The organism is Gordonia terrae, assembly GCF_051789125.1.
In the GTDB taxonomy this organism is placed as follows: domain Bacteria; phylum Actinomycetota; class Actinomycetes; order Mycobacteriales; family Mycobacteriaceae; genus Gordonia; species Gordonia terrae_A.
The window spans coordinates 4865252-4922099 of the sequence record NZ_CP196526.1; the positions used below are offsets into that span (position 1 = coordinate 4865252).

Here is a 56848-nt window from a genome sequence, read left to right on the forward strand (position 1 = left end):
GACACCGCCACCGGTGAGACCCGACGAGCCGTCCGCCGGACCTGGTCGGCGATGCGCGACGAGGCCTACGGCGGCCAGTACCTCGACATGCTCAGCCAGACCGAGGAGCAGACCGACGCCGACCGGACGGCGCGCATCCTGCGTTACAAGAGCGCGCGGTACACGATCGGCCAGCCGTTGCGGCTCGGTGGCACCCTCGCCGGGGCCGACGCGACACTCCTCGACGCCTACGACCGCATCGGCCTCACCGCCGGTGAGGCATTCCAGCTCCGCGACGACATCCTCGGGGTGTTCGGCGACGAGAAGGTCACCGGCAAGCCCGCGATCGACGACCTCCGGGAAGGCAAGCGGACCATGCTCATCGCTCTGGCCGAGGAGTCCGCGGGCCGGATGGAACGTCGGGTGCTCGCCGACGGCCTCGGCAATCCCGATCTCGACGAGGACGGGGCCGCCCGGATGCGCGAGGTCCTGGAGTCGACGGGCTCGGTGGATCGCGTCGAACAGCGGATCGTCGACCTCGCCGAGGAGGCGCTGACCATCATCGACTCCGTCCGGGTGGACGACCACAGCAGGCAGGCGCTGACCACGCTCGTCGAACGCTGCGTGTGGCGTCGCTCATGACCTCACCCGGCGGACCCACGGTCGAACTCCGCGTGTGGGGAGTGGACCGCGTCCTCCCCGCGCTCGGACGCATGTCGTCGGGGCGTCGGGCATTGCGCCGGACCCCGGGACTGCGCTTCGCGAAGCTGCTCGGTACCGGCACATCACGCACGTTCACCTTGGACAGCGCCGATCTACGACACTGGGCCGCGCTCACGGTGTGGCACGACGACGCCGCCGCCCGCGCCGCCGCGAAGTCGCCCGTGTTGCGGCGGTGGCAGGAGTCGAGCACCGAGGAACTTCGCGTGACGATGCGACCGCTCCGCTCGAAAGGGCAGTGGTCGCGGGTCGATCCGTTCGGCAACGACCGTTCCCGAGCCGACCACACGACGACCGAGCGAACGGGCGCCCGTTGGACCGGTCCCGTCGCGGCTCTCACCCGTGCCCGGTTGCGTCCCACGACCATGGTCTCGTTCTGGCGTGCGGTTCCGCCGGTGGCCACCGAACTCGCAGGCGCTCAGGGCAATCGGCTCGCTCTCGGGGTCGGCGAGCTCCCACTCGGTGTGCAGGGCACATTCTCGCTCTGGGACACCGCGCACGATCTGACAGAATTCGCCTATCGGTCACCGGCCCATCTGTCCGCGGTCCGAAGTACGGAGTCCGCACGCTGGTATGCCGAGGAACTGTTCGCCCGCTTCGCCGTCACCGACGTGGTCGGCACCTACGAGGGGAGGTCGGCGTGACCAACGACTTCGCCACACGCCGTCCCGTCCCCACGCCCGCCGACCCGCAGGAGACCGGCCGCCCACACCTCGCATGGGGCCGCGGACTCGTGGCTCTCGCCTGGGTGCTGCTCGCCGCGACGATCGGCGTGCAGATCGCTTTCCCGTTCACCGATGGGGGCACGCTGCCGCTGACCGTCGCGAGTGTCCTGCTGCTGGCGTCGGCCTCACTCGTCCATGTGGGCGCGACACGCGGCCCGAAAGCCGCTGTGGCCCTCGCCGTGATCGCCGGCGGCGGCGGTCTGCTCGCCGAATCCGTCGGCGTCAGCACCGGATTCCCGTTCGGCACATACGAGTACACCGACGGCCTGGGACTCAAGGTCCTGGGTGTCCCGGTGTTGGTCCCGTTGGCCTGGATCATGATGTCGTGGCCGGCGCTGGTGGTCACGCGCAGACTCGTCGGTGCTCTCGGCGCGTCCGGGGCGGCGACGCGACCGATCGTCGCCGTTGTCGGCGCGTATGCGCTCACCGCCTGGGACGTGTTCCTCGACCCGCAGATGGTCGACCAGGGCAACTGGGCGTGGCGGTATCCGGAGCCGTCGTTGCCCGGGGTCGCCGACATCCCGTTGACGAACTTCGCGGGCTGGCTGCTGGTCTCGTTGCTCATGATCGCGGCCCTCGACCTCGCGATCGGTCGTTCCGACCGCGCCGGCATCGACGCCGTGCCGGTCACCGCCTATCTGTGGACCTACTTCTCCTCGGTGATGGCGCACGCGATGTTCTTCGGTCGCCCGACGGTCGCCATCACCGGCGGAATCCTGATGGGGGTCATCGCGATACCGCTTCTGGTTTTCGAGATCAAGGGGCGCCGTGCGAGTGGCTGAGCTGGGGCGCAGGCTCGTCGCGGTGGGCACCGCGTTGTCCGTGGCCTCGCTGGTGCTGACCGTCGACAATGCGCGCCGTGTGCGTAGGCCCGGGTTGTCGGGCATCCCCGCCTCCGAACCGCTCTCGATCCTCCTCCCGATGCGCGACGAGGCAGACACCGCCGAACGGTGCCTGACCGCCGTGCTCGAGGCGGCCGATCGTTGGCACGGGCCCGTCCGCATCCTCGTACTCGACGACGGTTCCGTCGACGGCACCGACGCGGTGCTGACACGCCTGGCCGACCGGGACGCTCGGATCGAGGTGCGTCAAGGAGTCCCGCCTCCCCCGGGTTGGCTCGGAAAGACCTGGGCGTGCCGGCAATTGGCGGACATGGCCCATCCCGACGGGGTCTACATATTCGTCGACGCCGACGTCGTGGTGGAGCCGCACGCCTTCACCTCGTCGCTCGCTCTGTTGCGCGACACCGGACTCGACCTGGTGAGCCCCTACCCCCGCCAGGTCGCGGTCGGCCCGGCGGAGCGTCTGGTCCAGCCGCTGCTGCAATGGTCGTGGATGAGCACCCTCCCGCTCGGACTCGCCGAGCGCTCGTCGCGTGAATCCCTCACCGCGGCAAACGGACAGATGATGGTCGTCGACGCCGCGACCTACCACCGCGCGGGTGGACACGACGCCGTACGGGACGTCGTACTCGAGGACATCGGCCTGCTACGGGCCATCAAGGCGGCGGGCGGACGCGGGGTGGTCGCCGAAGGCAGTACCGTCGCCACCTGCCGCATGTACCACGGGTGGGACGAGGTCCGGGAGGGTTACCGCAAGTCGCTCTGGTCGGCGTTCGGCTCGCCGGCCGGGACGCTCGCCGTCACCGGGCTCCTCTGTCTGATGTACGTGTTGCCCGCCGTCGCAGCACTGTTCGGCTCGAGGACCGGGCTGGTCGGTTACCTCTCCGGCGTCGCCTCGCGAGCCGTCTCCGCCCGCTGCACCGGTGGCCGCGCCTGGCCCGACGCCTTCGGCCACCCGCTGTCGATCCTCGTCTTCACCGGCCTCGCAGTCGATTCGACGCTCGCGCGGCACCGCGGAGACCTGCACTGGAAGGGACGACCCATCGAGGCGCACCGATGAGCCGTGTCCTGGTGATCGGTGCGGGCGTCGGCGGACTCTCCGTCGCCATGCGCCTGTCCGCGGCCGGCCACGACGTCACCGTTCTCGAGCAATTCGACGACGTAGGCGGCAAACTCGGCGTGATCGAACACGACGGTTTCGTCTTCGACACCGGGCCGTCGCTCGTCACCATGCCGCACGTGTTCGAAGAACTCTTCGCGGCGACGGACACGTCGATCCATGACTACCTGACCCTCGAGCGACTCCCGGTCGCCGCCCGCTACCGATTCCCCGACGGCACCGTCCTCGACATGCCGGGAACCCTCGACGACATCCCGGCCGCCCTCGACGCCGCTCTCGGACCCGGGCGAGGCGCCCAGTGGTCGTCGTTTCTCCACCGCGCACAACGTGTCTGGGACGTCACGCACGAGCCGTTCCTCGAGTCGCCGATGAGTATCCGCACGATGATCGGTGGCATCGCCACCCCGTCGGACGTTGCGACCGTCGCTCCCTGGCGAACCCTCCGCGGACTCGGTGATCGACACCTCGTCGACCCTCGCCTGCGCATGCTCCTCGACCGGTACGCCACCTACACCGGTTCCGACCCTCGTCGCGCCCCGGCGGCCCTGGCCTCCGTGCCGTGGGCGGAGCAGTCCTTCGGATCATGGTATGTCCGAGGCGGATTGGGACGCATCGCCACCGCCATGCGGGATCGCTTCTGCGCACTCGGCGGGCATCTCGAACTCGGCGTCGAGGTCACCCGGGTGACGACGGACGCCCGCGGCCGGGCCGACGGCGTCGAACTCGCCGACGGCACCCGGCGGTCGGCCGACATCGTCGTGGCCAACGCCGACGCCCGCCAGGTCTATGACAGTCTCGTTCCCCGCCGCGCCGGCCGCGTTCCCAGGGCACTCCTTCGCCGGACGACGCCGTCGCTGTCGGGGTTCGTACTCCTGCTCGCGCTCGACGACCCGCCGCCCGATCAACCGCATCACCACGTGCTGTTCGCCGAGGACTACGACGAGGAGTTCGACGCCGTGTTCGGCTTCAACGGCCCGCCCCGTCCGGTCGCGCGTCCCACCGTGTACATCTCGGCTCCGGCCGACCCCGACATCGTGCCCGAGCCCGGGACAGCCGCGTGGTTCGTACTCGTCAACGCCCCGCGCCATGACCCCGAGCACGGGGTGAACTGGGACGCACCAGGGCTCGCCGACTCCTACGCGGACCAGATCCTCGAGGTCATAGGCGATCGGGGGCTCGACCTCAGCGGACACATCCGCCACCGCCTGCTGGTGTCCCCCGCCGACCTCGAACGCCGCACCAAGACCCCGGGCGGCTCGATCTACGGGTCGTCGTCGAACGGACCGCGGTCGGCGTTCCTGCGACCGTCGAACACCTCACCGATACCGGGTCTCTTCCTGGTCGGCGGGTCGTCGCATCCGGGTGGCGGGCTGCCGCTCGTGGTCATGTCGGCGAAGATCGTCGCGGGCCTCATCGGACCGGCGCCCGCACATCGCTGAGTGTTGGGCTGGGCGTACGACCTCGCTTGTTCTGCCCGAATCATGGTGGGTGCAGCGCGACCCGCGATCGCCGGACTGCTCGGATACGAACGCTAGGAGATCGGACTCACTAGATCCCCGGATCGAAGTACGCTTGTCCACTACAATCGGCAAATGGCGCAGCCGACAAGAGGTTCCCGGTTCTGCATGCTCGCCACCGTGATTACGGCGACCATCGCGGGCGTCCAGGCGGTGGCCGGCGCCGGCGCGTCATCGGCGTCACCACTAGACGATCTCGCGCGAGCTCTCCCGAACCTGGGATCGACGGCCGGTCCCGCGCCTGGATACGCGTCACCACAGTTCGAGGTCAGCTTCCGGTACATCGAGTCCGACCTCTACAGCTCGAGGGTTCGCCCCTCGGCGAACGTGACGATTGCCGTCGACGAAGACATCGATAGATGTGTGCGGGTGGACGATGATGAACTAAGAGACCAGGTGAGCAAGGAAGACCGATCGCCAGGTCGAGTGACCCCGGGAGGCTCGTACACGTTGGGGTTCGAGTTGATGGGTAGTGCGAGACCAGGTTGTGGCGGTCGGCAAACAGCAACCGTGCGGTGGCATTTTCGGATTTCCAACAGCTTGTCCACGACCACTTTCTCCGCCGCGCTCAACGAGCAGAGCAGACTCACCACCGGTTCACCGAGCAATCCCGATCTCGTCCAACTGGACAAGCCTGGAGGTAGCACACTGATCGTCCAGGTGCAGATCTAAGGCGTGTAATCGCCGGTTCGGTAATCGGTCGGTGCAGGTTGACGAGGGCGATGTCGTCGCACCCGTCTGGGAGCACAGTCACGAGAACCTTTCTCCCTCAGTGCGTTACATGTGCGAACAGTTCAAGAAATTGCCGGTCGAGGAGACACGGATATGACAGCCCGAACGCGTGGCCGCGCTGCGCGATCTGCTCGGCGCGACCCGCCACGTTCAGGTTGGACGATCTCAGCGCCGGTGGCCCGCGTGCCTCGAATCACCCCGTCGCCTCGACTGCGTCAGACCCGATCGCGGTATGTGTACGCATGCCCACCCAGCGACGCGGTCACGACCGCCACCGGAACGCGCGAGGCTTGCAGGTTGAACCGCTCCTGCGGCGTGAGATCCCGACGCGACCATATCCACCGCGGGCTGCGCCACCATGAACTCGTACGTGTTCTCTCCATGTCGCCCGGACCTTTCGCCCGCTCACTGTGAGCACCGTCACGCGCTCATACCCGGGTGACCGGGCTGTCAAACCTCGACGGAGCAACCCGCCATTGCAGGTCAGCGACTCCCGACCGGCATCGGCCCCACCGACCGGTCGCCGCGAAGCTTCTTCCGGATGAGTTCGGCGCTGATCAGGCACATCGGCAGGCCGATGCCGGGGCGCGTGCTCGATCCCGCGTAGTACAACCCGTCAACCTTCCGCGAACGGTTCGTCGACCGGAGGAACGCGCTCTGCCGAAGCGTGTGTGCCGGGCCCAGCGCACCACCGCACCACGAGTTCACGGAGTCCACGAAGTCGGCGGGTCCGATGGTGCGCCGCACGACGACACGATCGGCGAGATCCGGGACGCCCGACCACTGGCCGATCATCGCGATCGCCCGGTCGGCCACCTTCTCGATGTCGGGGTCCCCGCCGCCGTCGACGCCGCCGTGGCCCACGCCGGGATCCGGCGGCACGGGAACGAGGATGAAGAGGTTCTCGTGATCGGCCGGTGCCACCGAGGCGTCCGTCGCCGACGGCTTGCACACGTACAGCGACGCGGGATCCGGGATGCGCGTCGGAGCCTCGAAGATGGCGTCGAAGTTGGTCTTCCAGTCCTCGGTGAAGAACAACGAATGGTGCGCCAACTCGGGCAGCGTCCCGCTCACACCCAGGCAGGCCAGAACCGCGCCCGGGCCCGACGTGGCGCGCTGCCAGTACCGCTCCGGGAAGGTCTGCAGTTCCGTGGGGAGCAGCCGGGTCTCGAGATGATGGAGATCAGCGGCTCCGATGACGATGTCGGCGTACAGATCTCGGGTCTCGCCCGCCGCTGTCTCGATGCGCACCCCGCCGACCTCGGCACGACGCCGGGACGTCCGACGACCGGTACGTTCGCGGGTCAACACCGCCGTCGCCGCGGCGCCGGTGTGTATCTGTACACCGCGCTCGCGGGCCACCCGCTCCAGCGCGTCGACGAGCGTCGTGAACCCGCCGTTGGGGTAACGCACTCCGTCGGCCAGATCGAGCCAGCTCATCAGGTGATACATCGCCGGGGTGCGCTCGGGGGACGACCCGAGGAAGACCGCCGGGTACCCCAGCACCTGCTGCAGGCGCCGATCGGTGAAGCGCGACGAGATGAACGACTGCAGCGACGACGACAGCAGCGTGGCGAGCGTCTTCGCGTGGCGCAGCACGGGCCCGCTGAGGAACGCGCGCGGCGAGTCGAAACTGGTGTACAGGAAGCGTTCCACGGCAAGGTCGTACGCCTGCCGCGCGGTGCGCAGGTAATCGTCGAGGGCGGCGCCGGCACCGGGCTCGATCTGCTCGAACAATGCCCGGTTCCGGGCGTAGTCACCGGCGATGTCGATCGGCGGGCCGTCGGACTCGCCGTCGCCGAAGAACACCCGGTAGCCAGGGTCGAGCCGGACCAGGTCGAGCTGTTCGGCGGTCGAGGTGCCGAGCATCTCGAAGAAGTGGTCGAAGACCTCCGGCATGAGCCACCACGACGGGCCGGTGTCGAACCGGAATCCGTCCCGGCTCCAGGTGCCGGCACGTCCGCCGAGTTCGTGGTTCTTCTCGACGATCTCGACATCATGGCCGTCGTGCGCGAGGAGGGCCGCGGTCGCGAGGCCGGCCACCCCGCCGCCGATGACCACGACGCGTTTCGGGTCGATCATGCGTGTGTGCTCCGTCCATGGATGCGCGACACGTCGCGGCGTGTGGTGGCCCGGGGCATTCCGCGGCGGGCCACCGCCGCGGCGGCGATCCTCGCCTTGCCCGCGTTGGGGACTCGGACCCGGCTACGGCGAGCCTGCGCCGCCGACGACTCGCGAAGGCGTGCGGTCAGTTCGGCGAACAGGTCGTGTGCGGTGCACACCGCGACCCGGCTGCCCACCGGTAGATCCGGGATGGCGGCAGCGGCCGCGGTGAGGTCGAGGTCGATGTCGTCGAGCCACAGCGACCACGCGGCGTCAGCTGGGTCGTCGGGGTCGAGGCCGACGAGGTAGCGACGCCCCAGACCGTCACTGTCCTCCCCGAAGTCACGCAGGAAGTTGATCTTCTGGAACGCCGCCCCGAGGCGCCGGGCCCCGGGTTCGAGGTGGTCGTAGCGCGCGGCGGCCTTGGCTTCGCCGTCGAGGAACGCCCGCAGGCACATGAGACCGACCACCTCGGCGGAGCCGTAGATGTAGGCCGCCAGCGAGTCGAAATCGTGCTGGACCTGGGTCAGGTCGCTGCGCATCGAATCGAAGAACGGTCCCACCAGATCGAGGTCGATGCCGACCCGGCGCGCCGTCTGCGCGAACGCATGGACGACGAGATTGCTGCTCGACCCCGTCACGAGCGCGACGCTGGTCTGTTCCTCGAGCTGATCGAGCTCGTTGCTGCGGTCCACCAGCCCCTGCTCGGGACGCGGTGCGTCGACGATCTCGTCGGCGACGCGGACGAGCGCGTAGATGTTCTGGACGTCACGACGGATACGCGGGGGAAGCAGCCGCGAGGCCAGCCCGAACGAGCTGGAGTACGACTTGATGACGAGCGCTGCGCTGGCCTCGGCGACCTCGTCGTAACGACGATGGGGTGGAACCACCTCGGTATGACCGGGTATGTGCATCATCCGACCGCTCCTCGACCTCACTGATTGAACGGATTTCCCTGACGTCATGAATTCGAGGCCCGGGACATCACCGGATGGGTGTCGTGGGCACCGCCGCGCTCGGGCAGCTGTCGTACCTGTTCGACGAACCAGGGGCTGAGCGCCCACGGCGTGCGTTCGACTGTCGACCACACGTCGGTCACGTCGGCCCACACATGTTCGGCGACCTCGTCCGGATTCGGGGCCGGCGCGCCCAGCGGGCGCGCGACGAACACCGGGCAGATCTCGTTCTCGACGATCCCGCTCGCGTCGACGGCGCGGTACCGGAAGTCGGGCAGGATGCAGCGGACGTCGGCCACGTCGATGCCCAGTTCGCGGCGGGCATAGCGGTGGACGGCGTCGACGACGTCCTCGCCGGGACGCGGGTGACCGCAGAACGAATTGGTCCACACGCCCGGCCAGCTGCGCTTGGCCAGCGCACGGCGCGTCATGAGGATGCGGCCGTTCTCGACGAGGTGGCACGAGAAGGCGAAGTGCAACGGCGTGTCGAATCCGTGCACGCCCTCGCGGTCGGCAGTGCCGCACGGGCGGCCGTCGGCGTCGGCGAGAACCACCGAGTCGTTCGTCATCCTGGAATCCTTGCGGGTCTGAAGTGTCGAGCAGGTTCACGTCTGTCTGGCAGGCGTACGTCTCCCATTGTTCGTCACCGACGCACGGTCCGGATGGGACGGGCGCGCACGGCCCGAAACGGACCGGTCGGCCATTCGCCGACCGCGGGTCAGCCGAGTCCGCGGGTCTGCCTGCGCACGGCGACGCCGAGCTGGATCGTCCCGATGAGCGCCAGAACCGTTCCGGTCATCGCGATCGCCGTGGCCAGCACGTCCGCGACCTGGAGGTCCGCCTTCCACCACAGCGTCGACGACGCCGCGGCGACGACCGCCAGGATCACCCGTGACGGCCGTTCCCACACCGTCACCGCCCCCGGCCCCTTCATCCCGACGGCCTGGGCCGTCGCGCGGGTGATCTCGAGGATCAGCGTCAACACGGCGAGCGTCGCACCGATCCACGGCGGCGCACCCACGACCACCACGATGCCGACGAGCATGACGTCCGAGAAGCGGTCGGCGACGGCGTCGTTGATGCGTCCCCACCGCGATGCGGTTCCGGTCTGCGCGGCGATTGCGCCGTCGATGCCGTCGAGGAGCGCGGCCACCACGATGACGACTGCCGCGAGCAGCGGCCACCACTCACCGAGGATCGTCAGGCACAGTCCGACGGCGGTGGCGATGACACCCAGGGCGGTGACGGTGTTCGGGGTGAGCCCCAGGCGTACCAGCGGGCGCGCGCAGGCGTGGCTGATCAGCACCCAGTTGCGTACCCAGAAGCTGTTCCGTGGATCGATGCCGCCGTGCAGTCCCGACCACGCCTCGAGTGCGGCCTCCCGAGCCGAGGCCGGATGCTGTTCGCTCCCATGCGCGAGGTGATCACGCTCGGTGGACACGCTCGCCTCCCTGCATACCGATGGCCTGGCCGAATGCCCACCCCACGATCACGATCACATGCGCGACGTAGAGCCACAGGCCCGCGGCGACCACCCCGCCGATCACCCGAAGACCACCGTAAGGGATTCCGACGTCGATCGGCAGCGACAGGAACAACAGGAAGCCCTGGGTGAACCCGGCGATGAAGGATGCGGTCCCGAGTGCGGCCAGCGCCGCGACGCCGAGGGTCTGATGTCCGGGCGTCACACGCCAGTACACCCACGTCAGGGCGACGGTGAGGGTCAGCCAGACCGTGACGAACTCGACGACGACGCGGAGAGCGAGGTCCGCGAGGCTCCCGGATCCGCCTCCGTCCGGAGCCAGTGTGGTCAGTGTTCCGCTCACCGCGACCACGACGTAGGTGAGCGGTGGCAGGGCGACCAGGAGGCCCAGCACCCAGATCCGGGACCGCCACCCCGTGAAGCGGTCCTCGCGCGGATGCAGCGAGACGCAGGCTCGGCGGATGCCCTCGCCGTAGAACGACGCCGGGAACAGCATCACCAGAGCGCTCATCAGTGACAGTCCGGTACCCACCGCGACCGCCTCGTCGAAGACGCCCCGGCCGCCCATCTGCGCCGGGACGAGCACCCGCAACCCGGCGAGCGACTCCTCGTCAGGTGCGCCCGGCATCCACGTGGTCGACCAGATCGCGAGCAGCGCCCACGGCACCACGGCGATCGCGGCGTAGTAGGTGAGGGTCGCCGCGGCCGCAGCGAGGTCGCCGCGGCCGAGGACTGTGCGGACGTCGGACAGAAGTGCGCGCACGTCGAACGTCTTCGCACGCTCGCGGATCGTGGTCTCGCGAGTCACCGTGGGGGCCGATCGGCGCACTGTCACCCCTCCGGGATACCCGAAAACTCTTCACCTACGCCGCCGCGGCCTGCCGAGAGACACCTCGGGCGAGGTCCGAACACGACCGATCCGCCTCTCAGATCGACGCGAACAGCGCCACCGCCATCCCGAGCATGATGACCGCGACGACTGCGTCGAGCACCCTCCAGGCGCGGGGACTGGCGAAGAAACCGGATAGCCTGCGCGCCCCGCCCCCGAGCGCGGAGAACCACAGGACGCTCGCGATACAAGCGCCGAAGGCGAAGGCCCACTTACCGTTTCCGTGCCCGTTGGCAATCGCGCCCATGGTGATGACGGTGTCGAGGTAGACGTGGGGGTTCAGCCACGTCAGGGCCAGCGCCGTGCCGACCGCGACCCACCGCCCGGTGGACTCGGCCCTCCTGTTGTCGGCCCCGGCGGTGTCGGCCGCGATGGCCTCGGTGCTGCGCACACAGCGTCGGGCGGCCAGCACGCCCAGTGCCCCGACGTAGAGACCGCCGGCTGCCTTGGCGAACGTCACGACCGCCGGGTGTGCGGCGACGAGTGCGCCGAGTCCGGCAACACCCGCGACGATGAGCACGATGTCGGAGACGGCACAGACCGCCACGATCGGCGCGGTGTGCCGACGCGCGACGCCCTGGCGCAGCACGAAGACGTTCTGGGGTCCGATGGCGATGATGAGTCCGGCGCCGGTCAGCAGTCCGGCGAGAGCGGGCAGGAGATAGCTGGTCACCCGGACGACGCTAGGGTCGCGACCTTCGTCAGTACAGCGAAAGTTTCTGACGAATCATCAGCTCAGCTTCATCTGAGGTCACCCATGCCCGATGCCCGGAGAACCGCGCAGACGGTGTCGATGTACGACGCGAGGTCGAGGTCACCCACCAGCCCCTGCTGCACGACCGCGCCCTGCATCACGGATACGACAACGGGCGCGAGCTCCGCGGGTTCGGCCGGCAGCTTGTGCCCGGTGTCGCGCCACCTGGTCAGCACCCGCTCGAAGACTGCGCGCAGGCCGAGCACGATGTCGCGCACGGTCTCGCGCAGCTCCGCGCTGTTGGCCGCTTCACCCCAGACGGTGAGCACCATCCGGAACCCGTCAGACAGCGGGGCGATCTCGGACATGATCCGTGCGGCGAGTAGGCGTACCGCCTCCTCCGGGGACGCCGGCCGCGTCTGCGGATCGTCGAAGCTGCTGATCCCGGCTTCGTAGGCGACGAACACCGACCTCGCGACCGCAGCGATGAGCTCCTCCTTCGAGGAGTAGTAGGAGTAGACCGCCCCCGCGCTGAGTCCCGACTCCCGAATGACGTCGGACATCGACGTCCGGTGGAACCCCCTGCCGGCGAAGCATCGACGCGCAGCCTCCAGGATCTGCTGACTTCGCTCGAGTTTGCGTTCGTCGCTGATCTTCGGCATGCGAACAGACTAAAACGAATATTCGTTCTTGTTTCGGCCACACGCCAGGCGCATACTCTAAAACGAAGGTTCGTTCTTTTTAGGAGATGTCATGAATGCAGACCTGCACCAACCGGAAGCGCGGCCCCTTACGTCCGACGACACCGCACCGGACGGTGCACAGTCCGCCGGCGCGTCCGGTGCGACGCACGCACCGAACTGGCGGACCGTGACCGCGATGATCGTTCTCATCCCCGCGGTCGTGGTCGCGATCGCCGCGATGTTCGTGTCGCTGGCCGTCGACCCCCAGCCGCACCAGGCCCCGATCGGTCTCGTCGCTCCCCCGCCCGCCGCGCAGGCGATCGAGTCGGCACTCGCCGAGCGGGCCGGTGACGATGCGTTCGCCGTCGAGCGGTTCGCCGACGCCGACGACGCTCGTGCCGCGATCGAACGCCGCGAACTGGCGGGCGCGATCACGGTCGGCTCCGACGGCGTCACCGTGTTGACCGCCGAGGCCGGGTCGCCCGTGCTGGCGCAGGTCGTCACCGGGGTCGGCAGCGGCATCGCCACCGCCCAAGGGGTACCGGTCGCCGCCGAATCGGTGGTTCCCACCCCCGGGAGCGACGCGCGCGGAACGGGTTTCGCCGCCGGGCTGCTGCCGTTGCTGATCGCCGGCATGGCCGTGGGCGGTGCGGCGGCCGTCGCCTTGCGTGGTCGAGTCGCGATGCAGGTGACCTTGGCCGTCCTCGGTCCGCTCGTCGCGGGTTTCGGCTTCGCCGCGGTCTGGTCGTGGCTGGGCGTCATCGACGGCGGGGTCGGTGCGGTCGGGCTGGCCGCGGCCGCGATGATCGCGGCGATCGCCTGGTTCACGGTCGGAGCGGGCACGCTGTTCGGTACCGCCGGGGTCGGACTGTCGGCGCTCGTGATGGTCCTGATCTCGAACCCGTTGTCGGGGCTCGCATCCTCGCCGTATCTCCTGCCGAGCCCGTGGGGCGCGATCGGACAGTGGCTCCCGCCCGGCGCAGGCGGCACCCTGCTCCGAAGCGCGGCGTACTTCCCCGAGGCGAGCGTTGCCGGACCCCTCGCGGTACTCCTCGGCTGGGTGGCCGTCGGCGCGGCACTTCTCGCACTCGGCGTGCTGCGGGGACGACGCGGGCAGACCACTGTCGTCTAGCCTCGGCTCGTGGAGTACCTGCACCTCAAGCTCCATTCTTGCTCGCACGTTCCAACGGACGTGACGTCCGATTTCAACGAGGAGGCCTGATGTCGGTTGACCGCGACGAACCCGTCGCCGGAACGAACAAAGGGTACGAACAGTGAAGAAAAACCGGGACTCATTGAGTTTCCGTCGAAAAATCGGCGTGTTCTGGAACAGCGAACCGTGGCCGATCGCCGACGCGCAGATGATGGCGCGCGACATCGAGGCGCGGTTACGGATCATTGTTCATGCCCGAGGGCGGAGGTAAGGACGTACTGGTCGAATCGGCAGCCTTACTGGACGCCACGAAGCGCTTGGTGGTCGGAACCGGAATCGCCTACAGATCAACTTCATCGCGCCCAGACCCACCTGGCGACCTATCTACACATGAACAACTACCGAGAATCATGGCTACGGCAGGGTTTCGACAAGACCGATCTGGCGGACGGCGGGTCCGAGAGGTTGACCCGTGCGTTGGTCGGCCTGGGAACAGCCGACGATGCTGCCGCCGCGGTGACCGCGCATCTCGCCGCCGGCGCAGACCATGTAGTAGTAGTAGTAGTAGTAGTAGTACAGGTCTCCGTTGATGCGCGGACCGACGACCCACTGCCCAACCTACGGGCACTCGCCGTGGCATTGAACCTCTGATACGCGTCGGGGTGGTCCACCCTTAGACCGAACTCGATGGATACCCCGCTGACATACGCGCCTACGGACAGCAAGTCGAGGAACTTGCGGCTACCGCCGCGGTGGAACTCGTCACGAGCGCTTCAACCTTCCGCCAGGTCAGACGTCACCGATCAGGAGAGTGTCCGTACGCCACCATCGGGCACGTTCAGCCGCGATGGCGGTCCTGGGACCTCGCCGGGGGGTGACGGTGGGGCCAGGCAGTCAGCCAACCCTGGATTCGGTGGGCGTGCCTCGGGGCAGAGGATTCCCCGCCCTCCGCTACGCCGTCGCTGCCTGCCGCTGCCGACCTCAGCGTATCGAGGAGCCGATGCCGATGCCGCCGTCGACGTCGAGTACCACCCCGGTGACGTACCCGGCTTCAGGCGAACAGAGGAAAGCGGCTGCGGCGGAGATGTCTTCGGGCACCCCGGTGTGGCGCATCGGGACCTTGCTGACGAGTTTGTCACGGGCTGGGCCGTTCATGGAGGCGAGCATCGGCGTTTCGATGAGACCGGGGGCTATGGCGTTGGCGGTCACGCCGTGCCGGGCGCCTTCGAGTGCGAAGCCGCGGGTGAACCCCACGACACCTGCTTTGGCAGCGACGTAGTTGACTTGTCCGAAGTTGCCACGCCAGCTCATCGAGGAGAAGGAGAGCACCCGGCCGTACTGACGTTCTTTCATGTGGACGAAGGCCGCCTGTGTGCAGTAGAACGCACCGTTGAGGCTGACAGCGATGACGGCGTCCCAGTCCTCGGTGGAAATGTTCTCGATTCGATTGTCGCGGATGATTCCGGCATTGTTCACCAAGACATCGATACGGCCTTCGGTAGCGGCGACCGAGTCGACCCATTCTCTGGCGGCTGCCGGGTCTGCGATGTCGACTTCGTGAAAAGCGTGTCCGTGGCCAGGTAACTGCCTGAGAGTTTCTGCCGCCTGACCGGGGTTCAGGTCAGCGAAATGAACCTGCGCTCCTTCAGCAGCGAAGCGGTGGACCATGGCGCGGCCCAAGCCCTGTCCTCCGCCGGTGAGAAGTACGGTTTGGCCGGCATATCGATCGGTCATCGGGCAGCCTTTCGAGTCTTGTTGAGGAATGCGCGCAGCACCTGGGGTACGTCGTTGTCGAGCCAGTGCTGGTCGAAAGTGTCGAGCTCCCGGTCGCGATGTGAAGCGTCGAGCGGTTCATGCGTGTCGTGCAGTAGTCGTTTGTAGGCTGAGCGTGCGCTGGCCGGAACTGCGGTGAGGCTTGCGGAGACCGCAGTCACCGCTGGTTCGAGTTCGTCAGCGGGTGTGATGGTGTGAAGCCATGTGCCGAAGGCTGGATGCTCGGCCGGCAGGAATTCGCCGGTCAGTGCCAGCCTGGTCGCGGTAGAACGTCCGAAGGCGCGTTCCATGCGGGCACTGGCGCCGCCACCCGGGAGCAGACACTGTCGGACGTGTCCGTCGCCGATCAGGGTTCCTGCTGCCGCGATGACGATGTCGCAGGCAAGTGCCAGCTCGAGGCCACCTGCGATGGCGTGGCCGTGCAGAGCGCCGACGAAGGTGATCGGGCTGCGTTCCATGGCGAGCGTGAGGTCCCAGATCGCGGTCAGATGTTCACGGGGAGTGTCGCCGCGCGCGGCATCGTAGGTACTCAACAGGGCGAGATCGGCTCCGGCACAGAAGCTGGGCCCGGTGCCTCGAAGCACCACCACGTCGGTGTCCGTTGATTCAGCGGACATGATCGCCTCGCTCAGCCGTGCCACAAGGGCCCGGTCGAGGGCATTGCGGGCCTGGGGGCGGTTCAGGTTCCAGGTTTCTACTGACTCGTGACGGGTGACCAGGAGTTCGCTCACGTGGCTGCCTGGCCGTCGCTGGTCGCAGTACGGAGAGCGACGCGCTGGATCTTGCCGCTGGGGGTCTTCGGCAAGGTGTCCACGAAAGTCACGATGCGTGGATAGGCGTGGGCAGCGTACCGGGTCCGTACCCAGTCCTGGAGTTCGCGGGCGAGCACGTCGGGATCGTCGAGCGCAGTGGTCGGCACGACGTAGGCATGCACGACCTCACCACGTACCTCGTCGGGTGTGGCGACCACGGCACACTCTGCGACTGCAGGATGGGCGGCCAGGACACTCTCGATGTCGAAGGGCCCGATGCGGTAGCCGGCCATCAGGATGACGTCGTCGTCGCGCGAGGAGAACCTGATCAGTCCATCATCGCCCACCGAGGCAAGGTCGCCGGTCAGGTAGTGGGTGCCGTCGGCGGTGAAACGTGAGCCGAGAATATTGCGCTCGGTGCCATAGCCGGTGAAGGTGAAGAAGGGGCTCGCAGCGGTGTCGACGGCGAGCCGGCCGACTTCACCCGCCGCCGCCACCTCATCGGAATCCGCCCGCAGTACCGTCACGGTCCAACCCGGAAACGACTCGCCCATCGCACGTGGGACGGTGCCGCGGTCAAGGTCGGGATGATGGGCGAAGCCGGCAGTCATTCCAAGCTCGGTTTGACCGAAGTGGTCGTGCACATCGAGGCCGAACCGGCTACGCGTCCACTCTCCGACTTCGGGGGTCAGCGGCTCGCCGGCGGTGGAAATCCTGCGCAGAGCCGGCAGTTCGAGTCCCGGATCGTTGGCGCGCAATGCGCGCAGTACGGTGGGCGCGGCGGCGAAATCGGTGACGTCGAGTTCGGCGAGCACTCGCCACGTCTGCTCGGGCTTGAACGTGCCCTGGGTGACGATGCTGGGAACGCCCGCAGCCAACGGACCCACGATCAAGCTGTAGAGGCCATAGGCCCAACCAGGGTCGGCGCCACACCAGTATCGGTCTCCCGCAGCAAGTCCCAACTCAACGTACGCCTGCCACCCAGCCGCGTACATCAGCGGGTGGACAACGACCTTGGGCTTGCCTGTCGTCCCCGAAGTAGCCATCTGAACGATCGGGGTGTGCGGCCCGACCACCGGAGCCGGTCCGGTCCATTCCGGGCCATGCCGTAGCGCGGCACTGAAGTCGTCGGCGCGGCCCTCACCGTCTGCCGACGTGTTGGCCAGCGCGACCCGCACCGGCAGATCAGTGACTTTCGCCAATTGCTCATCGTCGGCGACCACGAGCTTCACGCCGGCGTCCGCCATCCGATCGGCGACGGCCTCGGCGGCGAACGCGGTGAACAAGGGGACATACACCGCGCCCAGTCGCCAGATCCCGACGATCAGCGCCGGCAGATCCGGGCCCTTGGCGAGCAGGCTCGCGACCCGGTCGCCCGGCCCGACCCCCTTCTCGGACAGAAAGAACGCTGCCCGCCTCGACCGTTGTGCCAACTCGCCGTACGTCATCTCCGTGACCTGAAGGTCGGCATCGACGAACCGGAACGCCACCCGGTCAGGCGAATGCGCGTCGCAGACCAGCCACGACATCGTTGCATCAGCGGCACTGTAGGCGGCACGAATGTGCTCGACCCTCTTAAGCGGGCCGGGTACGCGCGGCCCTGTGGAATGCGTGGTCGTGGTCATCTCAACCTCTCGAGCGGTACGTTGTCGGAACGAATCGTATCTCAAAGAGTACGATTCATGTACATATCGTACTCCTTCCTGTTACGGTGCTCACACATGGCCGCAAAGTTGCGGTCGTACGAGAGAGGACTGCCACGTGCAAGACGATTCGCAGGTTCACGAGATCCGGATCGAGTTCGATGTTCCCGTACCGATGCGCGACGGCACGGTACTGCGAGCCGACGTCTACCGGCCCGCAGCAGAGGGCGCGTACCCGGTTCTCGTGACTCGCCATCCATATGACAAGAGCGCCGCCTCGATGCTCGATGCATTCCTCGACGTGAAGAAGATCGTGCGGGCGGGTTACATCGTGGTGCACCAGGATTCACGTGGCCGGTTCGAATCCGATGGCGACTGGTTGCCCTGGAAGTATGAGCGTGAAGACGGCTACGACACAGCAGAGTGGGCAGCTTCGCTGCCGAACAGCAACGGGAAAGTAGGCATGTTCGGCGGGAGCTACCTCGGCAGCACCCAGTGGAGCACTGCCATCTCGAAGGCTCCACATCTCGCGGCGATCGCACCGGCGATCACCTGGAGCGACCCCGACGACGGCTTGATGTTCCGCGGTGGCGCAATAGAGCTCGGCCTCAACACCTGGTGGGGCCTTTTCACGGCGCTGGGACAGATCCCGAAGTCGGGCCTCGCACCCGACGATGTGATGAAGACACTGCAGGCGAGCCTCACGGCCTTCGACCTGTTGGCGACACAGACCTACCACCAACTCCCGTCAGGAGCAGTGCGCGCACTCGAGGCCTCCGGACAGCCGGATATCGGGGTAGCCCGTGCGCTAGCCGACCCGGCGACAACCGACGACTCCCGCGTCGCCAATCGCTACGATGAGATCGACATCCCGAGCCTGACATTCGCAGGGTGGTACGACGTCTTCCTCCAGGGATCCCTGGACAACTTCGTCGGCATGCATAACCGGGGAAGGACCGCACGGCTCGTCGTAGGCCCGTGGACTCACCTGACCATCGGGTCCGGCTCCGGTCAGATCGGCGACGTCAACTTCGGAATCTCGGCCGGCACCATCAACGGACACACAATGACCGAAGTGCAACGTGAGTGGTACGACCACTGGCTCAAAGACTTGCCGGCCACCGAGGCACATGAATCCGGCGTCCTCCTGTTCGTGATGGGCGCCAATCAGTGGCGCGCAGAGACCGAGTGGCCACTCAGCCGAGCCGTGAACGCCGACCTGTATCTGCACGAGGATGCAACCCTTAGCTGGACGAAATCAGAGGCTCCCGAGGCACAGTCCGGATTCATCTACGACCCCGCGGATCCAGTCATCACCCGCGGCGGCAACCTGGTGATGTCCTCTGAGTTCCCCGCCGGGGTGTTCGATCAACGTGACATCGAGTCCCGCGACGACGTTCTCGTCTTCACCACCGCTCCGCTCGAGGAGGACATCGAGATCACCGGACGCGTGAACGCCACACTCTTTGTCTCCACCGACGGCCCGTCCACCGACTGGGTGGTACGACTGTGCGACGTCGACGAGCACGGTGTCTCCCGCAATCTGGTCGATGGCATCACCCGCGTCCACACCGAGCCCGGGCGCATCGACGAAGTCGCGGTCGACCTGTGGTCCACCTCGATCCTCGTCAAAGCAGGCCACCGCCTACGTGTGCATGTGACGTCGAGCAACTTCCCCCGCTGGGACCGCAACCTCAACACGGGTCAGCCCGTCACCGAGGGAACGACCATGCGCGTGGCCAACAACCGGATCTTCCACGACGAGCATCGACCGTCCCGGATCATTCTTCCCGTCGTCAAGGACTGAGACTGCGCGATCAATAGCCGAGAGGTGCGGAGTCCTCCACGGGGCCTCCGCACCTCTTGTCACGTGGCGCGCACGGCAAGCCCGTGGACCAGCAATTCACCGAGTTCGGTGAAGGCATCGCCGGCACTCAGCCCCGTCTCCTCGAGAACCTCCCCCGACTGAACGCCGTCCATCAGATACCCCACGGTCAGAGCCGCGAGCGCAGCATCCATGGGACGGAAGACTCCCTCGCCTACACCGTCCTCTATCAGCGAACGCACGCGCCGCGCCGCAGCCTGGGAGTTCAACCGGTAGATCTCAGCGGTTGGTCGATAGCTGATCATGTCGGAATAGAAGGCAGGCGAATTACGATTCATCGCCGCTCCCACACCCGCCAAGTACGTCAGGATCTTTGTCGCAGTGTCCGTTTCCTCGGCGACCCGTGCATCGATCTCGATTGTCGAGCGTGCGAAGAAATGCCGGACCACGGCCTGGTTGATCTGCGCCCGGGTCGGAGCAACGCCGTATAGCGTCGACTTGGAGCAGCTCAACCGCTTGCAGAGCTCATCGGTTGTCAGATCGCTGAACCCCTCGGAGAGAAAGATTGCCTCGAGATCAGTCAACAACTCGTCTCGTCGGATACTCGCCATTCTAGCTCGGCTGCGCATCTCCCGGCCCGAGGCGGCATCACCCGACCGATGTAGACCATCTTCCTTCGCGCTGCCACTCGCGATGCGATCACCACGGCGAATGCCACTCTTGTCCACCACATGAGCCTAGCCCGACGCCCCTGTCCGAACCGTCCGGTGCTGGACACGGCGGCAGGCAGGGGGGTCGCGGGAAGACCCAGCTTGTAGACAGCACTGCTGGACGGGTGCGGCGCTTCTTGCACTCGGCGTGCTGCGGGGGCGACGCGGGCAGACCACCGTCGTCTAGCCTCGGCTCGTGGACATCAGCCAGGAGGGCCTGCGGACGCTCGCCGCGGTGTTGCGCGAGGGCACCTTCGACGCGGCTGCCACCAGTCTCCACATCACCCCGTCGGCGGTGAGTCAGCGGATCAAGGCCCTCGAGACCGCCGCCGGCCGGGTGCTGTTACGCCGGACCAAACCGGCAACCGCCACCCCGGACGGTGAGGTGCTGGTCCGACTGGCCAAGCAGTGGGAACTGCTGCTCGCCGAGACGCGCGCCGAATTCGTCGGGGCGCCCGGCGAGGACGAGCTGCCGCTGGTCGACCGTCCTCGCATCCACCTCCCGATCGCCACCAATGCCGACTCGCTGGCCACCTGGTTGCTGCCGGTGCTGGCCCGGTTCCACCGCGAACACGCCGTCGCGGTGGAGGTCTTCCGCGACGACGAGACCCGCAGCAGCGCGCTGCTGCGCACCGGCGACGTCCTGGCCGCGGTGACCTCGGAACCGCTCGCGATCCGCGGGTGCGCACTGCAATCCCTGGGGGCGATGCGTTATCTCCCCGTCGCCACACCGGATTTCATCGATACGTGGCTACCCGACGGACCGGACGCCGACTCGCTGTCACGAGCGCCGATGGTGCAGTTCGACCGCAACGACCACATCCAGCGCAACATCTCGGCGGCGCTCGCGGGACGCCCCATCGACCCACCCGCGGTGTACATCCCGGCGTCGACCGAGTACCACCGCGCCGTCGAACTCGGTATCGGCTGGGGCGCGGTACCCGTCGTACAGATCGCCGCCGCACTCGAGGCCGGACGGGTGCGACTCATCGCCGACCACCACGTCGACGTCCCGCTGTACTGGCAGTACTGGAAGTTGAGTTCACCTCTGCTGCAAGCACTCACTACGAGTGTCGTCAGCGGGGCCGCGCTCGTTCTGTAGCTCCGGCAACCGCGGACGGCTGCCCCATATGTGGGCAGGACCCATCCGGCGGCCGCCGCGTCGGCGTCGTTCACAAGGCAAGCGCGCCAGCAGATCAGGCCAGGAGCCGCTGTACGACGCCCTTGGAGACCTCTTCCGCACGGTACTGCTCGGACGCGAACGCCCCGATCGCCACAATTGCTCCAGTGAGTGCCGGCACCGCCCACTGCAGCACCTTGAGCTGCTTCTGTGCCGACGCCACCTCTGGTGGTGTCCCCACGGCAGGGGTCGTCGCGTCGGTTGCCGGGACGGCGCCTTGTGCGGACACCTTCTGTCCCAGCGCCCGGCTGTATCCGGTCACACCCAGGGCGGCGACGGTGAGGACCGTTTTCGTCGCGGCCATACCGGGGACGCCCTGCTGGGCGTGCATGCGCCCGAGGTCATGTTTGAGCAGGCCGACCGAACCGATGAGGTGCGCGCCGATGGCGGCCGCATTCACCGGGGTCCAGCGGTCCCAGCCCTCGTTGGCGACAGCACCGACGCCCGAACTGGAGCCACTCTCGCCGGCTGCGGCATTCAAGGCAACGGCGTTGGCCAGCGTTCCGCCGAACCACGCGGCGAGACCCACGTCATGCATCTGATGAAAAACGGTTGCGCGGGCCATGAGAACTCCTCTGATTGATGTGGTATAGGTCCTACCCGGCCGGCGAATCGCTAAACAACCGAGATCTGTATCCGTCGGCGCAGTACCCGTCGTCCAGGTCGCTGCCGCACTCGAGGCCGGACGGGTGCGACTCATCGCCGACCACCACGTCGACGTCCCGCTGTACTGGCAGTACTGGAAGCTGAGTTCACCTCTGCTGCAAGCACTCACGTCGGCCGTGGTTGATGGGGCCTCCCGCGCCCTCTAGGTGCGGCCGTTCAGGCGCGGTCGGTGGCCAAGATGGGCGGGCAGACCCACCGTCTGATGAACTGGCGAAGGTCGTCGTCCGACCGGGCCGGGTTCGCGGGGTATTGCAGAAAACTGAGCCACACCCGCATCACCAACTCGGCCAGGCCCGACATCGCGTCGTCGTCGAAACCGTGCGCCTTCCAGTCGACGTCGAGTCGGCGCAGCATCGCGGCACCGAGCTCGACGGCGCCGGCCGAGGTCGCCTCACGGGTGAAGAACTCGGTCTCGCCGGCCCGCACCATCAATCCGATCGCGGGCTCGTCGGGCAGGACCCGAAGGCAGTAGATGATCGTCTCGGTGATCGCGTCGGCGGGGGTGCGCACATGGGCGAGATCCGCCTTCATCCGATCGAGGAAATCGGCCGCACCGGCTTCTGCCACTGCCACGAGCATCTCGTCCACCGACGAGTAGTAGCGGTAGACGGTCTGTCTGGTGACACCGAGCTCGGCGGCCACGTCGACCAGCCGGGTCTTCTGGGCGCCGTAGCGTTCCACACAGGTCGCCGCGGCACTGAGAATCCTGGCCCTGGCCTCGTCAGAATCCCGGGGTAGATCGCCTTGCCACCCCCGGGTCCTCATGCGCCCATGTTCTCACACGTCTGATGCCGTCCGAGTTCCGACGACTTCCGGGCTGACGTCGGCCGCACGCCGACCCCTGCTCAGCGCGACGCCCAGTACACTGATCGCGACGACCAGACAGGCGACCACATACGGGAGGCTTCCGATCGGCGTGTTGTCGGCGGTGATCCCGTCCTCGGCATCGAAGAAGGCGGGCAGCGCGGTGAGCCACAGCACCACGTGCACCCCGAGGAACAGGATCGGGAACACGATGAGGAAAGGACGCGCACTGCGCGCCTCGTCGACGCCGATCGTCGGGTCACTGCGCAGGCGACGCCACTGCGCGAACAGAAGCGCCAGTCCGATCCCCCAGACGAGAGCCATCTCGACCCAGTACACGATCGTCTGCGCGTCCTGATTGGCGTTCTCGTCGCGACCGAACAACGCGGTCGGGATGGACAGCAGCGGCATGCTGATCACCGCCACGACGCCCGCGACGACGATGCGCCACGTCAACGACCACCCGTGCGGGGCGCGGCCCTGTGAGGTCGGGATCTTCACCAGGCGCACTGCGAGGTAGACGAGAACGGCGAACGAGACGGTCGCGAACAGCCACACGCTGCCCCATGGGACCGAGGCCAGGGTGGGCACCGCGGCGGGGTTGCCGAGATCATCGGGCGTGATCCCCTGGTCCCGGAGCTGCTCGAGCGTCTGCCGGTAGTACGGCGCGTCGACGTTCCAGGCCCACCACTTGAGCTGGGGGCCCAGCTGATCGAAGATCTCGTAGAAGGTCTGGAAGACCAGCGCGAGTACGAGCGAGCCACGCAGAGCCGAACGCTTGGAGCCGTCGAAGAATCCCCACGCACGCACGATCTCGTAGGCGAGCTGGCTCACGGCCGGATAGAACGCGACGATGTACAGCGGCAGCCGGTCGAACATGAAGGTGACCGTGAAGACGTTGTGGGAGAACATGAATCCCATCGCCTCTTCGGCGTGGAACCAGTTCGGGAAGTACAGCGGCGGCTCGATCACGAACAGGTAGACCAAGGATCCGATCCACACGGTCAGGTTGGTGGGGTCGCCGTCGCGGCGTAGTCGCCGGATCGCGTGCATCAGCGCGAGGACCGCGCCGAGGATGATCGTGAGTTCCAGGACCGGTTGCGTCCAGTGTGCTAGGTCGGCCGGATTGCGAATGGTGACAAACGGATTGGCACCCTCGCAGTCGAAACCGAGGTAGCTGGTGATGATCGACGGGACGTCGCCCGGGGTGCAGACCGCCATCGTCTCCCTACTTCCCCGCCGCGGCCGAAACCGCTGCGTACTCGCCCTGCGGGGTGCCCTGGGGAATCACCAGGGCCCGGCCTGCCGGATGCGGCGTGCCGTCGCGCCAGATGTCCGACGGCGGGTCCTGCTGGTTGTCGAAACCGATCGGCAGCTTGGTGCGTTTGACGGCTCGTTTGACCGCGAACCACGCCAGACCGGCGAGGACGCGGGGACTCTTGACCATGGTCGTGACCGACTCGTCCAGATTGAAGACATCGGCGAAATGCTGTGCCACGACCGCGTCTTCGCGTGTGGTTGCCGAGATGTGGTTGAAGATCGGCCAGCTCGCGCGGTTGGCGAGCTGCTGCCGCCATCGGGGCGCGATGTCGGTGCCCTCGGCGTTCTCGTATCCCTGGTCGCGAGCCAGTGCCAGCGTCCAGATGTCGTCGAGCAGAACCCGTTGCGCTGCGAAGTAGTCCTTGGTGAACGCGCTGTCCACGCGGGTGGCGGCGGCGAGTTTGTCGCGTAGCAGCACCGCCGACTTCGACGCCGAACTCATGCCCTGTGCGTAGAACGGGTTGAACCCGCACACCGCGTCCCCGATCGCCACCAACCCGGCCGGCGGATTGTCCAGCGCGTCGTAGCGGCGGCGCTTGTTGCCGGTCGACTTGGTGACGAACACCTTGGAGATCGGCTCGCACAATTCGACGGCCCGGGCGAATGCCGGGGCGCGCACCTTGCGGACGGTCTCCATGAACTCGTCCTCCTTGCGCGGCATCGGGTGACCCCACGATCCCATCGTCACGAGGACCCGATCGCCTTCGATGGGGAAGATCTGGCACAGGAAGTCGTGTTCGATCGGGTGCGGCTTGGTGTCCGAGGTCGGCATCACCGACATCTGCGCCCACCACCAGCTGTCCGGCAGATCCGCCGGTTTCTGGTACCAGCGCGACACATAGGTGACGCCGGCGTCCAGCGACTGCACCGGACTCTCGGGCCAGCCGGCCTTGACCAACCAGTCCGAGACAGCTGACCCCCGGCCGAGGGCATCGATGACGAGATCGGCGTCGATCAGGCGTTTGTCGCCGCCGCCGTCGCCGCCGACCACCCACACACCGGTGACCCGACCCGACGGCTGCCCGCCGTCCACGGTCTCGAGGCCCTCGATGTTGACGCCCTCTTCGACGGTGACGTTCGGCACGAGCGCGAGCTTGTCGCGCAGCGTGCGTTCGATGAGCAGCCGCGACGCGTAGACCATGGTCATCGGCGCTTCCTTGCGCGGCACCCACACGGGTCCCTCGCAGTGCGCGGCGGCCAGCGACGGCATCATGTGCAGCGCGCCGGCGTCGATGAGCGCCTCCTCGTAGCCCGGGAACAGCTCGCCCATGGCGCGTCGCCCGGAGTTGAGCAGGAAGTGTGGGTGTTTGCTCTGCGGGACCCCGCGACGATGTTCGGCGTCGTCAGGAATGATGTCGCGCTCGAGCACCAACACCTCGTCGAAGTACGGCGACACCGCACCTGCCGCACACATACCCGCGACACTGCCGCCCAGCACGACCGCCCGTTTTCCCAAGGACACCGACCCACTCCATCTACGTCACGTCATACACTTTTTGGATGATGTGTAACCGTAGGCTGTGGGCCGGGTCACGTCAACACACTCCCCGGGCGGGGAGTGCGAGGTAGGGATCCCATAGCTCTCACCGCGCCACGCGCGGTCCGCAGCTATGAACGCGCGGAATCGACCAGCTTCGGGTGGTCCTCGTCGACAAGCGGGTTCTCGATCTCGTCCCGCCACATACGGGCGGCGAAGTAGAACGCCCACGCGATCGGCACCGGGAGCAGCCCGGCCAGCACGAACGTGGCGGTCAGGCCGATCGCCGACGAGACCGGGGCGGCGATGGCCATCGACACCGGCATCAGCGCGACCGACACGAAGAAGTCCAGGCTCGCGATCCGGCCCAGCAGCGCAGGTGGCACGCGGCGCTGTAAGAGCGTGCCCCACACCACCATCGGGCCGTCGAACAGGATGCCCAAGGCCACTCCGGCGGCGATGAACATCCACGTCGAATCGGCGAGACCCATCAGCACCAACGGCAGACTGGAGAACGCCCAGAGCGAGAACATGACGGTCAGGTACCGCCGTGGCATCGGGATCGAGGCGAAGACCAGCGACGCCGCGGCCGCGCCGAGTCCGAATCCGGCGAGTACCCAGGCGTGCTGGGTCGCGCCACCGTCGACGCGCTCACGCAGTGCGAACGGTACGAGCACCTCGATCGGACCGAGCGTCGCCAGCACCAGAACACACGCGAAGAGCAGCGTGCCCCACAGCCACGGGGTCCGGGCCATGTAGACGAATCCCTCGGCCAGGTCGGTGACGATCCGCCGAGCACCCGCACCTTCGACCGCCGGCTCGTCCTCGGTGGTCTCGCCGAGTCGGCGCGCCGTGACCGGCGCCATCCAGAGGTAACAGACACCCGAGGCGATGGTGGCGACGGCCGCCATCAGCACCGCCGGGCCGGGGGCCCACGCCCCGATGACCGCACCCGCGATCATCGGACCCCCGGCCTGGAAGACGACCGGCCGGAAGAACCCCTCGATCCCGTTCGCCGCCTGCAACTCCGACGGTGCGACGATCGCCGGCAGCAGCGCCGAATACGCCGGGTAGTACATGCCGGTGGTGATGCCGCCCAGCAACGACGCCAGCACCACATGCCACAGCTGCAACACGCCGGTGACCGACGCCAGCCCGATCGCGCCGAACGCGACCATCTTCGCGACCTCGAGCCCGATCATGATGTGTCGCTGCGAGATACGGTCGGCGAGCACACCACCGGCCAGAGTGGAGAGCAACATCCCCACCGCGGCCACGCCGGTGGCCAGCGACACCTGACCCGGTCCGCCGCCGAGTGCGATGACCTGCCAGATCACCGCGATCGTCCACACACCGTCGGCGAACATGGCGAGAATCAGTCCGGACGCGAGCAGCCGATACTGCCGGCGCGCAAACGGCAGCAACGCGCGAGGCAGACGGGTGTCGGCGGCGGATTTCACCCCACGAGCTTGCCCGAATCGCGGTCCGTGATGCCACCGAATTCCGGCGGCGCGGGTCAGCTCGCCTTGCGCGAGGACTTCTTGGCGGGCGCTTTCTTGGCCGTGGACTTGCTGGACCCAGAACTGCCCGACGAGGCCTTCTTGGCCGTCGACTTGGAAGCGGCCTTCTTGGCCGGCGCCTTCTTCGCGGCGGTCTTCGCCGCAGCCTTCTTGGCCGGGGCCTTCTCGGCGGCGGTGTCCTTCGAGTCCGAGTCCCCTCTGTCCTTCACCGACGCACGCAACGCGGCGAGGAGATCGGCGACGTCGGAGTCCTCGGTGTCCTTGTCCTCGTCGTCGGATTCGGGGAACGCCTCGCCGCCCTCGGACTTCGCCTCGATGAGCTTGGTCAACTCGTTCTGATAGGTGTCCTCGAACTCGGAGGGGTCGTAGTCCGACGCCATCGATTCGATCAGCGACGCCGCCATCTGCAGCTCCTGGTCGCGGATCTCGGTGTCGTCGTCGAGGAAGCCGAAGTCGGGTTTGCGGACCTCGTCGGGCCACAGCAGCGTCTGCAACGTCATCACACCGTCGACGACCCGCAGCGCCGCCACGCGTGTCCGGTTGCGCAGGGTGAACGAGGCGATCGCGAGCCGATCCGTCTCCTCCAGCGCCTTGGCCAGCAGGACATACGCCTTCGGCGACTTCGACGACGGTTCGAGATAGTAGGGCTTGTCGAAATAGATCGGGTCGACCTGCTCGGCGGGCACGAATTCCAGGATCGAGATCTCCGGGCTCTTCTGTACCGGCAGCGAGGCCAGATCCTCCTTGGTCAGGATCACCGTCTCACCGGACTCGGATTCGTAGGCGTTGGCGATGTCGCCGTAGTCGACCTCGGTGTCGGTGCCCTCACGCACGCGGCGGTAACGGATGCGGGTGCCGTCCGACGAGTCGACCTGGTAGGACTTGCGGTCGTGACTCTCGGTCGCGGAATAGACCTTGACCGGCACGTTGACCAGGCCAAAGCTGAGGTCGCCCTTCCAGATCGAGCGCATGGAGGCCATTCTGCCAGGGATCGGGGTCAGATGGCGGCAAGCAGCGATACCTTCTCGGCCGTCGTTGTGGACAATGGACGGCATGGCAGGCGGCGAGACTCTGGAGGTCGACGGCCGACGGATCTCGATCACCAATCTGTCGAAGGTGCTCTATCCGGCGGCCGGGACCCGAAAGTTCGAGGTCATCGACTACTACTCGCGCATCGCCGACGTCCTCCTGCCCCACGTGCGGGGTCGCCTCATCACCCGTAAACGGTGGCCCAACGGCGTCGAGTCGACCCCGTTCTTCGAGAAGAACGTCCCCGACAGCGCACCGGACTGGATTAGACGCCACGGCATCCAGCACAGCGAGCGGGTCATCTCGTATGCGATGGCCGACGATCGCGCCACGCTGGTCTGGCTCGCGCAGATGGCGGTGCTCGAGATCCACACACCGCAGTGGCGGCTCCCCATGGGACCCGACGGGGCACCCATGGCCAATCGCATCGTCTTCGACCTCGATCCCGGACCGCGGGTGCCGCTGCACCGGACCGCGGAGGTGGCGTGCGAGATCCGCAACTGGCTCGGCGGGGCGACGACCTACCCGGTGACCAGCGGCGGCAAGGGCATCCACCTCTACGCGCGGCTCCCGAAACCCGTGACGTCGGATGCGGCGCGCAAGGTGGCGCAGGAGGTCGCCAACGAGTTCGCGCGTCAGCACAGTGATTTCATCACCGCCAAGATGTCCAAGTCGCTGCGCGACGACAAGGTCTTCATCGACTGGAGCCAGAACACCGCAGCCAAGACCACCCTCGCCCCGTACTCGATGCGCGGACGCGAGCAGCCGTGGGTGGCCGCGCCGCGCACCTGGGAGGAGATGGAGGATCCCGGGCTCGCCCAACTGCTCTACACCGAGGTACTGGACCGCGTCGAGGAGTTCGGTGATCTTCTCGACGGCCTCGACGACCCCTACGACGACGAGCCCGAACCCGTCGTCGAGCAGGCGGCGGGCCAGGTCATCAACCTGAAGGAATACCGGCGCAAGCGCGACCAGTCGAAGACGCCCGAACCCTTCGGTGACGAGGTGCACCGGCAGCGCATCGAAGCCGAAAGCCTCCCGGAAGAAACCGACTCCGCGGAGCCGGCGACGGACCGAACTCCGATCTTCGTGATTCAGGAACATCACGCCCGCCGGCTGCACTACGACTTCCGGCTCGAACACGACGGGGTCCTGGTGTCGTGGGCCATACCCAAGAACCCGCCCACCGACCCCGATCAGAACCGGCTTGCGGTGCAGACCGAGGACCATCCGATGGACTACGCCGACTTCGAAGGCGACATCCCGGCGGGCGAATACGGCGGCGGCCACGTATCCATCTGGGACAAGGGCACCTTCGAGCTCGAGAAGTGGCGGGACAAAGAGGTCATCGTCCGCCTCCACGGCGAGCGCGTGCAGGGCCGGTACGCACTGATCCGGACCGGCGAGAAGAACTGGCTCGCCCACCTCATGAGCGACGAGCCGCGCCCGATCGTTCCCGACAGCCTCACCGATCCACGACCGATGCTCGCCACCGACGAGTCGATCGACGGGCTCAACGGCCGCGACTGGGCCTTCGAGGGCAAGTGGGACGGGTATCGCCTCCTCATCCGCTCGGTCGGCGGCGAGTTCCGGCTCACCTCTCGATCAGGTATCGACATGACCGCCGATTTTCCCGAACTCGCCGGTCTCGCAGACGATCTCGGCCTCATGGATGTGGTGCTCGACGGCGAGGTCGTCGCCATCGACTCCTCCGGGCGCACCAACTTCACCCTCCTGACCTCGCGCCGGCACACCGACGAGCCGTACTCACTGCGGTTACACCTGTTCGACATCCTCTTCCTCAACGGCTCGTCGTTGCTGCGCAAGCCGTGGTCGGTCCGTCGCGAGCTCCTCGAGGAACTGGCCCCTGCCTTCCGCAACTCCGCCTTCGTCGAGGTTCCGCCGCTGCTTCCCGGCCCGGGATCGGCCGCCGTCGAGTACAGCCGCGAACACAATCTGGAAGGCGTTGTCGCCAAACGCCGCAACTCGGTGTACCAGCAGGGGCGCCGGTCGACGACCTGGCTGAAGCACAAGAACTGGAGCGACATCGAGGTCGTCGTCGGCGGGTATCGACCGGGGCGCGGCAACCGCGCCCACACCATCGGCTCCCTGCTGATCGGTCTGCCCGAGGAGACCGGGCTGCGCTACGTCGGTCGCGTCGGCACCGGATTCACCGACGCGCAGCTGCGTTCGCTCGCCGAGGAACTGGGCCCGCTGGAGATCTCGCGGTCGCCGTTTCTCGACAAACTCGACCGACCCGTCGCGTCGAGCGCGGTGTGGGTCCTGCCCAAGATCGTCGGCGAGGTCCGTTTCATGGACTGGACGACGGCCGGCCACCTGCGTCACCCCAGCTGGCGCGGAATCCGACGGGACAAACTTCCCGGCGACCTCTGAGCCGAGACGACGACAGGAGTGAAGCCCATGACCGGTGAGACGATCACCATCGCCGCGGCCGACGCCGACACCGAGGCCTATGTGGCGCGGCCGGATTCACCATCGGGCGACACCCTGCGGCCCGGTGTTCTGTTCCTCACCGACGTGATCGGGCTGCGGCCGCGGATCGAGGCCATGGCCGACCGCATCGCGTCGTGGGGATTCGTCGTGCTCGTGCCCCACCTGTTCCATCGGTATGGGTCCGTCACCGAGTGGGCCCCCACCGAAGACCTCCTCCTGCCCGAGGCGCGGGCCGCGTTCTTCGCCTCCGCCATGCCACGGGCCCGGACGCTCACTCCCGACGCGGTGCGTCCCGACCTCGTCGCCTACCTCGACGCTCTGCAATCCCTACCGGGCGTCGCTCCCGGGCCCGTCGGTGTCACCGGTTACTGCATGGGCGGGCGGTTTGCGCTGAACATCGCCGCCGCCCGGCCCGACGACGTGGCCGCGGTGGGCCTGTTCCACACCGGCGGGTTGGTCACCGACGACCGTGACAGTCCGCACCTGCATCTCGTCGGCATCGACGCCTTCGTGCTCGCCATCCATGCCGACAAGGACCGATCGCTACCCGCCACGGCGGTGGCCCAGTTCGAGCACGCCCTGACCGGCGGCGGCGTCGCCCACTCGGCGACCGTCTATCCCGGTGCACCACACGGCTATACGATGTCCGACCTGGAGGCCTACCATCACGAGGCCTGCGAACATCACTTCACCGAACTGGAGGCCCTGTTCGGCAGGACCTTGTCCGGGTGAGTCGGGTCCTGCACGTGGCCGGACAACGGACGATGAGATGCGCTGTCGCTGCGACGTTCACAGCCAATCCACAGAGGATTCCGAACCCGACCCCACACTACGAGTCCACTCTCGACACATGAGAAGAAGCAAGAACACCGCCTCCGTCCCGCTCGTGGTCCTCGAAGATCCCGCCGCCATCGACTACGCCCGCACCCTGTTCCGCCTCGACATCCCGGTGGCCGTCGTCAGCAGCGAGTACTCCGCCGTCTTGCCGTTCATGGTGGGCAACAACGGGTACACGGCGACACTCGTCGCCGATGTCGACGATCCCGAACAGCTCGCCGAGGCGATCGTGATCATCGAACGGCGTCTCGGCCGAGTCGATTCGGTGATCCGCTACGCCACCGATCTCCCCACCGCCCGCGCCTCTTGAGGGTCACGGACCGCTTCCGGTCACCACCTCAGGTCGCTCTTCCAGAGAAGCGCTACTTTCCCATCAGCCGCGCTACCTACAACTAGCGCCTATGGGGGTCAGGTAGCGCTTTTGCGGTGCCCCCACCTCAGGAGCGTGCGCCCTCACGAGGCGGGCGTCGGCTCCGGGTCCCCGATCGGGCGTCCCTGGCGCAGCGGGAGCTCTTTCCAGGTGATCGTTCCGATGATGGCCAGCAGCGAGATGATCGACACCGCCAGGAACACCCGGTCCATCGAGTTGGCGAAGCCTTCCTTGATGGGCTGTGCCAGTTCGGTGGGCAGCTTCTCGATGACCGAGGTGTCGCTCATGACGCTGTTCGACGATCCGGCTGCGGCACCGGGGTTCTGGGCGGCGACCATGAGCGACTGTCCGAATGCACTGACCTGCGGGTCGGTGCTCTGCGAGGCCTCCACGACCGCCGCGCGGTACTCGGGCTGAGCGGCCGCCGACACCATCTCGTCCCGGATGCTCGGCCCCATGAACGAGAACAGCAGCGAGAAGAAGACCGCGACACCGAGCGTTCCACCGATCTGACGGAAGAAGGTGGCGGTGCCGGTGGACAGTCCCATGTCCTTGGGCGGCAGGATGTTCTGCATCGCAAGGGTGATGGGCTGCATCAGATTGCCGAGACCGAACCCGAGCAGCGCCGCCATCAGCATCACCAGGTAGACCGGGGTGTCGGTGCCGACCAGGTGGAGCAGGAACGTGCCCGCGGTGATCAGCACCGCGCCGATGATCGTGAAGATCTTGTAGCGGCCGGTGCGGGAGATCAGCTGGCCCGACAGGATCGAGCCGGTCATGAGTCCGAGCACCATGGGCAGCATCTGGAGACCGGCGACCATGGGGCTCGATCCGCGGAGGACCTGGAAGTACTGCGGCAGCATCGAGATCCCGCCGAACATGACCGCACCGATGATGACCGAGATGACGATGCCCTGACTGAAGACCACGTTCTTGAACACGCGCAACGGGATCAGTGCGTCGTCGCCCATTGTGTGCTCGATCCAGATGAATGCCGCGATACCGACGATGCCGATGCCGTAACAGAGGATCGCCAGTCCGGAGCTCCAGCCCCACTCGCGGCCCTGCTCGGCGACGATGAGCAGCGGGGCCACCGCGACGGCCAGCGCCGTCGCGCCCCAGTAATCGGTGCGCCCGCCGACGCCCTTCTGCTGGTCGTAGTTGAGCACCTTGTAGACGACGAACAGCGCGGCGAGCCCGATCGGCACGTTCACGAGGAACACCCAGCGCCAGCCGGACACCCAGAGGATCGTCGTCTGGCCGGCGAACAGGCCGCCGAGAACCGGCCCGAGGACGCTGGAGGTGCCGAACACGGCGAGGAAGTAGCCCTGGTACTTGGCGCGTTCACGGGGCGGCACGATGTCGCCGATGGTGGTCAACGCGAGGGTCATCAGGCCGCCCGCACCGAGTCCCTGGAAAGCGCGGAACGCGGCGAGCTCGTACATCGACGTGGCGATCGTGCACAGCAACGAACCGACGATGAAGATCGAGATCGCCAGCAAGAAGAACGGTTTGCGACCGTAGAGGTCGGAGAGCTTGCCGTACAGGGGGGTCACGATCGTCGCGGTGACCAGGTAGGCCGTGGTCACCCAGGCCTGCATGTCGTATCCCTGCAGGTCGTCGGCGATGGTGCGGATCGCGGTCGACACGATGGTCTGGTCGAGGGCGGCGAGGAACATGCCCATCATGAGTCCGGCCAGAATGGTCAGGATCTGGCGATGGGTCAGTCCGGCCCCGGCGACCTCACCGTCGTGGGCCACCGTTCCAGAGACCACCGTTTCGGGGGCCGCCGAAGAGTCTGTCATTGTTGTCCTTTCACGGGTTTCACGCATCCGCGTCCGGCTCGCGGGCTGGGCACGCCGGGTTGAGGGCCGCGTCTGCGGCGTCGACGAATCGGCCGAGAAGCCTGACAAGGGTGTGGAGTTCGTCGTCGGTCCACTCCGCCATGACGTCGGCCATCGCGGTTCGCCGCATCTCGCGCATCGCCAGGACGCGGTCTCGGCCCGCATCGGTGATGACGAGGAGGGTGGCACGACCGTCGTCGGGGTCGGCCTCGCGGCGGATCAGCTCGTGCTCCACGAGTTGAGCCACGTGACGACTCACCGTCGACGGATCGGCGTTCATGGTCTCGGCGAGCTCACGGGATCGCATCGAGCGTCGGGAGAGCGGGAACAGCGCCTTGAACGCCGCCGCCTCGAACTCGCCTTCACGCGTCCGGAACGTGGTGTGGACCGCTCGCTCGCGGATGCGTACGAACCGCAGCAGCGTCTCGAAGAGGTCGTCGATCGCCTGTTGATCGAGCATCACGCTCCCTCCGATCCGAGCCTTTACTTTCCCTTTGCAATTAGTTGCGGTCTGCAACTAGTTGTCGTTCGCAAGTGTGCGCGCGGAGCCGGGAGAATGCAAACAGACCGATTCGCGCATCGGAGCGGGCTGGACCACAGTCATGTCCGCGGAGTGCGTTGCACCTCGCACCGTCGACGCGATGGGTCCTCCGGCCCACCCGACAGATAGCCTCGTGTGAGTCAGAGACCGTGACAGGAGCTCTTCGTGTTCGTTGTCGCCCAGATCAGCGACCTGCATTTCAACGGGACGCGCTTCAACAGGAGCCGTATCGAGTCGACGCTGGACTACGTCAATGCCCGCGCGGCCGGGATCGACGTCCTCCTGGTCACCGGCGACATCGCCGACGAGGGCGCCCCCAGCGAGTATCGCGAGGCGCTCGGCGTGCTCGAGAGTCCGCTGCCGATGCTCATCACCGCGGGCAACCACGACGTCCGCGAACCCTTCAGCGCTGCCCTCGTTGGCACCGAGACCTCCGGGCCGATCAACCACGCACGACGCTTACGCGGACGGGATGGGGACGATGTCGTCTTCTTGATGTGCGACAGCTCGATTCCCGGACGCAACGACGGCTACCTCGATGACGGGACGGTCGCCTGGTTGGCAGCGGAACTGCGATCGGCGGGCCCGTCCACCCCGGTGTTCATCGCGTTCCACCACCCACCGGTCGACCTGCACATGCCGTTCATGGACTCGATCCGTCAGACCGGCGAGGAGCGTCTGGCCGCGCTCGTCGGCGAATACCCGAACATCGTCGCCTTCCTGTGCGGACACGCACACACCCCGGCGGTGACCACGTTCGCCGACCGTCCGCTGTGCGTTGCACCAGGCGTCTCCTCGACCCTCAACCTGCCGTTCGAGGGCCTGGAGGTCGTCAACCGGGGTCAACCGCCGGGTATCGCGTTCCACATGTTCGACGGCGACGTCCATGGCAACGGCCGGTTCGTCACCCATTTCCGCTCGGTGATGTCCTGACCGCCTTCGCCCGCCGTCAGCTCGAGACGGCAGGCGCCTCCTCGCGTGGGGCCACCGGGGACAGACTCTGTGGGGTCACCTCGTACACCCGCGCAGTGGCGATGTCGAAGTAGAGTCCCACGATTCGGAGCCGGGCCTCGGCGGCCGCCCGGCCTACCAGGGGATGGCGTGCGAGTGTCTCGATCTGCTTCGCGACGTTGACCACCGCGAGTTGATCCACCTCGGGTAGTCCGAGCTCGGCTGCGGCCCGGCCGGCGGGATGTCCGTGGCGGAACGCCACCCGGCTCGGGACCGCATGACGCAGCCAACGCTGGATGGGCGTGCGGTCCGAGGTCTCCCCGGTCGTGGTCGTCTCGGCGGGGTCGGACTCCGCCTGCTCACCGTCGAGGAGAGCACGCATGGCTCCGCAGGACGAATGACCACAGACCACGACGGACGACACGGCGAGTTCGCCGATCGCGAATTCCAGTGCGGCCTCGACCGATACGTCATCGTCCGACGCGGTCGGAACCAGGTTGCCGACGTTGCGCACGGTGAACAGATCGCCCGGTCCGCTGGCCGTGATGACGTTCGGCAGCAGTCGCGAGTCCGCGCAGGTCACGAAGAGAGAGTCCGGATCCTGTGATTCGGTGATGTCGGCGAGCATGGCCCGCAACGCGTCGGCATGCTCGTTCTCATACTCGTCGACTCCGCCGAGGACCGAACGCAGTGCGGCCGGCCGATCCTGCGCCGCAGCAGTTTCCGAGTCGGCACGCTTACGCCACGGTGTCAGGCCGGCAAACCCCGTCGTGTGCCGGCGCGGAGGACGCCGGGGGGCGTCGACGAGCCGGGCACGGCCCTTCTCGACGACGAGCACCGTACCGCCGCCCGCTTCGTGTGCCCATCGGAAGTCCTGGAGCATCTCCGACGCCGCGTGATCCAGGAAATCGGTGTCGAGTTCCAGCGTCAGATGCGCTCCGTCCGGCACCTGTGTCAGCGCCTTGTTCAGCTTCGGCAGCGACAAGAAACTCAACGAACCATGCACGCGGACAACCCATTGCCGCGATTCCTCGGCGCCGGTCGGCTCAGAGGTGATCTCGGCCCGGACCACTCGCCAGACGACCAGTCCGATCGCCACGGCCAGCCCGATGCCCACTCCCTCGAGGAGGTTGAGGAAGACGACCGACAGCACCGTGATGACATAGACCCAGAGATCTCCGGTGCGCAGCGCGATCCGCATGTGCGCCAGCTTGACCAACTGGATGCCGATCACCACCAGCAGCCCGGCCAGCGCGGCCATCGGGATCTGCTCGACGAGACCCGTCAGCAGCGCCGCGAACACGAGCACCCACACACCGTGCATCACGGCCGACGCCGAGGTGCGCGCACCCGAGGCCACGTTGGTCGTGCTGCGGACGATCACACCGGTCACCGGCAACCCGCCGAGCATTCCCGAGGTGATGTTCGCGCTGCCCTGGCCGAGCAGTTCCCGGTTGAGGTTGCTGCGCGGGCCGGTGTGCATCTTGTCGACGGCCACCGCGGACAGCAGCGACTCGACGCTCGCGATCAGGGCGACGGTCAGCACACCCAGAAGTACTGCGCCCCAACCGCCGTCGGGTAGTTCCGGCAGGGTGATCGCCTCGAAGAAGTTGCCGTCGATGCTGATCCGCTCGACGTCGAGACCGAACACGAACGTCATGAGGGTCGCGCCGACGATCGCGACCAGAGGTCCCGGCACCTTGCGTACCGGCGCCGGCAGCAGCGGCCAGACCAGGAGCACGACGATGACCGTGCCACCCACGAGCGCACCGGAGGTCTCGATGTTCGCCAGCCCTGACGGCAGAGAGGTCACGTTCTCCCACGCGGTGCTCGCCGAACTACCGCCCAGCAACACGTGAATCTGCTGCAGTGCGATGGTGATACCGATTCCGGCGAGCATCGCGTGCACGACCACGGGCGCGATGGCCAACGCGGCTCCGGCCACCTTGCTGAGGCCGAACAAAATCTGGAGCACCCCGGCGCCCACTGTGATCAAACATGTTACGCGCCAACCGAAGTTGGCGACCATGTCGGCGACGACGACCGTGAGCCCGGCGGCCGGACCCGAAACCTGAAGAGGGCTACCGCCTATCAGGCCGACGACGATGCCGCCGACCACCGCGGCGATGAGCCCGGCGAGCACCGGGGCATCCGACGCGATGGCGATTCCCAATGACAACGGAAGGGCGACAAGGAAAACCACGAGCGATGCGGGTAGGTCGTACCGCACCACGTCGCGAATTCCGAGGGCCCCGACTCCCTTTTTTCGCATATGTCCGAAAGTACCGGCGATTTGTTGAATCCAGATGAATTCTGCCCGCGGCGCGTGGAGAGATCGCAGCACAATGCCGATTTGATGTGACTCACTTCACCGGGACAGGCCCCGTGGTCGTGGCCCGGCAGAGCCCCCTCAGCCGGAAGAACCGGCGCCCAACAGCTCCTGCAGGATCTTCCCGCCGATCTCCGGAATCAACCCGGGACCTGGGTCGGGCAGGTTCTGCGGCAGCAGCCCGGCTTCGTGTGTCGCCGGGATCCTCGCGGTCCGGGTGGCTTCGAGTCTGATGCCGCTCTGCTGTGACTTCGTCAACGGGGTCTGGTACTTCTCGAGGTCCGTTGCGGTGGTGAGCGACCCGACGACGCGTAGACCCATGGCGCCGAAATCGGCCGCACCGCGCCGGATATGGTTCGGCGAGGTGACCAGAACGATGTCGCGGATACCCCGCGCCCGCAGGATCTCGGCGGTGTTCTGTGCGTTGGCCACCGTCGATCCCGACTTGTCCTCCACGAGAATTCGGTCGGCCCCCACACCGTTGTCGACCAGCCAGGTTCGCATCGCGGCCGCCTCGGTGATGCCCTTCTTGGGCACACCGCCGGTCACGACGATGGGGGCATCGGTGCTGACCTCGGATTGCGCCTTGCCTGCCGACACCCTGTTCACCAGTTCCGGCGCCATCTTGCCGTTGGCGTTCAGTCCGTAACCGAGCACGACGATGGCCACCCGGCCGGACACCGGTTGTGGCGTGGTCGCCGGAACGATCGCTGCGGCAGTGGTGACACCCGAGATGATGTTGCGCGCGGTGGTCGCGAGCGCCCGGTTCATCATCGACAGCCGATTGAGTGCCGAGCGGACGACGACGACATCATCGATCTGGTCGGCCCAGATCGCCTGCAAGGCGAGGGCGTCGGTGTCCGCCGGGGCGATCGCGAGGACCTGCTGCAGCAACTCGAGTCCACCCGCGACGTCGCCACCGGCGAACTTCGACTGGGCACTGTTGTACAGACCGGCCGGATCGACGGCCGAAGCAGTCGTCACCACCGACGCGTCCTGCGCCGGCAGGGCCCCGACGGCCACGCCGCCGAGCGCGGCAACCGCGATCGTCGCCGCCGCTGCCAGCTTCATACGCTTCACTCTGGTCACACCAGTCACTCGCGTAACGGTACGAGAGATGCGCAACATCCCCGCACCCATGCGATCCCAGATCGGTAACGGGTGCGGGGCCGCTGAGCGTCGAGCAGACTCAGCGTTTCAGGCCGACCACTTTCAGCAATTCCGGGCGGCGCAGGGCGAGTCCGATCCACATCAGCACCCCGGTATAGACCGCGAAAAGGACCGTGTCGAAGAGCGGCGCCTCGATCCTCATGTTGGCCGTCACCGCTCCACCCAGGTAGGCAGTGATGCCGAGGGCGCCGAGCACCGCGGTACGCGGGATCGCGTACGCAACGAGGCAGACGAGCAGCACGACGCCCATCACCAGGGCCTGCCCGATCGGGAAGCCGAGCTTTGCCATGGAATCGATCACCTCCTGCGGACGCGTCAGCTTGATCACGACGTCGAAGGACAAGAACGCACCGACCAGCACACTGATCACGATTCCCGTTGTGCGGCGCCAGTTCCGGCCCGCATGCCGGGTGGCCGACTCTTCGGTGGTGACGGTGTCGGTGCCGTCGGGTGCAGTGGAAACGGTTCCGCGGGTGACGGTGTGATGAGCCATGACGATCTCCTGGAAAGCGGGGGCGATGAGTTTGTGCAGTGGTAGACACCCCACCCCACCGAAACTCATCGGCCCACGTCTACCGACCCGTGGCGACCAACCTGACCAGCGGGTATTCGCGGGACGACTTCTTCTGGTACTTGGCATAGCGCGGCTGGGCGTCGACGACACGCTTCCACGCAGTCGCGCGTTCCTCGGCGTCGAGGACAACTGGTCTCACCGCAACAGGCTCCTCGCCGTGCCGTTCGACGGCGACTGCGTCGGGGTGAGCAGTCAGGTTGGCGAACCAGTCCGGATTCCGCTTGCCACCACCCGACGCAACGATCAGCCAGTCGTCGCCGTCGGGGAACCAGCTCAGCGGGGTCTCGCGGGGCAGACCGGACTTCCGTCCGGTCGTGCGGAGCACGAGCATCTCCATACCCCACATGGACCCGCTCTTGTTCCGGATACGTCTGACGGTGCGCTCGTTGACCTTTCGCTGATACCAGAGCGACAGCGAACGCAATGACAGGGCCATGGTTTCCTCCATGATCGATCGGGCGATGACGTCGACGCTACTGTCCCCCACCCGGCATCGGCTTCTCGATTCCTGCTCGATCGCCGTCGTTGACACCGTGCGATCGAAGTGACACGATCCCTCAATCATAGGAATCACCCGATTCCTATGACTTCGAGGTCAGATGTCGAGATGAGGTACAACCATGCCGGAACCCGGGCCGTCGACGCCGACAGAGCCGCCTGGTCCCGATGACGACACGGGCTACTTCGGCCCCGATTCGTGGTCGTGGAGGGTCTTCCTGCACCCCGCGACGCAGGTCATGATCGCGCAGATCACCAATGCCCTTGAATCCCCGCACATCGTGTTCCAGCACGTTCTGGCCGAGCACGATCCCGTCTTCGGCGCACCATCGAGGACGGCGCAGGTCAGCAGTGGCCCTCAGGTCACCTTCTTCGAGCGGGTCGTACGGACGGTGAGCGTTCCCGCACCCATTCTCTTCGGGTCGAAATCGGAGGCCAACCTGGCCGCGCGCCAACTGTTCAACTATCACCGGCCGATGCATGGAACGATGACCGGGAGCAGTGAGAAGTATTCCGCGACCGATCAATCCAGCATGCTGTTCGCCGCGGTCACCATCGTCCACGCCGCCATCCTGGCGTACGAGAACTTCGCCTACGAGAACGGACGACGTGTACAACGCCTCTCGGATCGGGAGATGTGCGAATACCTGTCCGAGGGATCGCAGATCGCTGTTCTGATGGGCGTACCGCGGGAGTCGTTTCCCACCACACCGGACGAGCTCACTACGTATTACGAGTCCGTCGCCGATCAGTTCTGCACAAAGCAGGGGTGGTCAACCGACCGGCTGCGCGCGGTACGACTCCTGACCACTCTCGGCGGCGGCCGCCGGCTGCGCCACGTCGCCGTCGATCTCACGCTCGCGCTGTCCGAGCTGATGTGCATGGCCGTTGTACCAGAAGTCTTTCGGCGCGGAAACGGCGTACCGAGGGTCGCCGATCCGTTGCTCCGGTTGATGTACTGGTGTGTGCAACCGCTGTTCCGGTGGCTCGGCGCCAGTGCGACTCTGACCGGCAAGGTGTATGACCTCTATCGTCGTGGCGACCCCCGGACCGCACAGCTACTCGATACTGCCCTCCGTCTCAGAACAACTTCGGCACAGACGGATTCGATCCAACCGTCGACTCGCCCGAACCGACTCGCCGGCGGCCGCACCGTCCGGGTGAACATACAGCGGCCGCACCGTCCGGGTGAACATACAGCGGCCGCACCGTCCGGGTGAACATACAGCGGCCAGGATCTATGAGAAGCAACCCGTCATCGACCTGCTCCAGTCAGTCGGACCGAACCAGCTACTGAGTGCGATGCACTCGCGGGCGCGCAGCGTCGGCCAAGGCGTAGACGATCTCGACCGCGGTCTCCGCGATTTGGTCGCGGGTCAGATCGAGTCGCCCGTCGGCGAAACCGAGATAGAGCGCCACCAGTGCACCGGACAGTCCGGTGGCCAGGGCGGGTATCAGCTCCGGGCGCGGTCGTATCACGCTCTCCGCGCCGAGCAATCTCAGCATGGTCTCGACGAACATCTGGGCGCGTCGCGCACTGTGGTCGCGGAGGATGTCGTCGCTCAACGGTTCGCGAAGGAGTATTCGAGCGCGGCGGGGGTCCTCCTCGAAGAAGTCGCCGCAGAGGATACAGACCGCGTGGACCGATGTTCGAAAGTCTTCGCTCAGCTCCATCCCCGACACACGCTCGAGGAGTCGCCTTTCGACGCGATCGTAAACAGCGACAAGGAAATCTTCGCGGCCACTGAAGGTCTCGTAGAAGTAGCGCGGACTGAGCTGCGCCTCGCGGACCACCGCCCGCATCGTCACGGCGCCGGCCCCCGCGCTTCCGAGCAGCTCCTCGCCGACATCGAGCAGTTGTTCCCGCCGCTTCAACGAACGGTCGTGGAGCGTCTGTCCTCGCCACAGCTTGTCCGAGTCACTGTCCACCATTCGACCCCTCGTTCCCCGCATTGCTCGCCGATCTCGACAATACCCACCACCGCGAGCGAACCCCCAGGACCGTCCAGGCGAACCAACCACCCCCGAAAGTCCCTGTCGCACTCTTGCGGCACAACCAGAGAGGAAAGAAATGACGTTCAGCGAAGAGATGTTCCAGGAGGCTCTGCGGAAACCCCGCCTCGCCCGACCCGCACCCGAGTATCTCGACTCGAACCGGGGCGATCCTGTTCGTGTCCTCTCGGAAGAGGAGCTCCAGGCCACGACCCGTGAGTGGTTCACGATGTGGGAGGCAAAACTGGATATGTACAGCAAGGCATTCGACCGCGATTTCTCGTGGCTCATGACATGGGCCAAGAAGTACTGGTGGAGTTTCCTCGTTCGGGACATGAGCCTCAACCACGAGTTGTACGCACCGGACATGAAGTACACGGACGTCACGACTTTCGGCAGGACAATCGTCGGTATCGATGACTTCGTCACCTACAATTTCGCCTTCTTCGACGCGATCCCCGACTGGCGCTATGACCCGGTGCCGGACCAGGTCTACGTCGACGTCACACCGGAGGGCACGGTTCGTACCATGATCAGATACATGGGGAGCGGCCACTTCGACGGCTCCTTGCGTCTGTACCCGTACGACGACACGGCCGCGGTCGTGCACGGCAACGGTCGTTTCCTCCAGTGCCCGGCCGTGGATCGGTACCACTTCAACGAGGACGGTCTCCTCCAAGAGGGGGAAACCCTGTACGACTCACTCGACGCCCTTCAGCGGTCGAGAATCCTTCCACGCGACGACAGTTGGCAGTTCCGCACACTTTTCGCGGCGTCCAAGGTGCCGTCGGTCCTACGACAAGCGCAGGTGAAACTGGGGCGAACTTCCTGACGTCTCGTCGGCGCACTCTGAACGGGTGGCCACCGACGACGAGACCCCGACGACCAGAACGGTTGCCGGGGTCTCGTGACCGAAACAGGAGCGCTAGAGCGCCTTCAGCTCCTCGATGACGCTGTCGACGCTCTTCTTGGCGTCGCCGAAGAGCATGCTGGTGCCGTCGGCGAAGAAGAGCGGGTTCTCGATGCCGGCGTAACCCGAACTCATCGACCGCTTCAGCACGATGGTGGAGCGCGCCTCGTCGACGTTGAGGATCGGCATGCCGTGGATCGGCGAACTCGGATCGTTGCGCGCCGCGGGGTTGGTGACGTCGTTGGCGCCGATGACGATGGCGACGTCGGTCCGGCTGAACTCGCCGTTGATGTCGTCCATCTCCTTCATCGAGTCGTACTCGACGTCGGCCTCGGCGAGCAGCACGTTCATGTGACCGGGCATGCGGCCGGCGACCGGGTGGATCGCGTACTTGACCTCGACGCCCTTGGCCTCCAGCAGCTTTGCCATCTCCTTGACCGCGTGCTGGGCCTGCGCCACGGCCAGACCGTAACCGGGGACGACGATGACCTGGTTGGCGTAGGCCATCTGAATCGCGGCGTCGGCGGCCGAGGTCGCCTTGACCGTGCCGCCCTCGGCGCCGGGACCGCCTGCGGCAGCGGCATCGCCGCCACCGAAGGAGCCGAACACGATGGCCGGGATCGACCGGTTCATGGCCTTGGCCATGAGGTTGGTCAGGATCGAACCCGAGGCGCCGACGATCATGCCGGCGACGATCAACGCCGTGTTGTCCAACGCGATACCCGCGGCCGCAGCCGACAGACCCGTCATCGCGTTCAGCAACGAGATCACCACCGGCATGTCCGCGCCGCCGATGGGGAACACCACGAACAGTCCCATCACGCCCGCGGCGATCAGTAGACCCACCATCCACCAGATGCTCGCGCCCCCACCGTTCGAGGCGTCGACTCCGAGGTAGATCGCCACACCGAGTGCGACGATGAGCAGCACGATGTTGGCGGCCTGGAACAGCTTGGCGTTGGAGACGAACGTCTTCTCCAGCCCCTTGGGCATGATCTCCTGCAGCTTGGCGAAGGCCACCAACGATCCCCAGAACGAGATCGAGCCGATGATCGCGGCGATCAGCGAACCGATCACGAGCGGCGACGCGGGCTCGATGTTGTGGAACGTCGAGAACCCGGAGGTCTCGATGAACTCGGCCCAGGCGATGAGCGCGACGGTGCCACCGCCGACGCCGTTGAACAGCGCGACCAGCTGCGGCATGGCCGTCATCTTGGTCTTCAGCGCCGGGGGGATACCCAGTGCCACACCGAGAACGAGACCGACGACGATGAGCACCCAGTTGATGGTGGGGACACCCTCGGTCGAGTGCCCGTCGGAACCGACAGCTCCTTCGTTCCAGACGTAGAGCAGCGTCGCGGCGACGGCCAGACCCATGCCCACCGCGGCGATCCAGTTGCCGCGCACCGCGGTCTTGGGTCCGGTCAGACCCATCAGGCCGTAGATGAACAGGGAGAACGACACGATGTAGAGCGCAGTCACCAGGTAGGCGACGCCCTCGCTCGGGGTGTGCGCGCCCGCCGCGAGTACCAACTGCGAGCCGTTCACTTGGCCGCCTCCTTCTTACCCTTGAACATGCCCAGCATCCGGTCGGTGACCGCGAAGCCACCGATCACGTTGAGCGTGCCGAACACCAGCGCGACGAAGGCGATGATGCGCACACCCCACCCGGCGTCGGCGGGCAACTTGCCCAGGACCACAAGCGCGCCGAGCACGACGATGCCGTGAATGGCATTGGTGCCCGACATCAACGGCGTGTGCAGGGTGTTGGGAACCTTGGAGATGACGGCGAAGCCGACGAACCCGGCGAGCACCAGGATCGCGAGATTCGCGAGAAGTCCGGAATACATCAGGCAGACACCTCCTGCTGATCGTCTTTCGGCCCGCTCACGTCGTTCCCGGCGCCGGCCTCACGTGTGACACACGCGGCCGCGACGACCTCGTCGTCGAAATCCGGTGTGATGGTGCCGTTGTCGTCGAGCATCAGCTCGATCAACGCCAGCAGGTTCTTCGAGTACAGCTCGCTGGCATGCTCGGGCATGGTGGCCGGCAGGTTCAGCGGTGCCGCGATCGTCACGTCGTGCTTGACGACGGTCTGCCCCGGTTCGGTCAGCTCGCAGTTGCCGCCCGTCTCGCCGGCGAGGTCGACGACCACACTGCCCGGCTTCATGCCCTCGACCGCGGCCGCGGTCACCAGACGCGGCGCCGGACGTCCCGGCACGAGCGCGGTGGTGATGACCACGTCGAAGCCCTTGATCGCGTCTTCGAGCGCCTGCTGCTGCTGGGCGCGCTCGTCGTCGGTGAGCTCACGGGCGTACCCGCCTTCACCGGCAGCATCGATGCCCAGATCCAGCCACTGCGCCCCGACCGAACGAACCTGCTCGGCGACCTCGGGGCGCACGTCGTATCCGGTGGTGCGGGCGCCCAGACGCTTGGCCGTGGCCAGCGCCTGCAGACCCGCCACGCCGACGCCGAGGACCAGTACCGTGGCCGGCTTCACCGTGCCGGCGGCCGTTGTCAGCATCGGGAAGAACCGCGTCGACACATCCGCGGCCACCACGACCGACTTGTACCCCGCGACGTTCGCCTGCGAACTGAGCGCATCCATCACCTGTGCTCGGGAGATACGCGGGATCGCCTCCACCGCGTACGCCTCGACACCGGCGTCGCGCAGCGTGCCGATCTGGTTGTCGGCGTTGCGCGGCGCGAGGAAACCGATCAGCTTCTGCCCGCTGCGCAGCTTGCCGATCTCGGAATCCGACGGCGGCGACACCCGCAAGACCACATCGGCCTCATACGGGTCACCGATCGACGCTCCCGCCTCGGTGTACGCCTCGTCGGGGATCAGAGCGCCGAGACCGGCCCCCGACTCCACGACCACGGGCACCTGCTTGCCCACCAGCGCAGCGACCACCTTCGGGACGAGCGCCACTCGGCGCTCCCCCGGGGCCGTCTCGCGCACGACACCCACTGTCATTCTGTTTCACCCTGCCTGATCCGGCGCCGCTCACCGCGGCGCCGTTGGTTGGCGCGCCTGTGCTCGGCGCGTCTTGTCAACGAGGTGACCTGCCTCCAGATCGTGCAGCTCCGCCATGTGTGTCGGCGAAACGGACGACCTGACGCAGGTCACGAGGTGCACGGGTCTGACAAGGGGATGACTGTCACCCGGCTCACATAAAGGTGCGTTGAACATAACATGCGTTCTCAGCGACAGCTCAGGTGAGTCAGATACCTCACTCTGGCCTTGACGCTGCGGTTTTTCCCATTTCTGGACAGATGTCCGGACAGTTGTCGTCCGCAGGCCGGGTCACTCCGGCCGGGCTCAGCGCGACAGAGGAGTCAGACGATGGTGTAGACGTGGTCGTCCAGACCGCTCGCCCCGTCGGGCGCAGTCGCCTGATAGCGCTCGATCTGCGCCCGGCCGAGCTTGTCGATCGCTCGGCATTCGAGGGTGTGCTCGCCCTTGGTCGCCTGCCACGGGAACCGCCACTGCCGCCAGGTGTCGATGCTGTACTCCGCTGCGAGCTCGGCGGGTTGCCACGGACCCTGATCGACGCGGACCTCGACCCGCTCGATCCCGGTGTGCTGGGCCCACGCGGTGCCGGCGACGACGACCTCCCCGGCGGGATGCTCGGAGTTGTCGGCCGGGCGATCGAACCGCGACGCCATCTTGATCGGACCCATCGCCGACCATCCGCGAGTCGTCCAGTACGCCTTCGCCTCGGAGAACCGGGTGATCTCCCAGTCGACGACCCACTTGGTCGCCGAGACATACCCGTACAGCCCGGGCACCACCTGGCGAACGGGATAACCGTGCTCGAAGGGCAGCGGGGATCCGTTCATCCCGATGGCCAGCAACGCGTCGCGGCCGTCGGTGACGTCGGAGATCGGGGTGCCGCACGTCCACCCGTCGATGCTGGTGGACAAGAGCATGTCGGAGCCGGGTTTGACGCCCGCGAGTTCGAGGACATCGCGCATCGGCACACCGAGCCAGCGGGCGTTGCCGACGAGGTCGCCACCGACCTCGTTGGAGACACACGTCAGCGTCACGATGCGTTCGGTCATCGGCATCGCCAGCAGGTCGTCCCAGGTGAGCGTGACCTCCTTGTCGACGTCACCGTGGATGCGCAGTCGCCAGTCCTCGGTGGTCAGCGTCGGCACCTGCAGAGCGGTGTCGATCCGGTAGAAGTCGTCGTTGTCGGTGATGAAAGACGTTGCGCCGGAACCGGACAGATCGACCCCGTCGGGCACCGGTGGAGCCGACGTCCTCGGCGTCGGAAGCAGGATGCGAGCCCGGTCCGCGATGACACCCGCGGTGTCGGTGAGCATCTTGCGCCCGACGGCACCGGCGGCGACCGCCACGGCAGCCACGCCCGCCGCGGTCAGCACGAAGCGTCTCGACATCGAGGCGCGTCCGGCCGGGCGCGCATCCACGTCATCGGTCTCTGCGCCATCCGTCTCGACGCCGTCTTTCCGCGACGCGGCGCGGCGCGGACCGAGCTGCGCCAGCAGCAGTCGCAGGACGAGGACACCGACGACACCGGCGACGACGGAGGGCACTGCGTGGGTCCATGTGGCGTTCGGCCGGTTGAGTGCCGCGATGACACCGACCACCCCGAACGCCGCTACGACGAGCGAACCGAGCGGCGGCCGACGGCGTTCGAGGTACCCGCAGGCGGCCGCGATGACGGCGATGAGAACACCCATGCCCACGAACAGCGCGAGCTTGTCGGCGGTCCCGAAGGTGTCGATGGCCCAGTCACGGACCGGCTTGGGCGAGAGATCGACGACCGAGGAGCCGACCGCGAAGTACGGCGACGCGTCCGGCGAGATCGGCACCGCGGCGAGTTCGCCGGCCGCAAGAGCAGCACCGACGGCGACCACACCCGCTATCCCGGGGGCCGGCGAGAGGCTACGCCGCGTCGTAGTAGAGGACATATTTCTTGATACCGAAGAAACCTGTGAGTACGCCGTGGGCCGTCCGTTCCGAGATCACCCGGTGATCCGACCGGCGGACCGGTGCACGAATCGTTATCAAGTACTAGAACAGGTTCTAGTTTGTCGGTTAATCTGTCGCTCATGGCTACCAGTACCGAGATCCCGGAGACCGTCCCCCTCACTTCGGTGTCCGAGTTCTCCGACGAGGTCGATGTCGTCGTGATCGGTTTCGGCATCGCCGGCGGATGCGCCGCGGCGGAGGCCGCCGCGAACGGGGCGCGAGTCCTCCTGCTCGAGCGCGCCGCAGCTCCGGGCGGCACCACCTCGCTGTCCGGTGGGTTCTTCTACCTCGGCGGCGGCACCGCGGTGCAGAAGGCCACCGGCCAGGACGACTCCGTCGAGGAGATGGAGAAGTACCTCACCGCGGTGTCGGTCGATCCCGAGCCCGACAAGATCCACGCCTACTGCGCCGACAGTGTCGACCACTTCAACTGGCTCGAGGGCCTGGGCTTCACCTTCGAACGCAGCTTCTATCCGGAGAAGGCCGTCATCCAGCCCGGCACCGAGGGGCTGATGTTCACCGGCAACGAGAAGGTCTGGCCGTTCAAACACCAGGCCGTACCGGCACCGCGCGGCCACAAGGTCCCGGTCCCCGGGGAGACCGGGGGCGCGAAGCTGGTCATCGACCTGCTCGTCACCCGGCTCGACGAACTCGGCGCCGAGGTCCGCTACGAGACCGGCGCCCGTCAACTGGTCGTCGACGACAACGGGGCCGTCGTCGGCGTGACATGGAAGACGCCCGACGCGGAGGGCGTCATCCGCGCGGACTCGGTCATCATCGCCGCCGGCGGTTTCGTGATGAACCCCGACATGGTCGCCGAGCACACCCCGCATCTCGCCGAGAAGCCGTTCGTCCTCGGCAACACCTACGACGACGGGCTCGGGCTGCGAATGGGGCAATCCGCCGGTGCCGCGCTGAAATACATGAACAACGCGTTCATCACCGCGCCGATCTACCCGCCCGCGAGCATGGTGATGGGTGTCATCGTGAACAAGTTCGGGGAGCGGTTCGTGACCGAGGACTCCTACCACGCGCGGACTTCGGGTTTCGTTCTCGAGCAGCCTGATTCGGTCGCCTACCTCATCGTGAACGAGTCACACATGAACGAGAAGCAGAACTATCTGGTCCCGCTCATCGACGGCTGGGAGACGATCGAGGAGATGGAGCGAGACCTCGGCATCCCCGAGGGCAAGCTGCAGGCGACCATGGCCCGGTACAACGAGAACGCGGCGAAGAAGGAGGACCCCGACTTCCACAAGGCCGCCGAGTTCCTCGAACCGCAGGACACCGGCCCCTGGGCCGCCTACGACCTCTCCCTCGGCAAGGCGATGTACGCAGGCTTCACGATGGGCGGCATGGCCACGTCGCTCGACGGCGAAGTACTCGACGAGTCGGGCTCGGTCATCAGCGGGCTCTACGCAGCCGGCGCCAGCGCGACCAACATCGCCCAGGACTGCAAAGGTTATTGCAGCGGAACACAATTGGGTGAGGGATCGTACTTCGGCCGGCGCGCCGGGCGGCACGCGGCATCGCGGGTGACCACCAGGGCGTGACCGCTGCGCACCCGGCGGTCACCTGTCAGCGCTTCGGCGCGAACCCCCGGAGTCGCAGGCTGTTGCCGACGACGAAGACCGACGACAGGGCCATCGCCGCGCCCGCGATCATCGGGTTGAGCATGCCCGCGGCCGCCAGCGGAATGGCTGCGACGTTGTATCCGAAGGCCCAGAACAGGTTTCCCCTGATGGTGCCGAGGGTTCGACGCGCCAGGGCGATGGCGTCAGCCACCGCGCGCAGGTCGCCGCTCACGACGGTCAAGTCGCTGGCGGCCATCGCGACGTCGGTTCCGGTGCCCATCGCGAGGCCGAGATCGGCCTGCGCGAGCGCCGCGGCGTCGTTGATACCGTCGCCGACCATCGCCACCACGTGGCCCTGCTCCTGCAGTTCGGCGATCACCTCCAGCTTGCGTCGCGGGCTGACGCCGGCGGTGACATCGTCGATGCCGACACTCGACGCCACGGCCCGGGCGGCACCCTCGTTGTCGCCGGTGAGCAGCTTCGGCGTCAACCCCAGTCGCCGGAACTCGGCGATCGCCGCGGCCGACGACGATTTGATCCGATCGGCCACCACGACGACTCCCACAGGAACCGGTTGTCCCGCAGCATCTTCGGAGGACTGCTCTCCGACCAGCACGACGACCGCCGTCGCGCCCTCGGATTCGGCGGTGGCCACCGCGACGTCGAGTGACCGTGGCATGGGCACGTCGACCTTGCTCGGCGACACCACCTTCACCAGCCGGTCGCCGACGATCCCGGCGACGCCGGCGCCCTGCGTGGAGACGAAGTCACGGACGTGTGCGTCGATGTGGTCGCGTCCGGCATCGACGATGGCCGCCGCGATCGGATGTTCCGACCCCGACTCCACCGACGCCGCCCAGCCGAGAACCTGCTCCTCGGTGAAGCCGTCGACCACGGTGATCGCGGAGAACGTCATCTCGCCGGTGGTGACGGTGCCCGTCTTGTCCAGCACGATCGTGTCGACACGTCGCGTCGACTCGAGCACCTCCGGCCCCTTCAGCAGGATGCCCAGCTGCGCCCCGCGCCCGGTACCGACCATCAGTGCGGTCGGTGTGGCCAGCCCCAGCGCACACGGGCACGCAATGATCAGGACGGCGACCGCCGCGGTGAACGCGAAGGTGACATCTCCGCCCGCGAACCCCGACGTCGATGCGACGCCCAACCAGAAGCTCAGCGTCGCAACCGAGATCGCGATGACGATCGGGACGAACACCGACGAGATGCGGTCGGCCAGACGCTGGACGTCGGCCTTGCCCTCCTGAGCCGCTGTCACCATGCGCGCCATCTGTGACAGCGCGGTGTCCGACCCGACGGCGGTGGCCCGCACGACGAGCAGTCCGCTGGTGTTGATCGTCGCGCCGACGACCGCGTCACCCGGGGTGACCTCGACGGGTACCGATTCGCCCGACACCATCGACGCATCGACCGCCGATGCGCCGTCGACGACGACGCCGTCGGTCGCGATCTTCTCGCCGGGCCGCACCACGAACTCGTCGCCGACCGCCAGCTGCGCGATGGGGATTCGGCTCTCGACCCCACTCGCGTCGCGGATCACGACATCTTTTGCGCCGAGATCCATCAGCGCCGACAGCGCATCTCCCGCACGACGTTTGGCGCGCTTCTCGAAGTAGCGTCCGGCCAGCAGGAAGGTCGTGACCCCCGCGGCCGCCTCGAGATAGATGTGCGACGAACCGTCGGAGCGTTGCGGCAGCAGGTCGAAGCCGTGGGTGAGGCCCGGCGTGCCGGCCGTTCCGAGGAACAGGGCGTACAGCGACCATCCGAACGCCGCGAGGGTTCCCACCGAGACGAGGGTGTCCATCGTGGTGGCACCATGGCGCAGATTGACCCACGCGGCGCGGTGGAACGGGTAGGCGCCCCAGACGACGACGGGAGCGGCAAGGGTCAGCGACGCCCATTGCCAGTAGGTGAACTGGAGCGCCGGGATCATCGCCAGCGCGATCACCGGGACCGACAGTGCCGCCGACACGATCAACCGTCGCCGGAGCGCGTCCAGCTCGGGGTCGTCCGAACCCGTGCGCTCGGCGTCCTCGGTACCGGCAGGCTGGTCCGGCACGACCGGCGCGGCGTCGTAACCGGCCGCACGGACCACGTCCACGAGGTCTGTCGTCTCCAGGCCGCTCGGCACCTCGACGTGTGCGCGTTCGGTCGCATAGTTCACCGACGCCGTCACCCCGTCGAGCTTGTTCAGTTTGCGTTCGATGCGGTTGGCGCATGACGCGCACGTCATGCCGGAGATGTCGAGGTCGATCAGGTGAGGTGCGGTCGCGGTCATCAGTGGTCACCTCCATGCGGGACGGAGTCGGGCGCGTCGGGTTGCTCGACGCTGTGGGACGGCGAATGCTGCGGCGCCGGCTCCACATCGGGCCCCCACGCGCGGCCGACGACGAACGCGATGGCGACCACCGCGATCAGGGCCACGACGTAGGCGACCGGACGGGCGACTGCGGTTGTCATCGTCAGGCCAGCGCGTATCCGGCTTCGGTGACCGCGGACTCGACCTCGGACCGGCCCAGCTCGCGGTCGGCGACGACGCGCACCGATCCGTCATCGAGGGTGACCTCGACGTTCGTCACGCCGGGCAGCGCCTCGATCTCCTCGCGGACCGATGCCACGCAGTGGCCGCAGGTCATGCCGGTGACGGTGTATGTGCTGGTGGTGCTCATGTCGCTACTCCTGGAATCGTCTGGGTTGGGCGGAAGGCGGGCGGGATCGGTCAGGACTTGACCAGACGCGAGATCGCGGCCATGGCCTCGTCGACCTTGGCCTTGCCGGCCTCGTCGCTCTCCTGCGCGGCGTGCACGACGCAGTGCGCCATGTGTTCTTCGAGCAGGCCGAGGCTGACGGCCTGCAGTGCCTTGGTCATCGCCGACACCTGCGTCAGGATGTCGATGCAGTAGGTGTCCTCCTCGACCATGCGCTGCAGGCCACGCGCCTGCCCCTCGATGCGCTTGAGTCGGCGGAGGTAATCGTCCTTGCGGCCGATGTAGCCGTGCTGGTGCTCGTCCATGTCACTCCCGTCCGGATACCCCTCACGGGTATGCCCGACCAGGTATACCAGCCACGGCGCCAAAACGGTACCCCCCTAGGGTACATCCGGGTCGCGCGATTGCGGGTGAGTGATGTCAGCGCTCGGCGAGTCCGAACGGCAGGCCCCGTTCGCGGACCCACGCCACGTGCGCCCGGCCCGCGGGGGTCCTGGGTTCTCCGACGCCGTCGACGCAGTCGAGCTGATCACGGGTGTCGAGGGTGGCGCCCAGCTCACTCAGGATCGCGTTGATGCCGAGGTTGATCCGAGCGAGCATCACGTAGTCGCTGGGGATCTGCATCTTGCGGACCGCTGTGCCGATCGGCCCGTCGTCGAACATGGACTGCATCAGCCCGGTGCTGTCGGCCGGGACGAACGTGTGAGGCTGCTCGGCGATGACGCTCGATGCCATCATCGCCCACCACTGGAATGCGTCGTCGATGTCGAGATCGGTGTCCGGCGTGATGAACCCGTGGTCGAGCATGAGTCGATACAGCTCGTGACGATCACCGTCGCACGTCGCGCGGAACATTGTGACGATGCCCCGACGAACCCACTCGGGGAACTGCTTGACGCACCCGAAGTCGACGAATCCCACCGTGCCGTCGTCGCCGAAGCGATAGTTGCCCGGGTGCGGGTCCGCGTTGAACAGGTTGCTGTGCCGGTATGCACCGAAACCGAAGTAGCCGATCGCCTCGGCCCAGCTGTTGCGGAGATGCTGATCGGCTCGGCGGGCGTCGGCCCATCCCACGCCCTCCAGAAAGGTCATGGTGAGCACCCGATCGCCCGAGTGGCTGTCGAACACGTCGGGGACCCGTATGAACGGGTGTCCCCGGTACAGATCAGCGAACCGTCGGATGCTGCGTGCCTCGTGCCGGTAGTCGAGTTCTTCGGCTATGCGCTCGGCGATCTCGGCCGCGGCGGACCGCTGATCGGTGCGCATCGCTCGCGGGGTCAGGGCCATCCCGAGTTTGAGGAATGTGGCCAACAGTTCGGTGTTGGCGAGATCATCGCGAATGGCGCGGGCCACACCCGGGTACTGCACCTTCACCGCCACCTGCTGCCCGTTGGTCAGCGTCGCCGTATGCACCTGACCGATGGATGCGGCCGCGATCGGTTCGGGAGAGAACTCGTCGAACAGATCCTCGATGCGTCCGCCGAGATCCGCCTCCACCACCCCGCGTGTGGTGGCGAGGTCCATCGGCGGCGCATCGGATTGGAGGCGCTGCAGCGCAGCCTGATACGTGGCGAGGGGTCCGACGCCGGCGTCGACGTCGTAGGTCGACATGAGTTGCCCGGCCTTCATGAGAACCCCCTTCGAGTGGCCGAGCATGTCCGCGTACCGCTCGGCAGTGCGTTGATGGAAGCGGTCGATGGCGTCGGGGTCACCGGTGCGGTTGCGCAGGCCGGCGACGACGCGACCGCCGGCAGCTCGAGCCGCGAAGCCCACGACCGGGACGGTGCGTCTCACGCGACCGGCCCGGACGGTACCGAAGCGATCCGTACCGGATGGAGTCTGCGGCTGGTCTGTCATCGAATTCCCCCGTCGGTGAACACCATCGGCACTTCCTTCGGTCCCCTCAGCAGTCCCGAGGGATGCCATGTCACCGGCCCGGCGAGCACCGGTCCTCGCGATTGCAGCTGCCGCAGGGCGGTTTTCAGTTCCAGCCGGGCCAGGGCCGCACCCAGGCACCGGTGGCGCCCGTAGCCGAGCGCCAGGTGTGCCGGCCCCCTCCGTTCCGGACGGAACTCGTGCGGTGACTCGAACACCTCCGGGTCCCGGTTGGCGGCCGCGATCGCCACGATGACCCGCGCTCCCCGTTCGATGGTGTTCCCGGCCAGGATGTGCCGGTCGCTCGCGGCTCGGACCACGATCTGGGCGGTCCCGTCGAGTCGGAACAGCTCGTCGAGAACCTCGTCGGCGCCGACGTCGTCGAGTGTGTCGATAGCCCGGCCACCGGGTTCTCCCGCGCACAGCCGGATCATGCTGGTGCCCAGCAGCTTCGCGGTGGTCTCGTGACCGGCGATCGCGAGCAGGATCGCGTTCGACACGACCTCGTCGAGTTCCAGTTCGGGGTCGGCGGCCAAGAGACTGAGCAGGTCATCCTCGGGCTCGAGCCGGCGCTGGGCTGCCACCGCGAGGAATTCGGCGAACAACTCCGTCAGCGCCGAGATCGGCCGCAGTTGCCCGACGGGTAGCACGGTGCCCTCGAGGACGCCGACCAGCTCGCTCGTCTCATCCCACATGAGCTGTGCCACAGCAGGGTCGAGTGCCATCCACTCTGCGATGACCGCGATCGGGAGGGGTTGGGCGATCATCGACATCAGGTCGAAGCCCTCTCCGGTGGAGACGCCGCCGATCACTTCGGAGGCGATCGCCTCCACCCCGGCCCCCATCGACGCGATGTAGTGCGGTGTGAAGACGTCGCGCAGTGAACCGCGGATGCGGTCGTGGTCGGGCGCATCGCGCGTAAGCATCGTCTGTGCGAGCGGCGCATCCTCGAATCCGGCAGCCCGCAGGGCGCGGCGACTCACGTCTGCGGTCTCCGGGTCGCTACTCCAACCGGTGCCCAACAACACTTCGCGGGCGGCGTCATAGCCGGTGACCAGCCAGGATTCTGTCTGCTCGTCGAACCGCACCGGGCCGGGCCCGTAATCCCACGGGCGCGGCGCCGACGGCGGACTGCCGTCGGGTCGCAACCAGACAGTCGGTGTTGGCGCATCGTGGCCGACCATGACGTCCATGATTGCCTCCAGTGTTCCTAAGTGTTCACTTAGTCGGGCTACTTGGCTACGCTAAGTGCACACTTAGGTCCTGTCAATGCAGTGATCGCCGAGACCCACCGATGTCGGACCCCGCGAGACGAGGAATATGACCGCAGCAACCAGAGACCGGTTGATCGACGAGGCGATGCGCCTCTTCGGAGAGCAGGGTTACCGGGCGACGAGTGTGGCGCAGATCGAGGCCGCGGCGGGTCTGACGCCCGGTTCGGGTGGGCTCTACCACCACTTCCGGTCCAAAGAAGTCCTGCTCGAGGCCGGCATCGACCGTCAGCTCGACCGGCTGCGCGCTCTACGCGACATCCGGCAGATCTTCGAGGGACTCACCGATCTGCGCTCTGAGTTGACCGTCGTCGGCCGGTACACGCTGCAGGTCATCGACGAGGAGAGTCAGCTCCTGCGCATCGTGAGCTCGGAACTCCGTGACCGGCCTCGCCGGCTCGCCGACACCCTGGCGCAGCTCGTGGAGGAGTCGTATGTGGGCATGGCGAGCTGGGTTCAACGTCAGGTGCCCGACATGGGCCGACCCCAGGCGGAGGACATTGCCGCGGTCGCATTGAACGCTCTGTTCGCCCACCGCACCATGAAGGACTTCCTCGGACTGCAACCGCTGGCGGTGGACGACGACCGCATCATCGGCGAGTGGGTCGAGATGGTTGCCGGACGAATCGAACAGGGGATTCCGCCGCACGGTGACCGGTCGCGCTGACCTACGCCTACGGGCGCAGCACCGCGGCCAGTCGAGCCAGGGCGGTGGCGACCTCGTCGAGCGCCGCGCCGATGGCCTCGAGCCGAGCGGCGTCGAGGACCTGTACCCCAGACGGCGCTTCGACATCCGGGGTGGTGAACGGCGACTCCGGTGCCACGGGAATCGATGGCGGAACGTCGGCCACCGGGCCATTCGGCACGCCCGTAATCGGACCCGCTGCGTTCATGTCGTCCGTCCGGTGGCGGCGACCCTGGTAGTCCTCGGTCACGAACGGCTCGGCGTTGGTGGAGCGACGGCCCCCGCGATAAGCCGGTCGCGGATCGGGCTCGGCAACCGGCGGCTCCTGCGGGAGCGGGGCGGGCTGATGGGAATCGGGCAACCGGTGCGTCCCCATTCGGGTCGGCGGCTGGTGCTGGGAGGTCGCGGATCGGTCGGGACCGGCGGCATGCGGACCCGGGGCCCCGGCACCGGTCATGACCGAGGGCGCGTGACCGTTGGTACGGGCGTAGAAGTGGGGTCCGCCGTGCCCGGCGAAGAACACACATCCCGCACCTTCGGGCGACGGGACCGGGCAGGGGTTGCGTTCGATGAGCGACTGGGCGCGATCGTCGAAATCGTTCCACTCCAGCCAGAGACGCCGATCGTGCCGCGGGTGCGTGCTCGCGTCGGTGGCGTGATTGCCCCGGTGCCCGATCGCCAGCCGGCACTGCAGCAACCAATCGGAGTCACCCGACAGTCCCAGCGCCGCGCGTTCGGTCGGCCGGCACACCACCGTCGACCAACAGCCCTCGCCGTTCATACGGACTCCCCTTCATGCATTGCCTCGCGACGAAATCTTCGCGCGCCACACCGCCCGTCGCGCGCACGGTGTCTCCTCAAGCCGTGACGGCGGCGTCGGCAACGACGCCCGCCCCCAGCACGCAAAACCCCCCGGCATGCGATGCGGTGGCCGCCCCCCGGTGACCACGACGTGA

At 66.9% G+C, this 56848-nt stretch carries 53 protein-coding genes and 1 pseudogene (1 of these 54 only partly in view); 19 read left to right on the top strand and 35 right to left on the bottom strand.

Features of this window, described 5'->3' with window-relative positions:
• From ACSUZC_RS22150 to ACSUZC_RS22175, 6 genes are all read left to right on the top strand, one after another.
• Positions 1-621, top strand: partial view of a polyprenyl synthetase family protein gene (locus ACSUZC_RS22150; RefSeq protein WP_439030594.1) — the 3' portion only. Its footprint begins 525 nt before the window's first position; the window shows 621 of its 1146 coding nt (coding positions 526-1146); its start codon lies beyond the left edge, outside the window; it ends in the stop codon at positions 619-621.
• The gene (locus ACSUZC_RS22155; protein WP_439030595.1) at positions 618-1343 is read left to right on the top strand and encodes a monooxygenase; all 726 of its coding nucleotides are present in this window, start codon (positions 618-620) and stop codon (positions 1341-1343) included. Before ACSUZC_RS22150 ends, ACSUZC_RS22155 begins: the two co-directional genes overlap by 4 nt.
• An 89-nt stretch (positions 1344-1432) precedes the next feature.
• Complete coding sequence (locus ACSUZC_RS22160) at positions 1433-2206, top strand: carotenoid biosynthesis protein (protein ID WP_439033204.1); 774 nt, start codon at positions 1433-1435, stop codon at positions 2204-2206.
• Positions 2193-3326, top strand: coding sequence for a glycosyltransferase (locus ACSUZC_RS22165; RefSeq protein ID WP_439030596.1), 1134 nt, complete (start codon positions 2193-2195; stop codon positions 3324-3326). The genes ACSUZC_RS22160 and ACSUZC_RS22165 overlap by 14 nt, the downstream gene beginning before the upstream one ends.
• Complete coding sequence (locus ACSUZC_RS22170) at positions 3323-4825, top strand: phytoene desaturase family protein (RefSeq protein WP_439030597.1); 1503 nt, start codon at positions 3323-3325, stop codon at positions 4823-4825. Before ACSUZC_RS22165 ends, ACSUZC_RS22170 begins: the two co-directional genes overlap by 4 nt.
• A 153-nt stretch (positions 4826-4978) precedes the next feature.
• On the top strand, positions 4979-5575 hold the full coding sequence (locus ACSUZC_RS22175) for a hypothetical protein (RefSeq protein ID WP_439030598.1): 597 nt from the start codon (positions 4979-4981) through the stop codon (positions 5573-5575).
• A gap of 543 nt (positions 5576-6118) precedes the next feature.
• Here the strand turns inward: ACSUZC_RS22175 and crtI are convergent.
• From crtI to ACSUZC_RS22210, 7 genes are all read right to left on the bottom strand, one after another.
• On the bottom strand, positions 6119-7717 hold the full coding sequence (gene crtI / locus ACSUZC_RS22180; RefSeq protein WP_439030599.1) for a phytoene desaturase family protein: 1599 nt from the start codon (positions 7715-7717) through the stop codon (positions 6119-6121).
• Positions 7714-8655, bottom strand: coding sequence for a phytoene/squalene synthase family protein (locus ACSUZC_RS22185; RefSeq protein WP_439030600.1), 942 nt, complete (start codon positions 8653-8655; stop codon positions 7714-7716). The genes crtI and ACSUZC_RS22185 overlap by 4 nt, the downstream gene beginning before the upstream one ends.
• 44 nt (positions 8656-8699) lie before the next feature.
• Positions 8700-9263 (bottom strand): isopentenyl-diphosphate Delta-isomerase, encoded by a 564-nt coding sequence (idi, locus tag ACSUZC_RS22190; protein WP_439030601.1) that lies wholly within the window; start codon positions 9261-9263, stop codon positions 8700-8702.
• Between the two features lie 149 nt (positions 9264-9412).
• Positions 9413-10135 (bottom strand): CDP-alcohol phosphatidyltransferase family protein, encoded by a 723-nt coding sequence (locus ACSUZC_RS22195; protein WP_439030602.1) that lies wholly within the window; start codon positions 10133-10135, stop codon positions 9413-9415.
• Positions 10119-11012: a YhjD/YihY/BrkB family envelope integrity protein gene (locus ACSUZC_RS22200; RefSeq protein WP_439030603.1), complete on the bottom strand. Its 894-nt coding sequence runs from the start codon at positions 11010-11012 to the stop codon at positions 10119-10121. The genes ACSUZC_RS22195 and ACSUZC_RS22200 overlap by 17 nt, the downstream gene beginning before the upstream one ends.
• Positions 11013-11103: 91 nt before the next feature.
• Complete coding sequence (locus ACSUZC_RS22205) at positions 11104-11739, bottom strand: LysE/ArgO family amino acid transporter (RefSeq protein ID WP_439030604.1); 636 nt, start codon at positions 11737-11739, stop codon at positions 11104-11106.
• A 68-nt stretch (positions 11740-11807) separates the two neighbouring features.
• Positions 11808-12422: a TetR/AcrR family transcriptional regulator gene (locus tag ACSUZC_RS22210; RefSeq protein WP_439030605.1), complete on the bottom strand. Its 615-nt coding sequence runs from the start codon at positions 12420-12422 to the stop codon at positions 11808-11810.
• Positions 12423-12513: 91 nt separating this feature from the next.
• On the opposite strand from ACSUZC_RS22210, the gene ACSUZC_RS22215 reads away from it, so the two are divergent.
• On the top strand, positions 12514-13575 hold the full coding sequence (locus tag ACSUZC_RS22215; RefSeq protein ID WP_439030606.1) for an ABC transporter permease: 1062 nt from the start codon (positions 12514-12516) through the stop codon (positions 13573-13575).
• A 411-nt stretch (positions 13576-13986) separates the two neighbouring features.
• Positions 13987-14247 carry a hypothetical protein gene (locus tag ACSUZC_RS22220; protein WP_439030607.1) on the top strand — a complete coding sequence of 87 codons (261 nt, stop codon included), beginning with the start codon at positions 13987-13989 and terminating at the stop codon, positions 14245-14247.
• A gap of 330 nt (positions 14248-14577) precedes the next feature.
• On the opposite strand, the gene ACSUZC_RS22225 is transcribed toward ACSUZC_RS22220, so the two are convergent.
• The 3 genes from ACSUZC_RS22225 to ACSUZC_RS22235 are packed head-to-tail and all read right to left on the bottom strand — an operon-like array spanning position 14578 to position 17746.
• A complete protein-coding gene (locus tag ACSUZC_RS22225; RefSeq protein WP_439030608.1) occupies positions 14578-15330 on the bottom strand; it encodes an SDR family NAD(P)-dependent oxidoreductase in 753 nt (250 codons plus the stop codon).
• On the bottom strand, positions 15327-16100 hold the full coding sequence (locus ACSUZC_RS22230) for an enoyl-CoA hydratase/isomerase family protein (protein WP_439030609.1): 774 nt from the start codon (positions 16098-16100) through the stop codon (positions 15327-15329). Before ACSUZC_RS22230 ends, ACSUZC_RS22225 begins: the two co-directional genes overlap by 4 nt.
• Positions 16097-17746 (bottom strand): AMP-binding protein, encoded by a 1650-nt coding sequence (locus ACSUZC_RS22235; RefSeq protein WP_439030610.1) that lies wholly within the window; start codon positions 17744-17746, stop codon positions 16097-16099. The genes ACSUZC_RS22230 and ACSUZC_RS22235 overlap by 4 nt, the downstream gene beginning before the upstream one ends.
• Between ACSUZC_RS22235 and ACSUZC_RS22240 the strand changes: the two genes are divergently transcribed.
• Positions 17682-19571: a CocE/NonD family hydrolase gene (locus ACSUZC_RS22240; RefSeq protein WP_439030611.1), complete on the top strand. Its 1890-nt coding sequence runs from the start codon at positions 17682-17684 to the stop codon at positions 19569-19571. The two genes, ACSUZC_RS22235 and ACSUZC_RS22240, sit on opposite strands and share 65 nt — an antisense overlap.
• A gap of 59 nt (positions 19572-19630) precedes the next feature.
• On the opposite strand, the gene ACSUZC_RS22245 is transcribed toward ACSUZC_RS22240, so the two are convergent.
• Positions 19631-20317 carry a TetR/AcrR family transcriptional regulator gene (locus ACSUZC_RS22245; protein WP_439030612.1) on the bottom strand — a complete coding sequence of 229 codons (687 nt, stop codon included), beginning with the start codon at positions 20315-20317 and terminating at the stop codon, positions 19631-19633.
• Between the two features lie 178 nt (positions 20318-20495).
• Here ACSUZC_RS22245 and ACSUZC_RS22250 point away from each other — a divergent pair, with 178 nt between their 5' ends.
• Entirely contained in the window at positions 20496-21401 is a 906-nt protein-coding gene (locus tag ACSUZC_RS22250) for a LysR family transcriptional regulator ArgP (RefSeq protein ID WP_439030613.1), read from the top strand.
• Between the two features lie 94 nt (positions 21402-21495).
• Here ACSUZC_RS22250 and ACSUZC_RS22255 read toward each other — a convergent pair whose 3' ends face one another.
• On the bottom strand, positions 21496-22044 hold the full coding sequence (locus ACSUZC_RS22255; RefSeq protein WP_439030614.1) for a hypothetical protein: 549 nt from the start codon (positions 22042-22044) through the stop codon (positions 21496-21498).
• Positions 22045-22120: 76 nt separating this feature from the next.
• Between ACSUZC_RS22255 and ACSUZC_RS22260 the strand changes: the two are divergent.
• A pseudogene (locus ACSUZC_RS22260) lies at positions 22121-22291 on the top strand (transcriptional regulator ArgP); the annotation flags it as partial.
• 10 nt (positions 22292-22301) lie between these two features.
• Here ACSUZC_RS22260 and ACSUZC_RS22265 read toward each other — a convergent pair.
• From ACSUZC_RS22265 to ACSUZC_RS22285, 5 genes are all read right to left on the bottom strand, one after another.
• A complete protein-coding gene (locus ACSUZC_RS22265; RefSeq protein ID WP_439030615.1) occupies positions 22302-22910 on the bottom strand; it encodes a TetR/AcrR family transcriptional regulator in 609 nt (202 codons plus the stop codon).
• A 12-nt stretch (positions 22911-22922) separates the two neighbouring features.
• On the bottom strand, positions 22923-24170 hold the full coding sequence (locus tag ACSUZC_RS22270; protein ID WP_439030616.1) for a hypothetical protein: 1248 nt from the start codon (positions 24168-24170) through the stop codon (positions 22923-22925).
• Positions 24171-24177: 7 nt separating this feature from the next.
• Positions 24178-25731, bottom strand: coding sequence for an FAD-dependent oxidoreductase (locus tag ACSUZC_RS22275; RefSeq protein ID WP_439030617.1), 1554 nt, complete (start codon positions 25729-25731; stop codon positions 24178-24180).
• A 146-nt stretch (positions 25732-25877) separates the two neighbouring features.
• The gene (locus ACSUZC_RS22280; RefSeq protein WP_439030618.1) at positions 25878-27206 is read right to left on the bottom strand and encodes an MFS transporter; all 1329 of its coding nucleotides are present in this window, start codon (positions 27204-27206) and stop codon (positions 25878-25880) included.
• Between the two features lie 56 nt (positions 27207-27262).
• Entirely contained in the window at positions 27263-28246 is a 984-nt protein-coding gene (locus tag ACSUZC_RS22285; protein WP_439030619.1) for a Ku protein, read from the bottom strand.
• A gap of 73 nt (positions 28247-28319) precedes the next feature.
• Between ACSUZC_RS22285 and ACSUZC_RS22290 the strand changes: the two genes are divergently transcribed.
• From ACSUZC_RS22290 to ACSUZC_RS22300, 3 genes are all read left to right on the top strand, one after another.
• Positions 28320-30689 (top strand): ATP-dependent DNA ligase, encoded by a 2370-nt coding sequence (locus ACSUZC_RS22290; RefSeq protein WP_439030620.1) that lies wholly within the window; start codon positions 28320-28322, stop codon positions 30687-30689.
• Between the two features lie 27 nt (positions 30690-30716).
• Entirely contained in the window at positions 30717-31481 is a 765-nt protein-coding gene (locus ACSUZC_RS22295) for a dienelactone hydrolase family protein (protein ID WP_439030621.1), read from the top strand.
• Positions 31482-31599: 118 nt separating this feature from the next.
• Positions 31600-31896, top strand: coding sequence for a hypothetical protein (locus tag ACSUZC_RS22300; protein ID WP_439030622.1), 297 nt, complete (start codon positions 31600-31602; stop codon positions 31894-31896).
• A 143-nt stretch (positions 31897-32039) separates the two neighbouring features.
• On the opposite strand, the gene ACSUZC_RS22305 is transcribed toward ACSUZC_RS22300, so the two are convergent.
• On the bottom strand, positions 32040-33761 hold the full coding sequence (locus ACSUZC_RS22305) for an MDR family MFS transporter (protein ID WP_439030623.1): 1722 nt from the start codon (positions 33759-33761) through the stop codon (positions 32040-32042).
• A 19-nt stretch (positions 33762-33780) separates the two neighbouring features.
• Positions 33781-34260: a MarR family winged helix-turn-helix transcriptional regulator gene (locus tag ACSUZC_RS22310; protein WP_439030624.1), complete on the bottom strand. Its 480-nt coding sequence runs from the start codon at positions 34258-34260 to the stop codon at positions 33781-33783.
• 246 nt (positions 34261-34506) lie between these two features.
• Between ACSUZC_RS22310 and ACSUZC_RS22315 the strand changes: the two genes are divergently transcribed.
• Positions 34507-35274, top strand: coding sequence for a metallophosphoesterase (locus tag ACSUZC_RS22315; RefSeq protein WP_439030625.1), 768 nt, complete (start codon positions 34507-34509; stop codon positions 35272-35274).
• A 16-nt stretch (positions 35275-35290) separates the two neighbouring features.
• Here ACSUZC_RS22315 and ACSUZC_RS22320 read toward each other — a convergent pair whose 3' ends face one another.
• The 4 genes from ACSUZC_RS22320 to ACSUZC_RS22335 all read right to left on the bottom strand — a co-directional run bounded on the left by ACSUZC_RS22320 (position 35291) and on the right by ACSUZC_RS22335 (position 39801).
• Positions 35291-37564: a SulP family inorganic anion transporter gene (locus tag ACSUZC_RS22320; protein WP_439030626.1), complete on the bottom strand. Its 2274-nt coding sequence runs from the start codon at positions 37562-37564 to the stop codon at positions 35291-35293.
• Positions 37565-37702: 138 nt separating this feature from the next.
• Positions 37703-38692: a YdcF family protein gene (locus ACSUZC_RS22325; RefSeq protein WP_439030627.1), complete on the bottom strand. Its 990-nt coding sequence runs from the start codon at positions 38690-38692 to the stop codon at positions 37703-37705.
• A gap of 118 nt (positions 38693-38810) precedes the next feature.
• A complete protein-coding gene (locus tag ACSUZC_RS22330; protein ID WP_439030628.1) occupies positions 38811-39284 on the bottom strand; it encodes a DoxX family protein in 474 nt (157 codons plus the stop codon).
• A gap of 79 nt (positions 39285-39363) precedes the next feature.
• The gene (locus ACSUZC_RS22335) at positions 39364-39801 is read right to left on the bottom strand and encodes a nitroreductase family deazaflavin-dependent oxidoreductase (protein WP_439030629.1); all 438 of its coding nucleotides are present in this window, start codon (positions 39799-39801) and stop codon (positions 39364-39366) included.
• A gap of 184 nt (positions 39802-39985) precedes the next feature.
• Here ACSUZC_RS22335 and ACSUZC_RS22340 point away from each other — a divergent pair, with 184 nt between their 5' ends.
• Complete coding sequence (locus ACSUZC_RS22340; RefSeq protein WP_439030630.1) at positions 39986-41083, top strand: oxygenase MpaB family protein; 1098 nt, start codon at positions 39986-39988, stop codon at positions 41081-41083.
• A 70-nt stretch (positions 41084-41153) separates the two neighbouring features.
• Here the strand turns inward: ACSUZC_RS22340 and ACSUZC_RS22345 are convergent, their stop codons facing one another.
• Positions 41154-41795, bottom strand: a complete 642-nt coding sequence (locus tag ACSUZC_RS22345; protein ID WP_439030631.1) for a TetR/AcrR family transcriptional regulator — start codon at positions 41793-41795, stop codon at positions 41154-41156.
• 139 nt (positions 41796-41934) lie between these two features.
• On the opposite strand from ACSUZC_RS22345, the gene ACSUZC_RS22350 reads away from it, so the two are divergent.
• Entirely contained in the window at positions 41935-42687 is a 753-nt protein-coding gene (locus ACSUZC_RS22350; protein ID WP_439030632.1) for a nuclear transport factor 2 family protein, read from the top strand.
• 93 nt (positions 42688-42780) lie between these two features.
• Here the strand turns inward: ACSUZC_RS22350 and ACSUZC_RS22355 are convergent, their stop codons facing one another.
• The 4 genes from ACSUZC_RS22355 to ACSUZC_RS22370 all read right to left on the bottom strand — a co-directional run bounded on the left by ACSUZC_RS22355 (position 42781) and on the right by ACSUZC_RS22370 (position 47703).
• Positions 42781-44313: an NAD(P)(+) transhydrogenase (Re/Si-specific) subunit beta gene (locus ACSUZC_RS22355; protein WP_439030633.1), complete on the bottom strand. Its 1533-nt coding sequence runs from the start codon at positions 44311-44313 to the stop codon at positions 42781-42783.
• On the bottom strand, positions 44310-44615 hold the full coding sequence (locus tag ACSUZC_RS22360; RefSeq protein WP_006358004.1) for an NAD(P) transhydrogenase subunit alpha: 306 nt from the start codon (positions 44613-44615) through the stop codon (positions 44310-44312). Before ACSUZC_RS22360 ends, ACSUZC_RS22355 begins: the two co-directional genes overlap by 4 nt.
• Positions 44615-45742, bottom strand: coding sequence for a Re/Si-specific NAD(P)(+) transhydrogenase subunit alpha (locus tag ACSUZC_RS22365; RefSeq protein ID WP_439030634.1), 1128 nt, complete (start codon positions 45740-45742; stop codon positions 44615-44617). The genes ACSUZC_RS22360 and ACSUZC_RS22365 overlap by 1 nt, the downstream gene beginning before the upstream one ends.
• Before the next feature lie 362 nt (positions 45743-46104).
• The gene (locus ACSUZC_RS22370; protein WP_439030635.1) at positions 46105-47703 is read right to left on the bottom strand and encodes a molybdopterin-dependent oxidoreductase; all 1599 of its coding nucleotides are present in this window, start codon (positions 47701-47703) and stop codon (positions 46105-46107) included.
• A gap of 141 nt (positions 47704-47844) precedes the next feature.
• Between ACSUZC_RS22370 and ACSUZC_RS22375 the strand changes: the two genes are divergently transcribed.
• Positions 47845-49317 carry an FAD-binding protein gene (locus ACSUZC_RS22375; RefSeq protein ID WP_439030636.1) on the top strand — a complete coding sequence of 491 codons (1473 nt, stop codon included), beginning with the start codon at positions 47845-47847 and terminating at the stop codon, positions 49315-49317.
• A gap of 25 nt (positions 49318-49342) precedes the next feature.
• Here the strand turns inward: ACSUZC_RS22375 and ACSUZC_RS22380 are convergent, their stop codons facing one another.
• The 6 genes from ACSUZC_RS22380 to ACSUZC_RS22405 all read right to left on the bottom strand — a co-directional run bounded on the left by ACSUZC_RS22380 (position 49343) and on the right by ACSUZC_RS22405 (position 55129).
• Positions 49343-51631, bottom strand: a complete 2289-nt coding sequence (locus tag ACSUZC_RS22380; RefSeq protein ID WP_439030637.1) for a heavy metal translocating P-type ATPase — start codon at positions 51629-51631, stop codon at positions 49343-49345.
• Entirely contained in the window at positions 51631-51813 is a 183-nt protein-coding gene (locus ACSUZC_RS22385) for a hypothetical protein (protein ID WP_439030638.1), read from the bottom strand. Before ACSUZC_RS22385 ends, ACSUZC_RS22380 begins: the two co-directional genes overlap by 1 nt.
• A 2-nt stretch (positions 51814-51815) precedes the next feature.
• The gene (locus ACSUZC_RS22390) at positions 51816-52022 is read right to left on the bottom strand and encodes a heavy-metal-associated domain-containing protein (protein WP_439030639.1); all 207 of its coding nucleotides are present in this window, start codon (positions 52020-52022) and stop codon (positions 51816-51818) included.
• A 50-nt stretch (positions 52023-52072) separates the two neighbouring features.
• Complete coding sequence (locus ACSUZC_RS22395) at positions 52073-52366, bottom strand: metal-sensitive transcriptional regulator (protein WP_159371641.1); 294 nt, start codon at positions 52364-52366, stop codon at positions 52073-52075.
• Between the two features lie 115 nt (positions 52367-52481).
• Positions 52482-53918, bottom strand: a complete 1437-nt coding sequence (locus ACSUZC_RS22400) for an ABC1 kinase family protein (protein ID WP_439030640.1) — start codon at positions 53916-53918, stop codon at positions 52482-52484.
• The gene (locus ACSUZC_RS22405; RefSeq protein ID WP_439030641.1) at positions 53915-55129 is read right to left on the bottom strand and encodes a cytochrome P450; all 1215 of its coding nucleotides are present in this window, start codon (positions 55127-55129) and stop codon (positions 53915-53917) included. Before ACSUZC_RS22405 ends, ACSUZC_RS22400 begins: the two co-directional genes overlap by 4 nt.
• Positions 55130-55256: 127 nt before the next feature.
• Between ACSUZC_RS22405 and ACSUZC_RS22410 the strand changes: the two genes are divergently transcribed.
• Positions 55257-55874 (top strand): TetR/AcrR family transcriptional regulator, encoded by a 618-nt coding sequence (locus ACSUZC_RS22410; protein ID WP_439030642.1) that lies wholly within the window; start codon positions 55257-55259, stop codon positions 55872-55874.
• A 7-nt stretch (positions 55875-55881) separates the two neighbouring features.
• On the opposite strand, the gene ACSUZC_RS22415 is transcribed toward ACSUZC_RS22410, so the two are convergent.
• The gene (locus ACSUZC_RS22415) at positions 55882-56673 is read right to left on the bottom strand and encodes a hypothetical protein (protein ID WP_439030643.1); all 792 of its coding nucleotides are present in this window, start codon (positions 56671-56673) and stop codon (positions 55882-55884) included.
• Positions 56674-56848 lie beyond the last annotated feature (175 nt).

Excerpts from the sequence above, each read along its gene's own strand:
- ACSUZC_RS22155 (WP_439030595.1), top strand. The coding sequence starts at position 618 with ATGACCTCACCCGGCGGACCCACGGTCGAACTCCGCGTGTGGGGAGTG.
- ACSUZC_RS22170 (WP_439030597.1), top strand. The coding sequence starts at position 3,323 with ATGAGCCGTGTCCTGGTGATCGGTGCGGGCGTCGGCGGACTCTCCGTC.
- ACSUZC_RS22175 (WP_439030598.1), top strand. The coding sequence starts at position 4,979 with ATGGCGCAGCCGACAAGAGGTTCCCGGTTCTGCATGCTCGCCACCGTG.
- crtI (WP_439030599.1), bottom strand. The coding sequence starts at position 7,717 with ATGATCGACCCGAAACGCGTCGTGGTCATCGGCGGCGGGGTGGCCGGC.
- ACSUZC_RS22185 (WP_439030600.1), bottom strand. The coding sequence starts at position 8,655 with ATGATGCACATACCCGGTCATACCGAGGTGGTTCCACCCCATCGTCGT.
- idi (WP_439030601.1), bottom strand. The coding sequence starts at position 9,263 with ATGACGAACGACTCGGTGGTTCTCGCCGACGCCGACGGCCGCCCGTGC.
- ACSUZC_RS22210 (WP_439030605.1), bottom strand. The coding sequence starts at position 12,422 with ATGCCGAAGATCAGCGACGAACGCAAACTCGAGCGAAGTCAGCAGATC.
- ACSUZC_RS22215 (WP_439030606.1), top strand. The coding sequence starts at position 12,514 with ATGAATGCAGACCTGCACCAACCGGAAGCGCGGCCCCTTACGTCCGAC.
- ACSUZC_RS22220 (WP_439030607.1), top strand. The coding sequence starts at position 13,987 with ATGAACAACTACCGAGAATCATGGCTACGGCAGGGTTTCGACAAGACC.
- ACSUZC_RS22225 (WP_439030608.1), bottom strand. The coding sequence starts at position 15,330 with ATGACCGATCGATATGCCGGCCAAACCGTACTTCTCACCGGCGGAGGA.
- ACSUZC_RS22240 (WP_439030611.1), top strand. The coding sequence starts at position 17,682 with ATGTGCTCGACCCTCTTAAGCGGGCCGGGTACGCGCGGCCCTGTGGAA.
- ACSUZC_RS22235 (WP_439030610.1), bottom strand. The coding sequence starts at position 17,746 with ATGACCACGACCACGCATTCCACAGGGCCGCGCGTACCCGGCCCGCTT.
- ACSUZC_RS22255 (WP_439030614.1), bottom strand. The coding sequence starts at position 22,044 with ATGGCCCGCGCAACCGTTTTTCATCAGATGCATGACGTGGGTCTCGCC.
- ACSUZC_RS22265 (WP_439030615.1), bottom strand. The coding sequence starts at position 22,910 with ATGAGGACCCGGGGGTGGCAAGGCGATCTACCCCGGGATTCTGACGAG.
- ACSUZC_RS22270 (WP_439030616.1), bottom strand. The coding sequence starts at position 24,170 with ATGGCGGTCTGCACCCCGGGCGACGTCCCGTCGATCATCACCAGCTAC.
- ACSUZC_RS22285 (WP_439030619.1), bottom strand. The coding sequence starts at position 28,246 with ATGGCCTCCATGCGCTCGATCTGGAAGGGCGACCTCAGCTTTGGCCTG.
- ACSUZC_RS22290 (WP_439030620.1), top strand. The coding sequence starts at position 28,320 with ATGGCAGGCGGCGAGACTCTGGAGGTCGACGGCCGACGGATCTCGATC.
- ACSUZC_RS22295 (WP_439030621.1), top strand. The coding sequence starts at position 30,717 with ATGACCGGTGAGACGATCACCATCGCCGCGGCCGACGCCGACACCGAG.
- ACSUZC_RS22300 (WP_439030622.1), top strand. The coding sequence starts at position 31,600 with ATGAGAAGAAGCAAGAACACCGCCTCCGTCCCGCTCGTGGTCCTCGAA.
- ACSUZC_RS22305 (WP_439030623.1), bottom strand. The coding sequence starts at position 33,761 with ATGACAGACTCTTCGGCGGCCCCCGAAACGGTGGTCTCTGGAACGGTG.
- ACSUZC_RS22310 (WP_439030624.1), bottom strand. The coding sequence starts at position 34,260 with ATGCTCGATCAACAGGCGATCGACGACCTCTTCGAGACGCTGCTGCGG.
- ACSUZC_RS22320 (WP_439030626.1), bottom strand. The coding sequence starts at position 37,564 with ATGCGAAAAAAGGGAGTCGGGGCCCTCGGAATTCGCGACGTGGTGCGG.
- ACSUZC_RS22325 (WP_439030627.1), bottom strand. The coding sequence starts at position 38,692 with ATGAAGCTGGCAGCGGCGGCGACGATCGCGGTTGCCGCGCTCGGCGGC.
- ACSUZC_RS22330 (WP_439030628.1), bottom strand. The coding sequence starts at position 39,284 with ATGGCTCATCACACCGTCACCCGCGGAACCGTTTCCACTGCACCCGAC.
- ACSUZC_RS22335 (WP_439030629.1), bottom strand. The coding sequence starts at position 39,801 with ATGGCCCTGTCATTGCGTTCGCTGTCGCTCTGGTATCAGCGAAAGGTC.
- ACSUZC_RS22340 (WP_439030630.1), top strand. The coding sequence starts at position 39,986 with ATGCCGGAACCCGGGCCGTCGACGCCGACAGAGCCGCCTGGTCCCGAT.
- ACSUZC_RS22345 (WP_439030631.1), bottom strand. The coding sequence starts at position 41,795 with ATGGTGGACAGTGACTCGGACAAGCTGTGGCGAGGACAGACGCTCCAC.
- ACSUZC_RS22350 (WP_439030632.1), top strand. The coding sequence starts at position 41,935 with ATGACGTTCAGCGAAGAGATGTTCCAGGAGGCTCTGCGGAAACCCCGC.
- ACSUZC_RS22360 (WP_006358004.1), bottom strand. The coding sequence starts at position 44,615 with ATGTATTCCGGACTTCTCGCGAATCTCGCGATCCTGGTGCTCGCCGGG.
- ACSUZC_RS22365 (WP_439030634.1), bottom strand. The coding sequence starts at position 45,742 with ATGACAGTGGGTGTCGTGCGCGAGACGGCCCCGGGGGAGCGCCGAGTG.
- ACSUZC_RS22370 (WP_439030635.1), bottom strand. The coding sequence starts at position 47,703 with ATGTCCTCTACTACGACGCGGCGTAGCCTCTCGCCGGCCCCCGGGATA.
- ACSUZC_RS22375 (WP_439030636.1), top strand. The coding sequence starts at position 47,845 with ATGGCTACCAGTACCGAGATCCCGGAGACCGTCCCCCTCACTTCGGTG.
- ACSUZC_RS22380 (WP_439030637.1), bottom strand. The coding sequence starts at position 51,631 with ATGACCGCGACCGCACCTCACCTGATCGACCTCGACATCTCCGGCATG.
- ACSUZC_RS22385 (WP_439030638.1), bottom strand. The coding sequence starts at position 51,813 with ATGACAACCGCAGTCGCCCGTCCGGTCGCCTACGTCGTGGCCCTGATC.
- ACSUZC_RS22390 (WP_439030639.1), bottom strand. The coding sequence starts at position 52,022 with ATGAGCACCACCAGCACATACACCGTCACCGGCATGACCTGCGGCCAC.
- ACSUZC_RS22395 (WP_159371641.1), bottom strand. The coding sequence starts at position 52,366 with ATGGACGAGCACCAGCACGGCTACATCGGCCGCAAGGACGATTACCTC.
- ACSUZC_RS22400 (WP_439030640.1), bottom strand. The coding sequence starts at position 53,918 with ATGACAGACCAGCCGCAGACTCCATCCGGTACGGATCGCTTCGGTACC.
- ACSUZC_RS22405 (WP_439030641.1), bottom strand. The coding sequence starts at position 55,129 with ATGGACGTCATGGTCGGCCACGATGCGCCAACACCGACTGTCTGGTTG.
- ACSUZC_RS22410 (WP_439030642.1), top strand. The coding sequence starts at position 55,257 with ATGACCGCAGCAACCAGAGACCGGTTGATCGACGAGGCGATGCGCCTC.
- ACSUZC_RS22415 (WP_439030643.1), bottom strand. The coding sequence starts at position 56,673 with ATGAACGGCGAGGGCTGTTGGTCGACGGTGGTGTGCCGGCCGACCGAA.